Source organism: Pseudoalteromonas denitrificans DSM 6059 (assembly GCF_900112265.1).
GTDB lineage: Bacteria > Pseudomonadota > Gammaproteobacteria > Enterobacterales > Alteromonadaceae > Pseudoalteromonas > Pseudoalteromonas denitrificans.
In genome coordinates this window covers 57,672-115,342 of record NZ_FOLO01000004.1, presented here as the reverse complement: position 1 = coordinate 115,342, position 57,671 = coordinate 57,672, and the positions used below count along the sequence as shown (strand labels likewise).

At 34.4% G+C, this 57,671-nt stretch carries 56 protein-coding genes and 1 pseudogene (2 of these 57 cut by a window edge); 29 read left to right on the top strand and 28 right to left on the bottom strand.

Translation table 11 applies throughout. From position 1 onward, the window contains the following. The 3 genes from BM088_RS04205 to BM088_RS04195 all read left to right on the top strand — a co-directional run. A protein-coding gene (locus BM088_RS04205) for an amidohydrolase (protein WP_425439274.1) crosses the window boundary here: on the top strand, nt 1–332 show its final stretch. 955 nt of this gene lie to the left of the window's left edge; 332 of the gene's 1,287 nt are visible here — the last part of the coding sequence; its start codon lies off the left edge, out of view; the stop codon is at nt 330–332. An 88-nt stretch (nt 333–420) separates the two neighbouring features. Beyond that, on the top strand, nt 421–942 hold the full coding sequence (locus tag BM088_RS04200; RefSeq protein ID WP_091980290.1) for a hypothetical protein: 522 nt from the start codon (nt 421–423) through the stop codon (nt 940–942). Nucleotides 943–1,060: 118 nt separating this feature from the next. Further along, nucleotides 1,061–2,542, top strand: a complete 1,482-nt coding sequence (locus BM088_RS04195; protein ID WP_091980285.1) for a carboxypeptidase M32 — start codon at nt 1,061–1,063, stop codon at nt 2,540–2,542. 65 nt (nt 2,543–2,607) lie between these two features. Here BM088_RS04195 and BM088_RS04190 read toward each other — a convergent pair whose 3' ends face one another. Then, nucleotides 2,608–2,943 (bottom strand): winged helix-turn-helix transcriptional regulator, encoded by a 336-nt coding sequence (locus BM088_RS04190; protein WP_091980281.1) that lies wholly within the window; start codon nt 2,941–2,943, stop codon nt 2,608–2,610. 129 nt (nt 2,944–3,072) lie between these two features. On the opposite strand from BM088_RS04190, the gene BM088_RS04185 reads away from it, so the two are divergent. The 6 genes from BM088_RS04185 (at nt 3,073) to BM088_RS04165 (ending at nt 6,899) form a co-directional block, all read left to right on the top strand. Next, the gene (locus BM088_RS04185) at nt 3,073–3,840 is read left to right on the top strand and encodes an SDR family NAD(P)-dependent oxidoreductase (RefSeq protein WP_091980276.1); all 768 of its coding nucleotides are present in this window, start codon (nt 3,073–3,075) and stop codon (nt 3,838–3,840) included. A 247-nt stretch (nt 3,841–4,087) separates the two neighbouring features. Further along, on the top strand, nt 4,088–4,252 hold the full coding sequence (gene nrtS / locus BM088_RS26960) for a nitrate/nitrite transporter NrtS (protein ID WP_143085034.1): 165 nt from the start codon (nt 4,088–4,090) through the stop codon (nt 4,250–4,252). A gap of 16 nt (nt 4,253–4,268) precedes the next feature. Continuing rightward, nucleotides 4,269–4,913: a cupin domain-containing protein gene (locus BM088_RS04180; protein ID WP_091980272.1), complete on the top strand. Its 645-nt coding sequence runs from the start codon at nt 4,269–4,271 to the stop codon at nt 4,911–4,913. A 372-nt stretch (nt 4,914–5,285) separates the two neighbouring features. Further along, the gene (locus BM088_RS04175; RefSeq protein ID WP_091980268.1) at nt 5,286–5,792 is read left to right on the top strand and encodes a hypothetical protein; all 507 of its coding nucleotides are present in this window, start codon (nt 5,286–5,288) and stop codon (nt 5,790–5,792) included. Then, nucleotides 5,774–6,109 carry a hypothetical protein gene (locus BM088_RS04170; protein WP_091980264.1) on the top strand — a complete coding sequence of 112 codons (336 nt, stop codon included), beginning with the start codon at nt 5,774–5,776 and terminating at the stop codon, nt 6,107–6,109. Before BM088_RS04175 ends, BM088_RS04170 begins: the two co-directional genes overlap by 19 nt. A gap of 127 nt (nt 6,110–6,236) precedes the next feature. Beyond that, nucleotides 6,237–6,899: a hypothetical protein gene (locus BM088_RS04165; protein WP_091980260.1), complete on the top strand. Its 663-nt coding sequence runs from the start codon at nt 6,237–6,239 to the stop codon at nt 6,897–6,899. A 131-nt stretch (nt 6,900–7,030) separates the two neighbouring features. Here the strand turns inward: BM088_RS04165 and BM088_RS04160 are convergent, their stop codons facing one another. Both BM088_RS04160 and BM088_RS04155 read right to left on the bottom strand, forming a co-directional pair. After that, complete coding sequence (locus BM088_RS04160; RefSeq protein ID WP_091980258.1) at nt 7,031–7,291, bottom strand: hypothetical protein; 261 nt, start codon at nt 7,289–7,291, stop codon at nt 7,031–7,033. Nucleotides 7,292–7,374: 83 nt separating this feature from the next. Continuing rightward, nucleotides 7,375–8,202, bottom strand: coding sequence for an AraC family transcriptional regulator (locus tag BM088_RS04155; protein ID WP_091980257.1), 828 nt, complete (start codon nt 8,200–8,202; stop codon nt 7,375–7,377). A 230-nt stretch (nt 8,203–8,432) separates the two neighbouring features. Between BM088_RS04155 and BM088_RS04150 the strand changes: the two genes are divergently transcribed. The 7 genes and pseudogenes from BM088_RS04150 (at nt 8,433) to BM088_RS04115 (ending at nt 12,260) form a co-directional block, all read left to right on the top strand. Continuing rightward, nucleotides 8,433–8,912: a YHS domain-containing (seleno)protein gene (locus tag BM088_RS04150; protein ID WP_091980255.1), complete on the top strand. Its 480-nt coding sequence runs from the start codon at nt 8,433–8,435 to the stop codon at nt 8,910–8,912. Between the two features lie 24 nt (nt 8,913–8,936). Next, nucleotides 8,937–9,254 (top strand): annotated as a pseudogene (locus BM088_RS28050) (thioredoxin family protein). Between the two features lie 31 nt (nt 9,255–9,285). After that, a complete protein-coding gene (locus tag BM088_RS04135; protein ID WP_091980250.1) occupies nt 9,286–9,573 on the top strand; it encodes a BufA1 family periplasmic bufferin-type metallophore in 288 nt (95 codons plus the stop codon). A gap of 25 nt (nt 9,574–9,598) precedes the next feature. Then, complete coding sequence (locus tag BM088_RS04130; RefSeq protein ID WP_091980248.1) at nt 9,599–10,504, top strand: MbnB/TglH/ChrH family RiPP precursor modification enzyme; 906 nt, start codon at nt 9,599–9,601, stop codon at nt 10,502–10,504. Beyond that, nucleotides 10,497–11,309: an HvfC/BufC family peptide modification chaperone gene (locus BM088_RS04125; RefSeq protein ID WP_091980246.1), complete on the top strand. Its 813-nt coding sequence runs from the start codon at nt 10,497–10,499 to the stop codon at nt 11,307–11,309. The genes BM088_RS04130 and BM088_RS04125 overlap by 8 nt, the downstream gene beginning before the upstream one ends. 53 nt (nt 11,310–11,362) lie before the next feature. After that, complete coding sequence (locus BM088_RS04120; protein WP_091980244.1) at nt 11,363–11,815, top strand: DoxX family protein; 453 nt, start codon at nt 11,363–11,365, stop codon at nt 11,813–11,815. 40 nt (nt 11,816–11,855) lie between these two features. Beyond that, a complete protein-coding gene (locus tag BM088_RS04115; protein ID WP_091980242.1) occupies nt 11,856–12,260 on the top strand; it encodes an MAPEG family protein in 405 nt (134 codons plus the stop codon). 194 nt (nt 12,261–12,454) lie between these two features. On the opposite strand, the gene BM088_RS04110 is transcribed toward BM088_RS04115, so the two are convergent. The 3 genes from BM088_RS04110 to BM088_RS27110 all read right to left on the bottom strand — a co-directional run bounded on the left by BM088_RS04110 (nt 12,455) and on the right by BM088_RS27110 (nt 14,201). Beyond that, a complete protein-coding gene (locus tag BM088_RS04110) occupies nt 12,455–13,075 on the bottom strand; it encodes a DJ-1/PfpI family protein (RefSeq protein WP_091980240.1) in 621 nt (206 codons plus the stop codon). Nucleotides 13,076–13,222: 147 nt separating this feature from the next. Then, nucleotides 13,223–13,834 (bottom strand): helix-turn-helix domain-containing protein, encoded by a 612-nt coding sequence (locus tag BM088_RS04105; RefSeq protein WP_091980238.1) that lies wholly within the window; start codon nt 13,832–13,834, stop codon nt 13,223–13,225. Nucleotides 13,835–14,045: 211 nt separating this feature from the next. Further along, nucleotides 14,046–14,201 (bottom strand): hypothetical protein, encoded by a 156-nt coding sequence (locus BM088_RS27110; protein ID WP_177207947.1) that lies wholly within the window; start codon nt 14,199–14,201, stop codon nt 14,046–14,048. Between the two features lie 183 nt (nt 14,202–14,384). On the opposite strand from BM088_RS27110, the gene BM088_RS04100 reads away from it, so the two are divergent. The 3 genes from BM088_RS04100 (at nt 14,385) to BM088_RS04090 (ending at nt 22,806) form a co-directional block, all read left to right on the top strand. Next, the gene (locus BM088_RS04100) at nt 14,385–15,107 is read left to right on the top strand and encodes an NYN domain-containing protein (protein ID WP_091980236.1); all 723 of its coding nucleotides are present in this window, start codon (nt 14,385–14,387) and stop codon (nt 15,105–15,107) included. 89 nt (nt 15,108–15,196) lie between these two features. Beyond that, nucleotides 15,197–20,950: a DUF4011 domain-containing protein gene (locus BM088_RS04095; protein WP_091980234.1), complete on the top strand. Its 5,754-nt coding sequence runs from the start codon at nt 15,197–15,199 to the stop codon at nt 20,948–20,950. Nucleotides 20,951–20,961: 11 nt separating this feature from the next. After that, a complete protein-coding gene (locus tag BM088_RS04090) occupies nt 20,962–22,806 on the top strand; it encodes a hypothetical protein (RefSeq protein WP_091980232.1) in 1,845 nt (614 codons plus the stop codon). A 231-nt stretch (nt 22,807–23,037) separates the two neighbouring features. Here the strand turns inward: BM088_RS04090 and BM088_RS27880 are convergent, their stop codons facing one another. Continuing rightward, nucleotides 23,038–23,160 (bottom strand): hypothetical protein, encoded by a 123-nt coding sequence (locus BM088_RS27880; protein ID WP_281247139.1) that lies wholly within the window; start codon nt 23,158–23,160, stop codon nt 23,038–23,040. A gap of 60 nt (nt 23,161–23,220) precedes the next feature. Here BM088_RS27880 and BM088_RS04085 point away from each other — a divergent pair, with 60 nt between their 5' ends. From BM088_RS04085 to BM088_RS04075, 3 genes are all read left to right on the top strand, one after another. Continuing rightward, a complete protein-coding gene (locus tag BM088_RS04085; RefSeq protein WP_091980230.1) occupies nt 23,221–23,817 on the top strand; it encodes an NERD domain-containing protein in 597 nt (198 codons plus the stop codon). 266 nt (nt 23,818–24,083) lie between these two features. Beyond that, nucleotides 24,084–25,115, top strand: coding sequence for an MBL fold metallo-hydrolase (locus BM088_RS04080; protein ID WP_143085033.1), 1,032 nt, complete (start codon nt 24,084–24,086; stop codon nt 25,113–25,115). A gap of 46 nt (nt 25,116–25,161) precedes the next feature. Beyond that, nucleotides 25,162–25,683: a P-loop NTPase family protein gene (locus BM088_RS04075; RefSeq protein ID WP_091980225.1), complete on the top strand. Its 522-nt coding sequence runs from the start codon at nt 25,162–25,164 to the stop codon at nt 25,681–25,683. An 8-nt stretch (nt 25,684–25,691) separates the two neighbouring features. Here BM088_RS04075 and BM088_RS04070 read toward each other — a convergent pair whose 3' ends face one another. The 5 genes from BM088_RS04070 to BM088_RS04050 all read right to left on the bottom strand — a co-directional run bounded on the left by BM088_RS04070 (nt 25,692) and on the right by BM088_RS04050 (nt 29,299). After that, nucleotides 25,692–26,081 carry a GNAT family N-acetyltransferase gene (locus tag BM088_RS04070; protein WP_281247142.1) on the bottom strand — a complete coding sequence of 130 codons (390 nt, stop codon included), beginning with the start codon at nt 26,079–26,081 and terminating at the stop codon, nt 25,692–25,694. Nucleotides 26,082–26,170: 89 nt separating this feature from the next. Beyond that, a complete protein-coding gene (locus BM088_RS04065; protein WP_091980220.1) occupies nt 26,171–26,470 on the bottom strand; it encodes a DUF1330 domain-containing protein in 300 nt (99 codons plus the stop codon). Nucleotides 26,471–26,490: 20 nt separating this feature from the next. Continuing rightward, nucleotides 26,491–27,123 carry an NAD(P)H-dependent oxidoreductase gene (locus tag BM088_RS04060; RefSeq protein ID WP_091980218.1) on the bottom strand — a complete coding sequence of 211 codons (633 nt, stop codon included), beginning with the start codon at nt 27,121–27,123 and terminating at the stop codon, nt 26,491–26,493. Nucleotides 27,124–27,299: 176 nt separating this feature from the next. Further along, nucleotides 27,300–28,325, bottom strand: coding sequence for a lytic murein transglycosylase (locus BM088_RS04055; protein ID WP_091980215.1), 1,026 nt, complete (start codon nt 28,323–28,325; stop codon nt 27,300–27,302). Nucleotides 28,326–28,408: 83 nt separating this feature from the next. After that, nucleotides 28,409–29,299, bottom strand: coding sequence for a LysR family transcriptional regulator (locus BM088_RS04050; RefSeq protein ID WP_091980213.1), 891 nt, complete (start codon nt 29,297–29,299; stop codon nt 28,409–28,411). 158 nt (nt 29,300–29,457) lie between these two features. Here BM088_RS04050 and BM088_RS04045 point away from each other — a divergent pair, with 158 nt between their 5' ends. After that, complete coding sequence (locus BM088_RS04045; RefSeq protein WP_091980211.1) at nt 29,458–30,957, top strand: CoA-acylating methylmalonate-semialdehyde dehydrogenase; 1,500 nt, start codon at nt 29,458–29,460, stop codon at nt 30,955–30,957. A gap of 142 nt (nt 30,958–31,099) precedes the next feature. On the opposite strand, the gene BM088_RS04040 is transcribed toward BM088_RS04045, so the two are convergent. Next, entirely contained in the window at nt 31,100–32,917 is a 1,818-nt protein-coding gene (locus BM088_RS04040; RefSeq protein WP_091980209.1) for a DUF2971 domain-containing protein, read from the bottom strand. Between the two features lie 228 nt (nt 32,918–33,145). Between BM088_RS04040 and BM088_RS04035 the strand changes: the two genes are divergently transcribed. Both BM088_RS04035 and BM088_RS04030 read left to right on the top strand, forming a co-directional pair. Next, on the top strand, nt 33,146–33,964 hold the full coding sequence (locus BM088_RS04035; RefSeq protein ID WP_091980207.1) for a helix-turn-helix transcriptional regulator: 819 nt from the start codon (nt 33,146–33,148) through the stop codon (nt 33,962–33,964). A 92-nt stretch (nt 33,965–34,056) separates the two neighbouring features. After that, nucleotides 34,057–34,626 (top strand): YbhB/YbcL family Raf kinase inhibitor-like protein, encoded by a 570-nt coding sequence (locus tag BM088_RS04030; protein ID WP_425439272.1) that lies wholly within the window; start codon nt 34,057–34,059, stop codon nt 34,624–34,626. 69 nt (nt 34,627–34,695) lie between these two features. Here BM088_RS04030 and BM088_RS04025 read toward each other — a convergent pair whose 3' ends face one another. From BM088_RS04025 to nosR, 8 genes are all read right to left on the bottom strand, one after another. After that, complete coding sequence (locus BM088_RS04025; protein ID WP_091980205.1) at nt 34,696–34,947, bottom strand: CDGSH iron-sulfur domain-containing protein; 252 nt, start codon at nt 34,945–34,947, stop codon at nt 34,696–34,698. Nucleotides 34,948–35,101: 154 nt separating this feature from the next. Further along, complete coding sequence (locus tag BM088_RS04020) at nt 35,102–37,660, bottom strand: efflux RND transporter permease subunit (protein WP_091980203.1); 2,559 nt, start codon at nt 37,658–37,660, stop codon at nt 35,102–35,104. Between the two features lie 132 nt (nt 37,661–37,792). Next, entirely contained in the window at nt 37,793–38,287 is a 495-nt protein-coding gene (locus BM088_RS04015) for a nitrous oxide reductase accessory protein NosL (RefSeq protein ID WP_091980575.1), read from the bottom strand. Nucleotides 38,288–38,295: 8 nt separating this feature from the next. Beyond that, nucleotides 38,296–39,114, bottom strand: coding sequence for an ABC transporter permease (locus tag BM088_RS04010; RefSeq protein ID WP_091980571.1), 819 nt, complete (start codon nt 39,112–39,114; stop codon nt 38,296–38,298). Next, complete coding sequence (locus tag BM088_RS04005; RefSeq protein WP_091980201.1) at nt 39,114–40,055, bottom strand: ABC transporter ATP-binding protein; 942 nt, start codon at nt 40,053–40,055, stop codon at nt 39,114–39,116. Before BM088_RS04005 ends, BM088_RS04010 begins: the two co-directional genes overlap by 1 nt. Then, entirely contained in the window at nt 40,052–41,350 is a 1,299-nt protein-coding gene (locus BM088_RS04000; RefSeq protein WP_091980199.1) for a nitrous oxide reductase family maturation protein NosD, read from the bottom strand. Before BM088_RS04000 ends, BM088_RS04005 begins: the two co-directional genes overlap by 4 nt. Before the next feature lie 75 nt (nt 41,351–41,425). Beyond that, nucleotides 41,426–43,324 carry a TAT-dependent nitrous-oxide reductase gene (gene nosZ, locus BM088_RS03995; protein ID WP_091980197.1) on the bottom strand — a complete coding sequence of 633 codons (1,899 nt, stop codon included), beginning with the start codon at nt 43,322–43,324 and terminating at the stop codon, nt 41,426–41,428. 62 nt (nt 43,325–43,386) lie between these two features. Beyond that, nucleotides 43,387–45,543 (bottom strand): transcriptional regulator NosR, encoded by a 2,157-nt coding sequence (nosR, locus tag BM088_RS03990; protein ID WP_091980195.1) that lies wholly within the window; start codon nt 45,541–45,543, stop codon nt 43,387–43,389. Between the two features lie 291 nt (nt 45,544–45,834). Between nosR and htpX the strand changes: the two genes are divergently transcribed. After that, nucleotides 45,835–46,698: a protease HtpX gene (gene htpX / locus BM088_RS03985; RefSeq protein WP_091980193.1), complete on the top strand. Its 864-nt coding sequence runs from the start codon at nt 45,835–45,837 to the stop codon at nt 46,696–46,698. Between the two features lie 102 nt (nt 46,699–46,800). After that, the gene (locus BM088_RS03980) at nt 46,801–47,502 is read left to right on the top strand and encodes an MOSC domain-containing protein (RefSeq protein ID WP_091980191.1); all 702 of its coding nucleotides are present in this window, start codon (nt 46,801–46,803) and stop codon (nt 47,500–47,502) included. Nucleotides 47,503–47,519: 17 nt separating this feature from the next. Here BM088_RS03980 and BM088_RS03975 read toward each other — a convergent pair whose 3' ends face one another. Next, nucleotides 47,520–47,717, bottom strand: coding sequence for a hypothetical protein (locus tag BM088_RS03975; RefSeq protein ID WP_091980189.1), 198 nt, complete (start codon nt 47,715–47,717; stop codon nt 47,520–47,522). A 97-nt stretch (nt 47,718–47,814) separates the two neighbouring features. Between BM088_RS03975 and BM088_RS03970 the strand changes: the two genes are divergently transcribed. After that, the gene (locus tag BM088_RS03970) at nt 47,815–48,324 is read left to right on the top strand and encodes a GNAT family N-acetyltransferase (protein WP_091980187.1); all 510 of its coding nucleotides are present in this window, start codon (nt 47,815–47,817) and stop codon (nt 48,322–48,324) included. On the opposite strand, the gene BM088_RS03965 is transcribed toward BM088_RS03970, so the two are convergent. From BM088_RS03965 to BM088_RS03940, 6 genes are all read right to left on the bottom strand, one after another. Further along, nucleotides 48,313–49,605: a sensor histidine kinase gene (locus BM088_RS03965; RefSeq protein ID WP_091980185.1), complete on the bottom strand. Its 1,293-nt coding sequence runs from the start codon at nt 49,603–49,605 to the stop codon at nt 48,313–48,315. The genes BM088_RS03970 and BM088_RS03965 overlap by 12 nt on opposite strands. Before the next feature lie 2 nt (nt 49,606–49,607). Beyond that, the gene (locus BM088_RS03960) at nt 49,608–50,891 is read right to left on the bottom strand and encodes a sigma-54-dependent transcriptional regulator (protein WP_091980183.1); all 1,284 of its coding nucleotides are present in this window, start codon (nt 50,889–50,891) and stop codon (nt 49,608–49,610) included. A 66-nt stretch (nt 50,892–50,957) separates the two neighbouring features. Then, nucleotides 50,958–52,193, bottom strand: a complete 1,236-nt coding sequence (locus tag BM088_RS03955) for an FtsX-like permease family protein (protein ID WP_091980181.1) — start codon at nt 52,191–52,193, stop codon at nt 50,958–50,960. Nucleotides 52,194–52,203: 10 nt separating this feature from the next. After that, complete coding sequence (locus BM088_RS03950) at nt 52,204–53,496, bottom strand: ABC transporter permease (RefSeq protein ID WP_091980180.1); 1,293 nt, start codon at nt 53,494–53,496, stop codon at nt 52,204–52,206. A 9-nt stretch (nt 53,497–53,505) separates the two neighbouring features. Further along, nucleotides 53,506–54,207 carry an ABC transporter ATP-binding protein gene (locus BM088_RS03945; protein ID WP_091980178.1) on the bottom strand — a complete coding sequence of 234 codons (702 nt, stop codon included), beginning with the start codon at nt 54,205–54,207 and terminating at the stop codon, nt 53,506–53,508. A 36-nt stretch (nt 54,208–54,243) separates the two neighbouring features. Further along, the gene (locus BM088_RS03940; protein ID WP_245763750.1) at nt 54,244–55,518 is read right to left on the bottom strand and encodes an efflux RND transporter periplasmic adaptor subunit; all 1,275 of its coding nucleotides are present in this window, start codon (nt 55,516–55,518) and stop codon (nt 54,244–54,246) included. Between the two features lie 295 nt (nt 55,519–55,813). On the opposite strand from BM088_RS03940, the gene BM088_RS03935 reads away from it, so the two are divergent. After that, nucleotides 55,814–57,671 carry the 5' portion of a TonB-dependent receptor plug domain-containing protein gene (locus BM088_RS03935; protein ID WP_177207944.1) on the top strand. The gene runs 347 nt beyond the window's last position, so only the first 1,858 of its 2,205 coding nucleotides appear in the window; it begins with the start codon at nt 55,814–55,816; its stop codon lies off the right edge, out of view.

The following is a 57,671-nucleotide window of genomic DNA, read 5'->3' as shown; positions in this document are numbered from 1 at the left end:
TAGATGTAAAATTACCAGATGGGTTTAATTATCCTGTTACTTATAATGATCCTAAACTTATGGATGAAATGTTACCGACATTAGTAAAGACGGCTGGCAGCGATAATATTAAATTAGTAAATGCAGTAATGGGTGCTGAAGATTTTTCATTTTTTCAAAAAGAAGTGCCTGGATTATATTTATTTGTTGGTGGCAAAACAAAAGAGACGCCAGAGTCTGAAGCGCCAGGGCACCATACACCTGATTTTGTAATAGACGATGCGGGCTTAAAACTCGGTGTTCAAGTAATGAGTAATTTAACCCTTGATTATATGAATAAAACTTCAAAATAAATTAAGTTCATGAGCTGAAAGAGAGGTTCTCGGCTCATTTATTTTTGATAATAAATAACAATTAATCCCCTATACCGTAAAGAAAAATATGCCCGAAAAAGAAGAGAAAAGTAAATCCATCTTTAGTTTATTCACGATGCCATTAAAACTTTCACTAAGTTGGAGCACCTTTTTAGGATTGATGCTCTATTTCTTAAGAGAATTTACATATAAAATAGTAACCAGTAGTTACTTTGTTGATTTATATGTGGCTAGTATAATTATAACAGCCAGTTATTGGGTGTATAAAATTGCTAAAAATTATTATAAATTTAAAGGTGAAAATGTTTTTTACACTCTATCGGATGCGATAGGTCGACTTTTATCTGTGGTGGTTTTTTTTGGAATTACATTTTATATAACAAAAGATGTGCAAAAGAAAATAGAGTCTGAACAAGCGGTACAGGCTGAACTACAAAATATAAGCGAAAGCTATAAAAATAGTATTCAAACCCTCATGCTTGAAAATAAATCTATAAAAATAGAATTAGAAAGGTTAAACAAAAAGGTTGAATTTGTTCGCCATGCTGTTATTGATTTAGAAGAACTTGAAATGCTAACGCAACACTGACTTGGTAATAAGCCAATAATTTTTAAATTGGTATTATTGCACTACATAGATATGATAAATATCAAACTATATGAAAGTAGGGTTTTCCCTTTGTTTTAATTCAGTAAAAGGACGATTGATGAACGACTATCAAAAACTCGTGTCACATTTTAAAAAAATCTCACGTTATAAACATTTAGAGGCTATTTGTGGTTGGGATCAGGCTGCTGTTATGCCAAGTGGTGGGTATCAGGCAAGAGCTGAATCAATGGCTGAACTTTCGGTGCATCTTCATCAACTACTAAATGAACCTCAACTAGCAGATTGGTTTGAAAATGCAAAAAATCAAGAGTTATCAAGTTCTCACACTGCAAGTTTAAAAGAAATGAAAAGGCAATGGCAACATGCCAGTGTATTACCTGAGAGTTTGGTACAGGCTAAATCTCTTGTAGGCTCAAAATGTGAACATGACTGGCGTATACAAAGAGGGGATAATGACTGGCAAGGCTTTTCAAAGAACTTTGCAAAAGTAGTTACATTATCTCAAGAAGAAGCACAAATTCGTGCACAAACATCAGGGTTAACACCCTATGACGCTATGCTAGATTTATATGAACCTGGTACAACAACTAAATCACTCGATATTCTATTTAATAATGTTAAAACTTGGTTGCCTGATTTAATTGAAAAAATTAATGAAAAACAACAAAGTGAGCATTTTGTAGCACCTCAAGGTGTATATCCAGAGGCGCAACAAAAGCAGCTAGGTCTTGATGTGATGAAAATGTTAGGCTTTGATTTTAATCATGGTCGGCTAGATGTCAGTATGCACCCATTTTGTGGTGGCGTACCTTCAGATGTCAGGATCACCACACGTTACGATGATCAAGATTTTGTACAATCGCTAATGGGCATAGTGCATGAAACTGGGCATGCTCGTTATGAACAAGGCTTGCCAAGTTCTACCGGAGGATTACCTGTTGACGCTGCGCGTTCAATGGGAATACATGAGTCACAAAGTTTGTTTTTTGAAATGCAGTTAGGACGAAGTAAAGCATTTATAAAACACTTAGCACCCATGGCTGGAGCTGCATTTGAACAAGCAAATTCAACTGTTTTTGAAAATGATAACTTCTATAAATTGTATACTCGAGTATCTCCTGGTTTTATTAGGGTTGATGCCGATGAAGTGACTTACCCTGCACATGTTATTTTACGTTATGAAATTGAACGTGACTTAATGAATGGAGTAATAACGTATAAAGATATACCTGACTTGTGGGATCAAAAAATGCGAGGCTATTTGGGTTTATCGACTAAAGGAAATTATACCAATGGCTGCATGCAAGATATTCATTGGACAGATGGCTCATTTGGTTATTTTCCATCGTATACCTTAGGTGCTATGTATGCGGCGCAGTTTATGTCAGCAATGAATAATGCCTGTGATGTAACATGTGCGATTGAACAAAAAGACTTCAGTCCGATATTTAAATGGTTGGGTGAAAACATTTGGTCAAAAGGCAGTTCTTTATCGACAGATGAGCTGGTTAAAAGTGCCACAGGAGAGACGCTAAACGCCAATTATTTCAAAACTCATCTAGAAAATAGATATTTATAATTAAAAACTGAATATGCTGATATTAATCAGCATGTTTTAAAGCAAACATTTAAACACCAGCTGATTCAAGTATTTATCTCAGCTTGCAGAGTTTCTAATTGCGCGATTACATGAATAAACTTTTCACCGAAAGGTGTTACTTTATATTCAACTCTTGGTGGTACCTCATTAAAAGCCAATCTTTGTAAAATGCCAAACTCTATATTTTTTTTCAAACATGCATTAAGCACTTTCGTTGTTAAACCTTCAACATTTGCAACCATTTCACCTGGTCGATTAATGTCATTTTGTAATAAATGATACACAGTTATAGACCACTTACAGCCGATAATGGTTTCTACCATACGTGCAGATTGCGCTGGTGGTGATTTTCTTGAAAATAATTTTTCTTTATTAATCATAAATATGTACCAAAAAGTGCTTACCTAACCAATTTGTGCCTACTTTTATTAAGCCCTAATTCTAATTTAATATTACTGCATCAACAAAACATTTATTTAAATAATCATTTAATTTTGGAGTAATACATTATGAACTTTAATCAAACAGGCATTGCACTTATTATTGGTGGTTCGAGCGGTATGGGTAAAGCAACTGCAAAGCAATTATTAATGCAAAATATAGAAGTTGTTATTGTTGGCCGTAATGAAGAAAAGTTAGGCAAAACACAAAACGAATTATCACAATACGGTAAAATATCTGTATTAGCAGCTGATTTATATCAACAAGCAGGTATAGATAAAATAAAAAACTTTATTGCATTATCCGATACAAAAATTGGCTATTTAGTCAATGCAGCTGGTTACTTTAGCCCTAAAGCCTTTATTGATCATGACGATAGTGACTATGAAATTTATATGGCGCTAAATAAAGCAACATTTAATATTTCGCAAGCTGTTGCAAAAAATATGATAGCGAATAATGGCGGCAATATTGTCAATATTGGTTCTATGTGGGCAAAACAGGCAATAAAAGCCACACCATCATCGGCATATTCTATGGCTAAAGCGGGTTTGCATGCTTTAACTCAACATATGGCCATGGAATTAAGTGAGCATAATATTCGTGTCAATGCTGTCTCACCTGCTGTGGTTAAAACACCGATTTATGAATCTTTTATTGATGCAAAAGAAGTAGACACTGCCTTAGCGGGGTTTAATGACTTTCACCCTATTGGCAGAATAGGATCTGCACAAGATGTTGCAAATTCAATTACCTTTTTATTATCAGAACAAGCGAGTTGGGTCACAGGCGCAATTTGGGATGTTGATGGCGGCGTGATTGCAGGGCGTAACTAAACCATTGAAAATAAACATCAATCACAGGGTAAAATCTAAAGTTCATTAGCTGTGATGTCGGGCCTGGCCCGGCGTGATAGCAAAAAATTGCTAAAATGCTTTACTAAAAGCCGCTTCAGATGAATACCCTGAGTCTTGTGCAGTGGCGAAAATGAGTGGCTGTATGAGTCAGAAGATATTATGAATTTTATATATTTAAATTCATCTAAAGTTACATGATAAGTGGATTGAAAAATGATAAAAAACAATGTTTGTCGCCTTATGTGTAAGCTGTATTTTATTAATCATCAATCAATTTGATGCATTATTTGCAAGTGCTCAAATAAAATGGATCCCTGCAATATTAACCTATTGCGTACCATTTATTGTTTTTATTGCAGGGCAGTGTCGTAAAGCAGAATCAAACAGTTAAAAGAAAAGGTGCAAAAATGTTAAACATGGACTTTGCAAAAAGAGTTGTCATAAATACACATGAGCAGGATTGGATTGCAAGTCCACATGCAGGTGTATGGCGAAAGCTTCTTGCTCGTGAAGAGGCTGAACGAGGTCATGCAACAAGCCTTGTGAAATTTGAACCTGGTGCTAAATTTTCAAGCCATGATCACCCGTTAGGTGAAGAAATTTTAGTATTAGAAGGTACATTTTCAGATGAAAGTGGTAATCACACGGCAGGGAGTTATTTCAGAAATCCCGAGGGTTTTATTCATGCGCCCTATAGTAAAGAAGGTTGTTTATTATTGGTAAAGTTACACCAATTCAAACAAGATGATACTGAACACGTCATGATCGATACGTATAATACACCTTGGTTACCTGGCAATGGTAATTTAGAAGTGATGCCTTTACATAACTTTGAAGGTGAATCTACAGCGCTAGTTCATTGGCCTCATGGTACGCATTTTACACCGCATATGCACATCGGCGGTGAAGAAATTTATGTTATAAGTGGTGAATTTATTGATGAGCATGGTCGATATCCCAAAGGCACTTGGATCAGAAGCCCTCATTTGAGCACACATAATCCATACGTTGAGCAAGACACTATCATTTTAGTAAAAGTAGGGCATCTGTAACTGAAAGTTTAGCTATTCCATTGAATAACAAACATCACTTATTATTAAAAATAATGTTTGATATTACACGTATTCAAACGGATCCCTATTAGGTATTTATAACCCACCTTTGCTGGATTAAATATTAACATAAAAGCCATTATTTATTCTGAGGGTGAACCGAGCTTTTTGAATACAGTCACTAAATGATTTAAAGGAGTTGCAGATTTAAGTGCAACTCTTGTAACTGCTGTTATCTCAGGGGGTATGTTACAAAAAAGAATAAAATGCGCATAATTCAAAATAATAAAAGAGACGGCTTTTCATGTTTCTTTATTCACAAATCTTTCCCTGTTACGTCTTTTATAAAAAGCCCCCAAAGAGGAATACAAAATGGCTGATTATAATAAGGCGTTTAATCATTTAACAACAAAAGAAATCACAACAGTATCAAACTCATATGCAACAGAAGTCAAAATAGACTCTTTAAAATGTTGGCAGTCATTATCATTACATGGCTTTAGTGAAAAAGAATTATTTTATTTATTTAAAAATCTATATTGTGTGGAGATATGGCAGCAAATTCGAGCTGATCAAATAGATGATCAAATCACGGCTCAATTGTTATTTAAAGCAGCGTTAGAAGGCCATTTAAATGTATTAATAAAAGAATTACAAACTCAATTTGAGCTTCCTGCTACTGGGGTTATGTGTTCGTTTACGCTTAATTTAATTAATCATATAGATAATAACGATTTTAAAGACTGGTTGAGTTGGGGGTTAGTTTATCAAGAAACCATTGATGCAAAAAATGACAAATTACTACCGCAATTTCGTACTCAAACAGGTTTAACCCATTCAATATTGAATAAGGAGGGTTTATGTGGTTACAAGCACTAATGAGTTTAGGTGGTTTAGTCAAAGAGGTTATTTCTGGTCATCAAAAAATAAAACAAGCTAAAACGATTGCAAAGATAAATCGCATTAATGATTGGGAAAATAGCCAAGCAGATGCGGCTAAAACGAGCTGGAAAGATGAGTGGTTCACTGTGTTATTGTCTATTCCATTTGCAATGTGTTTTATTCCTGAATTTGCCCAATATGCGCATATGGGATTTGAGCACTTGTCACAAACTCCTGACTGGTATCGTTGGATGTTTGGTTTAGCTGTTGGGGCATCATTTGGTGTTCGTATTGGGAATCAATTTATAAAATAACATCTCTTAATATCTTTTCTTCATGCCTACCTTTTCTTGTGCAAGTTATTTACTTGCTTAACGACAATTAAGGAGAGTTTGTCTCTCCTCCCTCCTAACTTGTATTTAATTATTAAGGAGATGACTTATGTCAGAACTTCAAAGTAACTCTCGGAACACTTCTCACAGTAATAGCAATACTAAAACTGTAAAAAGGAATAAGGATCATGACACAGCTCAATATAAACATATAAAAACAGACTCCAAATTTAAAATGCCGCAAGATGTTGTTATGGTGCTGGTGGGAAAATGGGCTATGCCTACAACTGTCGTTTTAGTATTAATTACATGTTTAGCTGGCTATTACCTTGAGGTTGAAGCTTTTACGCCAGTTGTGGGTATGATAGCGCCAGTTGTCATGGCATTGATTATGGTTATTAAAGAAGCTTCTGTTGGTAAAGAAGAAGATGAAGCCATTAAAGACAGAGAGCGAGAGCGCGAAGAACGTGTTAAACAATATAACATTGAAAAAGACATTAAGCTGGCGCAAATGGCGTATGAAGAAAAGCGCCATGTTCAAGAGTTGGCAGAAAAAGCCCGTCAGTTTGATATGACACAGTCTGCAACCCGTGACTTTGTTAGTTTAGCCAAAGATATGAACAATCAACTAGCCGATAGCATGAAAAAAGAAACCGAATTGGTGATGGGAGATACGCATATAAAGCTCGCCGATGGTAAAACGAGTTTGAAAAATAAAATACAAAATAAGTCAAAAAAAAAGGATTATGAAAAGAAAAAACAACTTCAATAGTAAAAATTATCAAAATGAAGCCAGACAATGTCTGGCTTTTTTTGTTTATATTTTTAGCGATGACAGATGTAAGTTATACGCAGTGATTTCATTGATCATTTTTTGCTTTGAGTGTTATTTATTAGCTGCGATTATGCATTTTTACAAAATAGAGAAAATCCATTTGGGGTGAGTTGATAATAAGATAAAACGTTAAAGTCGACAGGTAATAATCTGAGCAAGCCTTCACTTATAAGAAACTCAATAACGCTATTATGTAAGTTAATTTGCTCGTTTGTGGCAGTGCCATCTTTATGTATGTCGTCAAAGCCAATTTTTTTACTAAAGGGGTAAGCATTGCCTAATACAGTGAGAATTGATTTGGCATAATAATTAAAGTCTTGTTTTTCCACTTAATGTCCTTTGTTTTTTTATATATTAACATTGTAGATTTTGTGCTTGTATAGGTAGCTAAATTATTTTAAATAATGACAGACTACTTTTTTAATTTTATTAACCATTCTTTTGGTGATAAACCTAATTTTTTTCTAAATACGCGCGCCAGTGCTGAGCCGTGTTCATAACCTACCTTATTCGCAACTAAACCAACAGACTTATCTTGTTTTAATAAGTCTTTGGCAATGCTTAAACGTAAGTCGATTAGGTAATCATTAGGTGCTTGGCCTACGGTATCTTTAAAAGAAGCAGCAAATTTTGAACGAGACATACCCGCTAAGTGTGCCATTGAGTCTATGGTCCATGAATCTTCAGGTTGTTGTTTTAGTTGTGACATTACGTTTGATATTTGAGGGTGTGAAAGTCCAGCTAGCATACCTTGTTTTACTAAGCCTTCATTTAATACATGTCTTAAAATTTGTACTAAAAAAATATCACATAATTTATTAATGACTATTTGACGTCCACATTCATCATTAAATGCCTCTTCAAATAACCAATGTGCAGTTTTACCTATAATATCCCCTTGATTGATATCTATGCATAAAAATTTGGGTAATGTATTAATTAGTTGGGTATTACTGCCAGAATTAAAATCAATATCCACACAGACAAGTTCTGCTTCATGTGACTCTTTAGATAAAATTTTGTGTTTGGTTGGTCCGGGCATGAATAGCACACTTGGTTTATCTAAAGTGACTTTATGACCTTCTTCACACATTAGAGTGAGTGTGCCAGCTTTTAATAAATGTAGATGGCCTTTATTATTCTCAGATCCCCCTAAGTTTTGCACGCCACATAAGTTTCCAGAGAAAAAAACCTCAGCATTAAAAGATAAGCTATTAAGAATATCAGTCAGTTTATCCATGTTATTTCCAAAGATGATACGTTTTTGTTTTGATAGTTTAAACCTGGTCAATCACAAAATTCAAACATGTATTAACTAAAGACGATGTGTTTCAAGTAAAAGACGATTTGAATCATTCATAAAAATACACTTGTTAAAGTAGCTCTAACACCAAAGAGCATACTTAACTGAGTTGGGAATGTCTCATACAATTTAACAACAATGTATTTCAATTATTTAAGGATTTTTATATGAATATTTCAACAATGATCAAGTCAGTGACACTTGCAAGTGGATTACTTATGAGCAGTTTCAGTTTTGCAGCTGATATCGATGTGAATGCGGGTGTAAATGATTTAGCACTACATGGATATGATGCCGTGTCATATTTCACAAAAAATAAACCAACAAAAGGTAGCCATAGTTATACGGCAACACATAAAAGCGCGATTTATCAATTTGCATCAGAGCAAAACAGAGATAAATTTAAAGCAAATCCAGCAAAATATGCACCACAGTTTGGTGGTTTTTGTGCCATGGGCGCCGCACTTAATAAAAAATTAGATGTTGATCCTATGGCTTATCGTGTTGTTGAAGGCAAGTTATATCTTAATTTAAATAAAGCAGTACAGAAGAAATGGTTAACAGATTTATCTGGTAATTTAGAAACAGCAAACCGTGTTTGGTTTGGTATTCAAGGTGTGTCTATTGCACAGCTAAATGCTGAGTAATTAAAAAAAAGCACAGAGGCTCATATGCAAACAGAATTTTATAAATCCGAGTTTGATGCATTTGGTCTTGAGCATTCATGGGGACTCATTTATTTCAGTGCCTCATGGTGCGCACCATGCAAACACATGTTGCCGGTGATGAGAAATTAATCTGACATTTTTAATGAGCAGATAAAAATAATAAAAATAGATGTAGATGACAGACCTGACATGGTTAATAAGTTTAATGTCAGAGCTGCTCCAACACTTATTTTATTAAATAAATCATTGGAAGTTACTCGGCTAGTGGGTGCGCATAACTTTAGTGATACTCAAACTTGGTTAACAAGGCAAATACTATGATGCTAATTAAATTTTATTTTAAGGGTAAATGATGGATAACAAAAAAATGATTGCCAGTGCTGCATTAGCTGTTGCACTTAGTGCGAGTCTTTCAGCACCAGCAAGTGCTGCTGGAAAAGAGAAATGTTATGGCGTGGCGAAAGCGGCACAAAATGATTGTTCCAATTTAGCGGGTACACATTCATGCGCAGGTCAAGCTGCTGTTGATAATGATCCTGGTGAATGGAAATTAGTTGCTAAAGGTACATGTGAAAACATAGGCGGATTATTAAAAAAAGCGGCCAAAAAGAAATATAAAGAAGCAAAGGCTAATTCATAACAAATCGCATATTAAGGAGCTAATAATGTATCAGTCAAAACTTAAAAATACTTGCAAAAATTCGCCTCTTATTGGGGTTGGATTACGCCACCAGCACTTTGCTAATGTTTTAGCTGATACATCTGATATTGATTTTGTGGAAGTACACTCTGAAAACTTTTTTGCTCAAGGGGGAGCAAGCTTAAATGTATTAGAACAAGTAAGAGATAAATTAGATGTGAGCTTACATTCAACGGCTATGGGGCTTGGTTCAGCACAAGGCGTACCCGTTAAATATTTAAATAAATTAAACAATTTGGCTAAAAACATAAATCCTATATTGATGTCAGATCATGCCTGTTTTACTTGGAGCAAACTTAATGGCAAGCAAGTTCATGCAGGTGATTTATTACCCCTTATGTTTAACAAACAAAGTTTGATGGTATTGGCACATAACATAGATAAAGTGCAACAGTTTATAGGGCGTCCTTTATTAATCGAAAATTTATCAGCATATTTTCAGCCTTCAAATAAAGAAATGCCTGAAACAGAGTTTTTAACTCGGCTAACTGAAATGTCAGGATGCAATTTATTAATCGATCTGAATAATATCTTAGTGACAGGACATAATTTAAATGAGGCGAACCCATTAAGGTATGCACTTAATTGGCTAAAAGACATTCCAAAAAATTCAGTTGGTGAAATTCATTTAGCAGGTTACACACCTGTTGAAGCAGATGAATTGGTGATAGATGATCATAGCCAGCCTGTATCTAAAGAAACCTGGCATTTATATGGCGCTGCAATTAAACGTTTTGGCAATATTCCAACTTTAATAGAGTGGGATAATAACTTACCTAACTGGTCTGAATTAGTAAATGAGGCTAAAAAAGCACGCTCCATATCTACAGCTGTTTTAGGTTTGGGTGAGGAGGTAAATCTCTATGAATAAAGCATTAATTGATGCATTTGACACTGTTAAAAAGCAACAACAAGCATTAGTTTCACAAATTTTTTTGTTTCATGGCCATGATAAATCGGCTTTAAATGAAAATGACTTAGATGTATTTGATAAAAAGGGCCTAGAGGTTTTTCAGAGAAATCTAAAAGCGATGGCGCAGCATGCTTTGGCAATTAGTTTTCCTACGGTATTTAAATTAATAGGGCAAAGGTATTTTAATTATGCTGCTTTTGAACTGTTAAGAGCACATCCGCCATCAGAAGGCGATTGGGCACTATGGGGAAACGAATTTGCGCAAGTTTTATCTCAGTTACCAGAATTAAAAGAATATCCCTTTATTGCAGACATTGCGCGATTTGATTATTTAATTCACCAGAGTCAGACAAATAAAAATAATGACATTGATTTATCAAGTTTTCAATTACTGGGTGAAAAACCGCTTGATGAGATACATATAAAATTTAATCAAAGCGTTAAGTTATTTAGTTCTATTTTTCCTATTCTTCAAATCTATAAAATGCATCAGGAAGAAGGCGAAGAGGATCTCCCAGATAAATTATTTTTAGAAAATGAGCTTATAGATGCTAACGATAAACAAAGTATTTTAATTTTAAAAAGTAATTTTAAAACACAATTTATTCAATTAGATAATAGAGAATATGAATTTATTAATATGCTTTTACAAGGTAGGAGCATAGGAAAAACATTAGATAAAATGCATTCAACATTTGATTTTGCTAAATGGCTAGAGCAAGCATTAAAGCAAAATATCATCAGTCACTTAAAACATCTTTAAACTAAAACCTTTTTAGTTAGAACCCATTTATTAAATACATAATAGGAAATATCATGGACTTAACATCAAGAATCATTTTACCTTATCAAAAGGTATCAACCTTAGTTAATCTTTATTTACAACCTGTGGCGCTACTTATGGCAAGAGTTTATGTCGGCTGGGTCTTTTTTGCTGCAGGTCTTACAAAAATAAAAGAGTGGGATACGACTTTATTTTTGTTTGAAGAAGAGTATCAGGTGCCATTTATCAACTTTGAGTTAGCAGCTTATTTAGGTACGGCAGGGGAGTTGATTTTACCTATTATTCTGGTATTGGGTATTGCAAGTCGTATTGGGGCTTTAGGCTTAAGTATGGTTAATATTGTTGCTGTGATAAGCTTAGAAGAAATCGCACCTGCTGCTTTAACTTCACACTTTATTTGGGGAGTACTATTAATACAACTTGTTGTTTTTGGCGCGGGTAAAGTATCAATAGACAGTTTTATTAAGTCAAAAATAAAGGCATGATATAAAACTAACGAAGCAGTGCTAAATACAAAGGATATATATGTTATACGCTATGTTTATGATGGTACTGCTTACTTTTATTGTTGGGCTTTTTACTGTTTCAGTTAGGTTTTCAAATGTTAAAAAAGGCAATGTTAAAGCCCGTTTTTTTACACTAATGCAAGGCCAAGAAGTACCAGAAATTGTAACTAAAACAACACGAAACTTTAATAATCAATTTGAAATTCCCGTTTTGTTTTATGTTATTACATCTCTTTATTTAATGTTTGATCTAGGTAATGATACAACCGCGCTGATATTTGCATGGCTTTTTGTTATTTTAAGATATTGTCACGCGTATATTCATATTACATATAACCATGTTTTACATAGAATGCTGATATTTTTTGCCGCTTTTTTCTGTGTTTTGGCAATGTGGGTTAATTTGTTGATTCTTAAAAGCTAGGAGCAGTCGTCGAGGAGGACATCACTCATTTAGTGCCTTATTGATATAATAAACAGTCTTTGACACAAATGAACGACAAAGGTTTACAGAGCTTGAGGTCTCAATTTAATAGATAAAATTGAGACCTTTTTAGTAAATACTGAACCTGAAAATAAGACTTTGAAATAATTTTGTTAGACAAAAATAAATAGCATTTAAACTTGTGCCTGAAAATACCAGTCAGGACTGATTTTTGGCATACGCATTTTTTGTTTAATATCTTGCATGTTTTGTTTATTTGTAAGCATTTCTAATAACTTAAATGCAACTTCAAGTGCGGTACCGGGTCCTGATGAAGTAATTATATTACCGTCAATAATAATAGGTTTATCTATAAAATTAGTCCCAAAATTAACTAGCTGACTTTTTCGTTTACCGCCTATCTGATGATATGTTGTTGCTTTTTTTCCGTTTAATATATGTGCTTTACCAAGCGCTAATGATGATACACACACACTGGCAATGGGTTTGTTTTGTTTATCAAAAAACTTTATTACGTTTAAAAAATCTTCACTAAATGCATCTTTATAAAAACCAGATGGCTCAAACCCGCCAGGTAAAGCTAATGCGTCAAATTCGTTTAAATTTATATCTTTGAGTAAATAATTCGGTTCTAGTTTTAAACCAAAAGTGGTCACTATTTTTTTTCTTAGCCCAACATCTATGACTGCTATAGGGAAATCACTTAATAGAGAAGTCCAGCCAAATACATCGGTAAAAGCGGCCATTTCTAAGGGTTCAACACCCTGAGCTAATAACATTAATATCTTTTTCATTTATATATCTACTTATTTTTTGTACAGGTGAACTCTGTTGTTAAAAAGTAAGTATGGGTATATTTAACGTTAGGATAAATATCTTTGATATAGAAATAGTGTCAACAAAACATTGATAATTATTGGGATAATATGTATTTGATAGAGTTATCGTTTAAATAATTGTCTATATTTACTTGGTGTATATTGTGTAATATTTTTAAAGCTCCTTCTAAAAGATACATCATCTGAAAAACCAAGCATATTACTGATAGCACTGACTCCTTGTGTACTATGAATAAGATACTCACTTGCTTGGTGCATTTTCACAATGCGTAAAAATTGTGAGCAAGATAAGTCAGTTAATATTTTGACCTTACGAGAAAGTGTTCTAGAGGTCATGTTTAAATATTGTGCTAATAATTCTATACCGATATCCCTTGCAGCTGTATTTTCAACCCAAAGGTAAATTTTGCGTATTAAATCATTATCTATTTTCATGATGTTTATGATCTTAAATGGTTGCACTTGAGGTTCAGGCTTAGCTAATACCATTAAGTCTTGAATTTCACGTAAAACCGACTCACTATGCATTTTTTTAATTAAGCTTTGTGCTATTTGCAAATAACCATTTACACCCGATGCGGTATCGATATTTGTGTCTGAAATGTATGATTGACTAAATAGCCATTCAATTTCAGTAAATTTCTTTTGCAAATAATCAGCTAACCACCAAGTAGAGGTTGCCTGGTGTTTATTTAACTTTCCTGAAGCCGCCACTAAGCTGACCGAAGTGCAGTAACTATAAATATTGACTCTTATCGGTAACTTCTTAATGGCTGAAATTAAATTTTGATTTTGTTTTAAATAATATGGGTTAGCACAAGTAATAAATATTAATTAAATTTGTGAAATATCCCCCCATTTCATCCCAAATTTAATCAAATACTTTGTTATCGACTTGGGTTATTGTTCGACTAACATCAAATAATTATTTTCCTGCTGATACCATGCTGCTATGAAGCTGACTTGTTTTTAAAACATAGCTAAGCTGATTTTCATCGAACTTATCTAATTGTTCTACCTCTTCTTTTGGTAGGTAGTTATATAGAATTTGATATTTGATAGTTGCACTGGCGAATTCCAAGCGGTTTTAATCGTTCAAGCTTTTACACATGTGGAGCTGTTAAAACATTGTTAACAAGGCTATTAAAGTTATTTTAAAACAATAAATCCCCCAGTAACCACATAAAAAGTATTGCTATTTCATGTATATATGGCATAAATGTACTATTAGGAATAGTTCATTACGCTGAAAAGGAATCACGTTTTGAGGGAAAAGGAAAAAATCGCATTATTTATTGATGCAGATAATGCACCCGCAGCCAAAATAGATATCATATTGTCTGAACTTGCCAGGTATGGTGTTGTTAACATTCGTAAAGCTTACGGAAACTGGAAAAGCCCATGTATCAAGTCTTGGGAAGATGTTCTCCACGAATACGCCATCCAACCTATACAACAATTTGATTTGACCAAAGGAAAAAATGCCACTGATATCGCACTAGTCATTGATGCTATGGATATTCTTTATACTAAAGATGTAGATAGTATATGTTTAGTTTCCTCTGACTGTGACTTCACTCCTCTAGTAACTCGCGCTCTCGCAGATGGAAAGTTCGTGATTGGCTTTGGTGAACGTAAAGCGCCAAAGGCTTTCGTTAATAGTTGTTCTAAATTTTTATTTCTTGATGATATCGAAACAGAAGAAAAACCTACCCAAAAGAAAAAACCAAGTATTAAAAGCGATACGAAGCTTATTAATATGCTTCGTCAGGCTGTAGATGCTGCCGAAGAAGATGGCGGTTGGGCGCAATTGGGTCCTATAGGAAAACATATTTCTAACCATGCATCTTTTGATCAACGAAATTATGGTTTCAAAAAATTGAGTGACTTATTCGCTGCGATCGATTTATTTGAAATGAAACAAACCCATGGTTCTGCAACATGGGTGAGAGATAAACGTAAGCATAAAACTCAAAATAATGATTAGTAATTCGTACAAATTTCAACATTCTAAATACAAAGGTTTAATTATAATTTGGCCACATTTTATTGGCTTTACATAAAGTAGGAAATTCAATGGAAAATTTAGGAATTAATGCAGAAATAGCTAAAGTGTACTCTTTTGCATTTCAACAAAATCAATATCCACTTATAACATCCCTTGAGTTGAATTCTTCTAAAGTAATTGCACCTGAAAATTCTCACATAAAACATACAAATTTAAAGCTTGTTTTAACTTCTGATCCAGAAGTGTTTTCTCCTGAAGAATGGCACGTGGACTCACTTGAGGCAGGTCATTCACTTTTATTACAGAAACGACTTTTAAAAATATCAAATGAATATTTAGATGCATTGACTGAGCAAATTGAAATTAATTTGAACTTCACCCTCTATAGTTCTGATGAAGTATTAGCAACACAATCGTACCAAACTAATCTACTGCCTAAAAATTTCTGGGGTGGCGAGGAACGTATGGCTGAGCTATTAGCCGCTTTTTCTACCCCTAACGCAAATTATATAGCGGAACTTGTAAAAAAAGCGTCCGATGTGATGAAATCCGCAGGGTACGAGTCCAAATTAGATGGCTATCAATCAGAAACGAGGGAAAGACCCTACTTGATGGCCGCAGCATTATGGAATGTGATCTCAAATGAATCTATAGCCTACGTTAACCCACCTGCTAGCTTCGCTTATGAAGGGCAACGTATTAGGTTACCAAATGACATTAAAACCCTTAAAACAGGTGCATGTTTAGATTTGTCTTTATTGTTTACAGCTTGTCTGGAGCACATAGGGCTAAATTCAATAATAGCCGTAACTGATGAACATGCGTGTTGTGGCCTTTGGTTAATCAATGAATGCTTTCCTTTATTGACTAATGACGACTCAATGGACATTCGTAAACGTATCGCATCTAAAGACATAGTGCTATTTGAAACTACTTTGGCGACTTCTGATTCACCTATTACTTTTGGTCAAGCAATAGAATATGCGGATCAGATAATCTCAGAGGAATCAGAAGATACATTTGTGTATGCAATAGATTTAACACAAGCAAGAAAAAGACAAATTAAGCCTATTCCGACCATTGGCGAAAGTAGTATTGAGATAGAAAACAATGAAGCAGAAACTACCATTCAAATTTTACCTGTTGCTCCAGCATTACCTCCAGTTAGAAAAGAAGAGCTTCCTATAACTGATACGCCAGATGGACGCGTTGAACAATGGCAAAGGAAACTACTGGATCTTACAAAACGAAATAGGTTATTAAATTTATCTAAAACTGCTGTAGCTATTAAGTTATTTTGCCCTGACATTGCATTATTAGAGGATGAATTAGCATCGAATCAAAGTTTTAATTTTATTACTGCTGGCGATACGCTTTATGCAAATGAAGCACGAGATAAGGAACTTTTTAAATTTAAAGTTGGAAATGACTTACAAACAGAGTTTGCAAAAGAACAATTAAAAAGTAATACCTTAATTGCCAACGACTCTTCTAAAAAACTAGAAAGAAATTTACTTTCTTTATACCGGAAAGCAAAAACTGACCTTGAAGAAGGTGGCTCTAATACACTTTTCCTTGCTGTTGGCATGCTCAAATGGAAGGAAACCCCTGACAGTGATAGAACTTATCAGGCACCACTAATCCTTTTACCTGCTGAGTTAAAAAGAAGTAGTGCGCGTTCTAAAATAAAAATTAAGCAACGAGATGGGGAAGAGCCTATTTTCAACGCTACTTTGATTGAGTTTTTACAAAACGATTATGAAGTTGATTTATCCCAATTTAACGAAGCATTACCAACAGATGAAAGCGGTATTGATGTAGATTTAATTTGGTCAGTTGTCAGAGACAAAATCAAAGATATCAAAGGATTTGAGGTTGTAGAAGAACTGACTTTAAGTACATTTTCATTCGCTAAATATTTAATGTGGAAAGACTTAAAAGACAGAGTTAACGATTTAAAGTCTAACCCCTTTGTTGAACATTTAGTCGAACATCCACAAAAAACGTATGAACAAGATGTTCAATTTGAAGATCAAAATAATATCGATAATACGTTAAAACCTTCAGATGTTTTTGCACCATTAAATGCTGATAGCTCTCAGTTAGTTGCTATAGATGCCTCTACAAAAAACCAAGATTTTGTTCTGGAAGGTCCACCAGGTACTGGTAAGTCCGAAACGATAGCAAATATTATTTGCCATAACCTAGCTAAAGGTAAAAAAGTTCTATTTGTGGCAGAAAAAATGGCTGCATTAAACGTTGTGTATAGCCGCCTTCATAAGATTGGTTTAGATCACTTATGCTTAGAGCTTCATAGTAATAAAGCCAATAAACGAGCAATATTAGAGCAACTGAAAAAATCATGGACCACACGAGAAACGGCTTCTAGTAGTGAATGGAATGAGAATGCAGATAAACTGTTTAACATACGGAAAAGTTTAAATGCATACGTTAATGAACTTCATCAAGAATCGGCCTTAGGCATAACCCCAAGGCAAGCTATATCGAGATATGTTAGGTATAAAGATATAACAAAGGTAGATCTAGGTTGGGGGCACTCTTATGAAAACTCTCCTGTTGGCTCAAAGGAAGATTTGAAAGATTTATATGAAACAGCTAAAACACTAGGCTTAGCCTTTTCAGATATAGAGGATTTAAACCTTTCAGATATTTCCATTGTTCAAAATACTGACTGGTCAAATGCTTGGCAATCAGAATTAATTTCAACCATTAAAACAGTGAGAAACTCATCACTAGTAATGAGCAAACACTTTGGAGAGTTGGTTGAGTTATTACAATTAGCAGATTTAAATGAATACAACGAAAACTATGCAGAAATATATGATTTAGTCATCTTCCTAATTAAACAAAAAGACACTCGACTAAGCTTTATTTATAAGCCAAGTGCTAGAGATGAGTTAGAAAAGCTAAATTCATTAGCCGAATTTAAAGCAGTAATAGATGAACAAGTGAGAAGTTCGAAATTAACATTCTCACTAGAAACAATATCTAATTACCCTACCTCAGATTGGCTTACATCACTTAAAATAGCACAACAAAAAATTTGGCCGTTGAAATGGTTTGCCAAAAGAAAAGTCATAAAAACGTTAAGTGCTGTTGGTGTGCATGGTGAAATAACACTTGAAGAATTATCATTATTAGATGAAATCAATCGTACAGCTAAAAAAGTTACTGAGAATATTAGTGACTTCGAACAAGATAAAATATGGCAAGGTTGGGATACTTCTAGTGAGCAATTAACTTCTAAATATCAAGAATCTAAGGGATTGTTTGATATCACCAGAAAAATAGCAGGAAGGCTCTCCAATCCCTCAGCACTTATTAATAATTTAAATGAGAAAGTTGTAGAAAACTTTGAATTCTACCTGTCATCGGCTTTAGCTATGGCCTGTGATAATTATTCAAAAAGCTATACTGAATTTAAAAATGATATTGATATTTTCATTACTCTTGGAGGGGATGTTCCAGCGGGTAAAACTATAGCTGAATTTATCCACTCTTGTGATGAAGTTATTGCCTTAGAGCCAAAAATAAATGCTTGGTGTAATTGGCTTGAAGCTAAAAAGGTGGCAAGCAATAAAGGTCTCCATAATGTTATTACATGTTTGGAAGGTCGAGAAATCAAAGGCGAAGATACAGTTCACCAAACAACTAATGCAGTATGTGCTTGGTTAGCGCCTATTCTTATTGACCGCTCTGATGCTTTAAGGACTTTTAGAACATCACAGCATGAAAATTTGATTGAAGAATTTAGGGATCTTGATGAATTAGTCGCAAAAACTACAGCGGAGTATATTTCTTCGATAGTTGCCTCTGGTACACCTGATCCAAATTCGCCACAATCTCCTTCTGAGTATGGAGTTCTTTCTAGAGAATTTAATAAAAAAAGTAATCATAAACCTATCAGGCAACTGATTAATGAAATGGGTGAAAACCTGCTTCACCTTACACCATGTTTTATGATGTCACCGCTTTCTGTTTCTCAGTTTTTACCAGCACACTTTAATGCTTTTGATTTAGTAGTTTTTGATGAAGCCTCTCAAATAACAGTTTGGGATGCTGTTGGAACTATTGCCAGAGGTAAAAATGTTATTATTGTTGGCGATCCTAAACAGATGCCACCAACCAATTTCTTCTCAAAAAGCAGCACAGACGATTTAACTGATGAAGCAGATCTAGAAAGTATTTTAGATCAGGCATTATCAGCACGATTACCGCACCACCGCTTAACTGGTCATTATCGAAGCCGTCATGAAAGCTTAATTGCCTTTTCAAACAGTCACTATTATGAAAATTCTTTAGTAACATTCCCTTGTGCTGAAACTAAAGAAAGTGCTGTCAGCCTGCACAAAGTAGATGGGTTGTATGCAAAAGGAAAAGAGCGAAATAATATTAAAGAAGCTAATGCTGTTGCTGATTATATTGTTGAAAGATTATCGGATAAACGTAAGAAATACACTATTGGTGTTGTTACGTTAAATTCAGAGCAGCAGAGGTGTATAGAAGATTGCTTAGATGATCGTAGACGCAAGCATCCTCATCTAGAGCCATTTTTCCAAGGTAATAAAAATTACGATCCTATCTTTATTAAAAACCTAGAGTCCGTACAAGGTGATGAGCGAGACATTATCATTCTAAGCCTAGGGTATGGGCTTGTAGAGCCTTTAGCCAAAACAATGAGTATGAATTTTGGGCCTCTTAATAAACAAGGTGGAGAAAGACGTCTAAATGTTGCAATTACTAGGGCGACCACTGAAATACATGTATTCGCAAGCTTTGATTATACAATGATCGATTTAAGCCGAACCAGCGCTCTTGCAGTGAAGCACCTTAAATACTTTTTGGAGTACGCAGAAAAAGGTCCTATTGCACTGCCTGAAACCGCAGAAGCAAACTACGGAGTTGACCAATTTGACAGTTATTTTGAGGAAAGCGTAGCTTTCGCCTTAAGAGAAAAAGGTTGGATAGTACAAACTCAAATAGGCGTCAGTAAATTTAGAATCGATCTCGGAGTTATTCATCCTGATAAACCCGGTCAATTTTTGGCTGGAATAGAATGTGATGGCGCAACCTATCATGGCTCGCCTGCCGCAAGGGATAGAGATCGTGTAAGGCATTTAATATTAGAAAATCTTGGTTGGAAATTATTACGAATATGGTCAACTGATTACTTTATTGATGAAAATTCAATTATAGAAAGAATCCATGACCAACTAAATGAACTCTTAGCTTTAGATTTAGCTCAAGAAGAAGAGGAAGACGAGTTAGAAGATATAACTCTAATTGAACCAGAAGAGATCGAAGAAGAAACTAGTCTGACAAGTATTAATCCTGATAAGTATTTCCATGATAGTTACAAAGTGGCTTTAGAGGGTATGGCTAAAGAAATTTTACATGAGAAAAGTGCAATTTCTCTGCATGAGTTGGCATCTGATATTGGCTGGAAGCACAATTTAGCAAGAACAACTAAAAAACAACTCGACCATATCGAATCAATTATTAGCCCTTGGGCGGGAATTTCGAAACACCACTCTGGAGAAGTAACCGTATGGAAATCAACAGATGATATTGAAGATTTGGTGCAGTGGCGTGGTGTAAATGCCTTTGGTATCCCTAGAGAGTGGAATACTATCGCTTACCCTGAAAGGCTTGGTTTGGTACAAGATGCTTTAGAAAAATCGCCCAATGACCCCGTTGATCATATTTTTAACGAGTTCAGTTTAAACAGGCGAACTAAGAACACTACAAATAAGTTTGAGTCTTGGGTGCAGGAATATCAAACATCAATAGTAAATAATTAGGGATAACTTTTATGAAACTCAATCAAGTTCTTTCATCTATCAATCAAGTAGAAAAATCCAAATTTATCTCTTGTTTGGATAAATTATGCTCAGGTGCTATGCACGATGACAAGCAATTAGCAAAATCTGTTAGTAAAATTGATGGCCAAATTAAAAATGCGTCTGGTAGTGAAATTACTGCTTTATTTTCCTTAGTATCATCATATTTCAAAAAGGAAATACAAGATCAAATTGCTATGTCTGGTGCGCAAATTGGCTTGTTAATTAACATTCTAACAAGGGATGGTAATAGCATTGCCAGAACATCTTGGATTGAGACGTTATACAACAAAGAATGGAGCAACTTAAAAAAATCATCAAAAGAGCTGCAAGTAGAAATTGACTCAAGTGAAAACTCAGATGAATTCGATAGAGGAATGCAACTAAGCATTTATCGAGACTGCTTAAAAGTAGCATTTCTCAATGATGAAAAAATAAATCGTGAAGCCAAAATAACTGATGATGAAAGAAGTATTCTCAATGTATTGGCTGATAGATTAAATATTTCAATGGATGAAGCGTCAGCAATAGAGCATATTATTGACCCAGTACCACAAAACAATGCGTTAGATGGCTTAAATGTCCTTAGAGAAATGGGGGTTTTATTTATTAACCGTAAACGCTCGGAAGTATTTGTTGCTGATGAGGTCGTTGCTATTCTGAATGAATTACAAGGTAAAGAACTGGCTGACAAACATACCTTGCGTATTCTTCGTAGCTTAAGTGATGCAGAACTTTCAAATATATTGAAACACTATGGAAAGAAAGTACGAGGTATTGAAAGAACAGAGAAAATTCACGAAATCATCCATTCTCGTGTTGCTATTCGTCACATATTACATCGTGATATTTTTGGTTCAAATGAAACTCAAAACCAAAGAAAAGAAAGACTTAAAGCTTTGATAACTGACTTAGATTTGAGTGTGGATAAAATCGGAACAACACTTGGCGATAGAATAGATGTCATCATCAATACGCTAAATAAATCTGCTAATGATGAGTTTGAAGCGCTGAGTGCTGCTGGCTTTAAAGAACTATATTCAACCTTGCAAATCCACTTTCCAAAGCTAGAAAAATTATTAAAAAGTGAATTTGAACTTGAGGATTCTGAAGAGCTTGATACAGATAAACTTCGAGCATTAAGCATAACCCCTGTTGATATTTTATATTTGTTAAGTAATGACCAAATTAAAGTTGTACGAGACAAGATGTCGTTATCAAAAAGAGGTAATGCTCGTCAGTTGATTTTAGAATCTTTTGCAAATGCTAATGATAAGTTAATCGAAAACTATCCAGCACTTGCCAAAAGAAATTTAGCAAGCTTAAAATCTGCTGGTATTGAAATAGCAGAAGCTGAAATTGGCGTTAAGTTTGAAGAAATAACTAAAGAAATATTTGAAACATTAAACCTTGTTGTTGATGAGGATATTCGTAAGGTTATTAATACTGCTAAAGATAAAGCAGATATTATTATTTCGTTAAGCGATAACGATGTAATTATTGGGGAAGCTAAAACCTGTAAAAATGGTGACTTCGCCAAATACTCTACAACATCGCGCCAAGTTAAAGCATACGTAACTAGATGCGAAAATCAAGGTAAACGAGTTGCACAAGTATTAATTATAGCGCCAAGTTTCTCTAATGACTTTGTTGAAAGTGCTGAAATGGATACCGAAGTCAATATTTCGTTGCTTGAAGCACAGGGGCTAAAGCTTATTTATGATGCTTTCAAAGCTAGACGTCATCCTAAATTTTCTGCAAGGCTATTAACTAAGGGGGGTTTGCTAAAAGCAGAATTAATAGCAAAGAATATTTAATAATTATTAAAAAAAATGCCTGTTGAACATCTTCAAAAGGCATGTTTTTATCTGGTAAATTTGGCTAAAAACCAATATTCCTTGAGAGATTAAAATGAAATGGATTTTTATTGGTTTGGTGATGATTGTGTTGCCTGCTCAGGCAGCACAACAATACACTGAATCCTCGTGTATATTGCTCAAACAGCAAGTTAATGACTATAAACAAAGACTAGGAACAAACTCCTCTCTCTATACCCAAACATGATCAAATTTTGATACTAATTGCCAGAACCCCATAACAGCTAAATCTAGTAATGTTGTTTTACTTTCTAATGAACAAGTACAGTCTTCAACAAAAGCAGTACCAATCAAAATTGAGTCAGTGCCTCTGCGAAAAGTATCATCAACACCATCACAACCTGTGCCTAGTCAATCAAGCCCATTCACTCATCTTGCCAAAACGCAAATGCCAATGTTTTTATTATTATTTTTTGGTTTAATGGCGCTTTATTATTTCAAGAAAAACTACCAGAAATTAAAGGCCGAATTGGTGAGAAATATGTAAGAAAAGGTTTGATCAAGTACTTAGATGTAGCGAAACATACCATTATCAATGATGTAACCTTACCGCTAGAAGATGGTGGCACGACACAAATTGACCATATCCTTGTATCTAATTTTGGCGCTTTTGTTATCGAGACAAAAAACTTGAGTGGTTGGATATTTGGTAGCGAGCACCAAGCCAAATGGACACAGACTATTCATCGTTCAAAATACCCATTTCAGAACCCATTAAGACAAAACTACAAACACACTAAAACGTTGGTACACTTGCTTGATATACCACATGAGCTATTTCACTCTGTAGTGGTATTTACGCCAAACTCAGAGCTAAAAACAAAGATGCCAAACAATGTTGGTCATTTGAAAGAAATGATGCTTTATATCAAGTCTTTCAATGAGGAAGTATCTGATAATCAAACTAAATTAGAGATAATAAACCTTGTTGAAAGTATAAAGTTGCAGTAAGGTAGAGCAACAAATAAATAGCACGTAAAATATCTAAAAGAAGAGCACAAGGGTAACGTTGCTATCTAACGGCTTTCCTTTTTTAATTTAGGTTTTAATAAAAAAAAACAAGCTTTTAACTGTATACTAATCTCTAGTTAAATAATGTCGTCACAAAATAAGAAATAAAATCGATAAGAGGGAATTTAATGTCTTTTCTAAAACTATTGCTGTTAAAATTTTAAAGCCTACTTTACTGGCTTTTTTGGGCAGGTCCTAAAGCTATATTGGTAGCATTTAAAAAAGGAATAATAGCAACATGTTGGGCTGTTCTAAGATGTTTCGAGCGGCCTGTAACTACAAATTCTTCTAAGCTTCCTGATCTATGTCCGACAGATGATGCAAAGTATGTTGACTCTTATATAGATATGCTAAACGAAACCCTTATTAATAGAGAGCAAACGGTTCGAGAAATTGCTTTAACCTCACCTTATTCTGGCGGTAAAAGTTCTCTTCTAAATACCTATATAAGGAAGACTCCATTTCTAAAGTTTACATCCATATCGTTAGCATCATTTAAAGATCTGTCGCAAGGAGTTGTGGTTGATTCACCTGACGAGAACACTGCAATAATAGCTGGCGCAAATGGTAGTAATATTAATTTGGAAGCCTCACATGCACGAGAAGATCTCAGTAAAATAGAAAATAGTAAAGAATTACTGTCTAAAGTGACTCATTGCTTAATAACGCACTGTCAAAAAGGACACTTTGATCATTTAGATAGGGCAGGGAGTAAATGGCTCAAAGAAAATAACATCCCTGTTTTTTGCTCATTACAGGATGCTAAATTTATATCTAATAAAGGCATTAATGTGAGTATATTAGATGAAAATGTTAAAAATGATTTTCTTAATGGTTCAATAGACTTGATACCTTGTTTGCATGGGAAAGGTTTGATTGGTAAATTAATGGCGCATGGGTTTGGTTATTATATTCAACTTAAAAATGAACCGAGTTTATATATTACCGGAGATACGCGCTTAACAAGCGAAATATCAGGTTTTATAATGGATAAGCAACCTGAAAACATAGTATTACCTGCTGGTGGCGCACGTTTTGATTTAGGTGATGATATTATTATGGATATAGAAGAAGCATTAAAAGTTGCTGAGATCTCAAAAGGTAATATAATTGCTAATCATTTAGAAGCACTCGATCATTGCCCAGTTACAAGAAGTGATCTTAACAAATCAGTTAAAATACAAAATCTAGAAAAACGTTTTTTCATTCCACAAGATGGTGAAAGCATTATTTTATAAATAGCTTTATAAGTTGTATTTAGACTGTTATTAAAAGGAGTTTAATTTGAAAAAAATAATTATATTTGGAAACTCAGGCTCAGGTAAGTCAACCTTAGCAAAAAAGCTATGTTCAGATAATAACTTAGCTCACTTAGACTTAGATTTAATTGCCTGGGTGACAACCTCACTAGGTATGCCACAAAGAATGTCTTTAAGTGACTCTAAACGTAAAATAGATAACTTTATTGATAAAAACAATCATAAAGGCTGGGTGATTGAAGGTTGTTATGCTGATTTATTAGCAATAGTGGATGCAAACGAAGCAATTTATATGGACTTGCCAATTGGGTTATGTGTCGAAAATGCTAAAAATCGTCCATGGGAAGCACATAAATATGAAACTAAAAAAGCACAAGATGATAATTTAGATATGTTGATAAATTGGATACAGGATTACGATAAACGCCGAGATACCTTCTCAAAATTGGCACATACAGAGTTATTTGAGCAATTTAATGGTGATAAAGTTAGGTGTTTGACCAATTTAGAAGAAGGTTTTATCGAGCGACAATTTGAAAAAGAGTGAATTAAACCTCAATCAGGCTCAAGATAAATCTCCATAGGTATATCTTTAATGCCCTTTCTAATACGCACCTCTGACACAGGTGTAAAACCTAATTTTAGATAAATTTTTTGTGCGTTTAAGGCTGAGTTTACCGTAAAATAACCTGTATTTCCTTGTGTAATACTATTGTTGGCAGCTAGGAGCCATAATCTTTTTGCTAAACCTTTCCCTTGATATGTATCCGATACAAATAAGTGAAACAAGTGGCTATTATCTCGTATAGCAATAACTGCCATTATTTTGCTTTGATCTTCACACACTAGGTACTGGTAATTTGTATCTATATATCTTTGTATTGATTCAACAGACATAGACTGCATAAGTAATTTTATACCTGCTTGAGTGCAGTCAGGTGCGATATATTTTTTAGCAAGAGCAGTAATGAGTTCACTGATCCCACTCGCATCCTCAATATTTGCTTGTCTTATTTTAATATTCTTCTTTATATTTATACTTTGGTATAGCTAGACAAAATAGTGGCAGTGGATACTGACTTTTCAAAAAATTTATTTTTTACTGCAAGATATTCAGGATTTGAAAAAAAATTTTCCATTGCCGTTTTATCGGTAAAATAAATGGTAAATACGCGGTTAATATCATTATTTTCAGTTGGCACTAAGGTTTCTGATACTTTGAAGTCAGAACTAAACCCACCACCATATTGTACTAAAATTGGTTTCATGGCTACGCGGTAAGCTGTGTATATTTCATCATCAGTAACATTTAAACCCACTAGCATTTCATACATGAGATATTCCTTATAAATATTTATTGACCAAAAGGGTGGATTTTAGATAATTCAACAAGTTCTTTTCTGACGGTTTTTAATTGTTTTGCATACAAAGTTAACGCAGTAAGTCCGGTTAATACTCTAGATTGAACTTGGTTATAACGCGAATCATTATTAGGAGCCCAGTCAGTTGCTAAAAAGGTGTCGACATTTTGAATGATTGCATGCAGCGGCAACCAGGTTAAGTGGGTGTTTTTTGCAGCATAGGCTTTTAGTAAAGAGATAGGGTTACTACCCCCTGATGATGTTGAAATACCAATTGCAAATGCAGGTTTATGCCCAAGTGGTAAGCCATTTGCAGAGCCATTAGCGCATAGCAGTAATAAATTGACGAGAGCAGGAGGGATCATGCCTCCCCATTCTGGTACAACAAATACAACCGCATCACACTTGTATAACTGGCTCAATACGTCTTCTTTATTTTGGTTTAACTCACGTTTATCTTCTTTTTCAACACCATAATTATCAAGTAAAAAAGGGTACTGTGATAAATCTAAAATAGAAGAATCAATATCAGGAAGATTATTAAGCACATTAAGTTTAATAAAATTTGAAGCCTTTAAACTATTTGAGTGCGCTCTTTGACTCGCACTAATTATGAGTATTTTCATAAATCCTTTTTCTTTTTATTTGAGCAATAAAATATTAGAAATTGATATTGGCTGGACAAAGCCAGGTGATTGTTATTGGATTAGATAATACAGCTGAGTATTCCTTAATATGACTTATCATAATCTCACGATGAATTTAGTTTATAAAAAAGCGAGCCTGAACCCGCCTTTTTGATCTAAAATTTAAATCTATCTGCTAATAAACCAATTGTTAGGGCGTAACTATTAGCGCAGTTATATCGTAAAATAGTGCGGTAATTATCGTATGTTAAAAATGCTTGTCCATTTTCACCATCAGGTAATATCAGTGTTGCTTTTAAATTTACATCCGGTAAATCTTTATTATTTAAACGACGAATACCATAATCATTCCACTGTTTAAGGGATAATTTATTTGTATGTGTACGAAGTGCACGACAACCCTTTTCTGGTTTTTCAGCTTTAACTTGGGTTAACCATGATTGTGCATCTTCAGGCAAAGTAACTGGGCGGCCCCATGTTTGTTGGTCGTTCCAGCCATAATGTTTTAAATAATTTGCAATTGACGCAAAAACATCGGCTTTGTTATGCCAAATATCTTTTTTACCATCACCGTCAAAATCTTGTGCAAATCTGAGGAAGCTTGATGGCATAAATTGCCCTTGCCCCATAGCGCCACTCCAAGAGCCTTTCATATCTTTAAGTGCAATATGACCTTCATCTAGAATTATTAATGCATTAAATAACTCTTTTCTAAAATATGCTGCACGGCGTTTATCATAAGCAAGTGTTGCCAATGAACGTATGATGTCATTATTACCTGTAAAGTTGCCGTAATTAGTTTCTAAACCCCAAAACGAGAGAATAAATCTTGGCTGAACGCCATAAGCTTTACCAACTTCTTTTAATAAGTCACCGTATTGCTTTTGCATTTTAGCGCCTGTTTTTATGCGCCATGCTGATAAGCGTTTTTTACTATAATTTGCAAAGGTACGCTTAAACTCAGGTTGTGCTCTATCGCTTTTAATTGCCTTAGGGTAAAGTTTTAAATCAGTTAAGGCTGCTGTAATTATTTTGTTTGATATGCCTTTTTCTTTTGCTTCAATTTTTAAATTAACAAGCCATTGGTCAAAGGGTACTTCTTGTGCTGATACACAAAAGCTTGTCGCTGTATTGATAGAAAGTGAAAGTAGCCCTACTGAGATTAATTTTGATAATTTCATAATATAAATGCCTTTAATAAGTTAAAATCAAATTGCTACGGCGATAACAATTTATAAATGCTTAAAATTTATTGCTCAAGTATTTATTGACCAAGTAATAAAGGTTTAGCCTGTAATGTGGCTTCTTTTAAATGTTGCCAAAGCTTATTGACTCTAGCTAAACGTTTTCGTTCAATGGGTGCTGCCATCCAAAAACTTCTAATAATGTTTATTTCATTTTCAAGAACCGGTACTAAGTTGTTTGCATTTGATGCTAAAAAACAGGGTAAAATAGCCAGACCTAAGCCATTTTGAACTGCTTTATATTGTGCTATAACACTGGTGCTTCTAAATACAGGTTTAACTTTTTCTAAATACCTATCAAGATAACAAAGCTGGTCGCTAAATATTAGGTCATCAACATATCCTATCGTTGCATGATTTGAAAGATCAGATAAGCAGTTTATATCCGTATTTTTTTCAAGGTAGTCCTTACTTGCATACATTTTAAGCCGATAATCACATAACTTTGTCACCACCAATGATTTGTTTTCTGGTTTTTCGATTGTAACGGCTAAATCTGCTTCATACTGAGTTAATTTTACTAATCTTTGCAGTGGTAACAAATCGATTGAAATATATTTATGTGTGTTATGAAAAGCGGTGAGTTGTTCAGTTATAAAATAACTACCAAATGCATCTGTTGTTCCAATTCTAATATTGCCTTTATTTTCTAAATTTTTGCCTTGCAAAATATCAAGGGTTGCAACTGTTTTTTGTTCAATCTCTAATGCCGTGGTGAGTAACTCATGGCCATGTTCGGTTAATAAGTGGCCTGTTACACTTCGGTCAAAAAGTTGCGTTCCAAGTTCATTTTCTAATTTATGAATTCGCCTTGAAACCGTGGATGGATCAATATTTAAACGTTTTGATGCCATAGTTAAAGTTTCGCTTCTAGCGACTTCTAAAAATACTTTTAAGTCATCCCAGTTCATAATAATAATTTAATAAATTCATCCTTTGCATATATGCAAGGCTGCCTTGCGCTGAGGTCTCTTGTCAAGTATATTCATTCGCTCTATGCTATTTAAAATTATTTTTTACAAATTTACTTTAAATTTTAAAAAATCTAGCGAAAAGATAAGGAAAGACAATGTCAGTACGCCGCGTTCCAATGATCCTAAATGGTGAAAAAATTGAATCAACTTCTGGGAAATGGGTTGATGTTTTAAACCCTGCAACACAAGAAGTTGTTGCTCAGGTACCATTTGCCACAATTGAAGAAGTCGATGCTGCCATTGAAAATGCACATGAAGCGTTTCAAACGTGGAAATTAGTGCCGCTTGGTAAACGTATGCGCATCATGCTTAAACTTCAAAATCTTATTCGTGAAAATACAACTAAATTAGCTGAAATGATCACGCTTGAACATGGTAAAACATTACCAGATGCTGAAGGTGAAGTAGCACGTGGTTTAGAGGTAGTTGAACATGCATGTTCAATAACCACTTTACAAATGGGTGAAATGGCCAATAACGTAGCGGGTAATGTTGATGTACATACTTTACAAAAACCGCTAGGTGTTGGTGCAGGTATTACGGCATTTAATTTTCCAATTATGCTTCCGTGTTTTATGTTCCCATTAGCACTTGCAACGGGTAATACATTTGTTTTAAAACCTTCTGAGCAAGACCCATCTTCATCGGTATTTTTAGTTGAGTTAGCACTAGAAGCAGGTATTCCACCAGGCGTATTGAATGTTGTTCATGGTGGCCCTGATGTGGCAAATCGTTTATGTGATCATCCTTTAATTAAAGCTGTGTCATTTATTGGTTCTACTCATGTAGGTCAACATATTTATGAACGAGCCAGTCAACACGGCAAACGTGCACAGTCTATGGTAGGTGCAAAAAATCACGCAATCGTGATGCCTGATTGTGATAAAGACCAAGCAATCAATAATATTTTAGGTGCTGCTTATGGTGCTGCTGGTCAACGTTGTATGGCAAACTCAGTTGTTATTTTAGTGGGAGAAACGCGTAGTTGGGTTGATGAAATTGCGACACGTAGCCATGAAATGAAAATTGGACCTGGCACTGATCGTACAGCTGACTTAGGCCCTGTAGTCAATCCGCAAGCTAAAGAGCGTATTATTAAACTTATTAACTCTGGTGTTGAACAAGGTGCAACTTTATTAGTGGATGGCCGTGATTGTGTGGTTGAAGGTTACGAAAAAGGTAACTTTGTTGGTCCTACCATGTTCACTGATGTTAAAACTGATATGGATATTTATACGCAGGAAATCTTTGGTCCTGCGTTATTGATATTAGAAGCCGAAACATTTGAAGATGCGATAAAACTTATTAACGATAATCCATTTGGTAATGGTGCTTCAATATTCACTAATTCTGGTTATTATGCACGTCGTTTTGAAAATGAAGCAGATGCAGGCCAATTAGGTATTAATTTACCAATTCCAGTGCCTGTTGCTTACTTTAGCTTTACGGGTTCTCGAGGTTCTAAATTAGGTGATTTAGGCCCTAATGGTAAACAAGCTATTTCATTCTGGACACAAACTAAAACAGTATCAACACGTTGGTTTGCACCAGATCATCAAGCAGGTGAAGTAAATACAACGATTTCTATGAAATAAATCTCGTTTTTCAGACAATTTAATATTGATACTTACTTAAGTATCAATTATTCAAAATTTAGTACTGCCCATAAAAAACCGCTAATTTAGCGGTTTTTTTATTTTATAAATTTTAGGTATTGAATTAGATTACGTAACGTACTCACCGATATTTTACAGTCGAATATTCAACATTTGTATTATTGGCAAAACCATTTTTATTTAGTCGGTATCTTAGGTTCCACAAAGCGATATGAGGTTCCGGTACTTTTGGACCTATTACAATTTTTGTATTTTCGCCTAAAAACAAAAACGGGTTTGTTTCACAATAAAGTCTACCAGGGTTGCGCTCATCCATTTTAACTTCGTTAAGTGGCATGGTTTGAAATGCTCTTACTTCTCGCTCGGTAGAATATTGTTCATCTTTATATAAATACATCACTTCCATCAATACCGCATATAAAATATGATTGACTTCAGTCTTTATTTTAGGTACTGCAGATTCTAATGCTTTTTCAATATTTAAAAGGGCTAAATTTAATTCTCGAATTGTTTTTTTCTTACTTTTATCATCATATTTCACTTCAAATAATAGTGGCTTAGTTGTATCTAAGTGTTTTTCTGTTTTATCTTTAATAGAATTAAAACTTTGTTTTAATGTCGGATTTCTATGCAGGTGAAAAGCATTCACAGAAGCATTTTCAAAAGTATCATCGTCTTCTTGTTTGTCAAAATACGTCACAATGCAAAAACCATTTCCATCGTTAGCATAAGCACGCCAAAGATCTAATCTATCTGAAGAGTGTGTAAATGAAACTGAATAAACAGACGGGAGAGTCTCTATAACGCTATTGTATTTTAAACTATCACGATAATTAAATATTTTTTCTAATAGTGGACAGGCGTTATTGGTATTATTGATTACGTTTGATAGTGCAAGGCCTTCATTAGGATCATTCATATAATCTACATGATATAGCCTTAATAAATTTGTATTTTTATTTTGCTCTAAAGGTAAAAGGCTCTCAATTGCAGGCCATGTTGTAAAATGAGATAAAGGGTCACTTCCATTATAAATATGTCTTTTTTTAATAATACGTATTGTGTTATCTAAAGTAATAAAAGCATCATTTAACGCAATAGAAAACTTATGTTTTTGAAGTAAATCTATAGCTAACTTATTGGGTAAATTGTATTTTGCTTGCTCATAACCTAATTCAAATGATTGCTTAAATAGACTAAAAGCTTTTTTATCATTTTTTTTAACGCCAGTTCCATTTTTATATAGATTAGCTAAATTATAAAGGCCATACTCATTGTCTTGCTTCGCCGAAAGTGTATACCATTTTAAAGCTAAATTTATATCTTTCTTAATTTTACCCTGACCATTTTCAAACATGACACCTAAATTATTTTGAGACTCAGCACATCCTTGCTTTGCAGCTAATGTGTAAAATTTAGTCGCAATATTTAAGTTTTTTGTAATACCTTCTCCTTCATCATACATCCATGCTAAATTAAATTGTGCATCAGGCTGGCCTTGTTCAGCAGATAGCGTATATAGTGCTATGGCTTTTTTTAAATCTACTTCAACACCTTCGCCATTTGCATACATATTTGCTAAGTTATTCTGAGCGTCTCTATGTCCTTGTTCGGCAGATAGCGTATATAGTGCTATGGCTTTTTTTAAATCTACTTCAACACCTTCGCCATTTGCATACATATTTGCTAAGTTATTCTGAGCGTCTTTATCTCCTTGTTCGGCAGATAGTGTATATAGTGCTATGGCTTTTTTTAAATCTACTTCAACACCTTCGCCATTTTCATACATTCTAGCTAGTTTAAATTGAGAGAGTGGGTTACCTTGCTCTGCTAGTTGGGCTAATATGCTAGATGCTTTACTTAAATCTTTTGGCACACCATTACCCTCGAGAAACATAATAGCTTGCTCTAGGGTTTCGTTTGATTCCATTGTACCCATTTAGTTTAATCCTTTTTTCACTATTTTTTTGTAAACTGCTATTTATTTAAAAATTTTATATTATTCAAAAAATTAAACAACTGATTTAAATCATGTAATAATAACTTGTTTCATAAGCGAAAAGTCTTTTGAATATTTTCAATTGATAATTCAACCCAAGCCTTAAATGACCTAATGTTTTAGGTGTATTTTGCTTATAAATTAATAGACTCTAAATTTAAATGAACTATGAATCATCTGATAAATGTCATTAAAAATACTGTTGCACATAATCATTCACTTCCATTTTCCGTTTATTCTTCTATTAAAGAACAAAAGTTATTGAATGTTCCTGTGGTTAAACCTGTGTTTATTGCAGTACTTGATGGTAATAAAAAGCTAAGTCAAGGAAGTGAAATTACGTGTAATGCGGGGGATTTTATTTTTTTGTCTGCAAATCCCGCAATAAATATGCGTAATATTCCAAAAGAAAATGAATATTTTGCTTTGTTGATTGATTTTGATTATCAAGATTTTGCAGGGCTTGAAATTCAATCGACTAATCAAAAACATTTTTGTGTAGGGAAAATAACACAAACATTGGAAAAGTGCTTACAGCAATTCATTGAGTGGTCTTGCTGGGCACCTCAAGAACTTTGGTCTTTACGCAGAAAAGAGATATTACAGATATTGTATTATTTAGGTTATACAGAAATTTTATCTATGGCTGTTAATCCAAATATTACACAAAGACTACATGCTATTCTAACAAAGTTGATTGTAAAACAAAGCTCACAAGAGATAACAATGGAGTATATTTGCCAACAACTAGCAATGAGTGAGTCTACCTTAAGGCGTAAATTGAAAAGTGAAGGTACCACAATACAAGATATAAAAGATCAGGTAAAACTGGGGTTAGGTTTACATTTGTTGCAAACAACACTTGATCCTATTGGTATGATAGCCCAAAAAAGTGGATATTATTCGCAATCGAAATTTACCGAGCGCTTTAAAAGGCGTTTTGGTTTAACACCTTCAGAACTCAGAAAAACAAGAATGGCGGGTTAGGGCGAATGTTTGACAGTTTTTGGACTATATATAAAATTGTCTAAGACTAAAATATAGCTTCGTTTAATAATTTACAACAGCAGGTTACTTTTTTGAAAAACAACATCGTTAAGTCACTTCCACTTATTTCTATTTTATATCTAGGGCTTTTTAGCAGTGTTTCAGCTGGCTCTTTTGAGTTATCTAGTCAAGATATTAGTCATGGAGAATTGATGTCTAAAACACATGAGTTTAATGGCTTTGGCTGTTCGGGTTCTGATTTATCACCACATCTTAAATGGTCAGGTGCACCTAAAGGCACTAAAAGTTTTGCTATAACAGCTTATGATCCTGATGCGCCAACAGGTAGTGGCTGGTGGCATTGGCAAATAGTTAATATTTCGAATAACATTAATGAAGTTATTACAGGGGCTGGCAACATAACAAAAGATCTTGCACCTAAAGGAAGTAATCAAATAATAAATGATTATGGCATTAGAGGTTTCGGAGGTGCTTGTCCTCCATCGGGGCATGGCATACACCATTATCGTTTTACCGTACACGCACTGTCAGTAGAAAAACTTGAAATTCCACCGAGCGCCTCAGGGGCATTAGCTGGGTATATGATTAATGCAAATACACTCGAATCACGCACGATTGAATCTTTGTATAAACGTGATTAGCTGAAAACATAGTAAGATGCTGGTCATTGGCATCTTATTAAAAAATAAATCAATTACATTATTTTATAGTCAGGATTTTAAATTTAGTTTTTTATGGGAGCCATCACATAAAGGTGCTTTTTTAGTCGACTTACAATTACAAAAATATAGTGTTTGTGTTTTTTCGGCTTTAAAAAGTACAGGTCTAAAATCAGTTTGACCATGAGAACCATCACAAAATGGTTGTTTCTTGCTTAAACCACACGCACACCACATATAGGCTTGACCAGATTCAACCTCAATGGCTAAAGGCGTGCTACCAGCTACTTTAGGTTCTGACATTACATTCTCGAAATGATTTTAAATAGATAGACTAATATTAGACCAAAATATATAGGCAAAATTAAAAAGGATTTGAAATGGCTGCACGGGACTTAAAGATTAAGTGAGGCACTCCGAGTATAAATATACTCGGAAAAAATGTGCTGACGGATGATTATTCATTCAGTAATTCTTGTTTACTTGAAAGAAGGTTATTAGAGTTAGCTTGTCCAAGAGGTTCAAATTTTATCAGTAATAAAGGGAGTAATGTGAGATTGGCAATTAAAGCCACTAACATAGAAAAACCTGTCAATACACCAAAATAAATTGAAGGCATAAAGTTAGATAAAATGAGTATTGAAAAACCAAGCGTGATAGTGATTGAGGTATAATACATGGCTCGCCCTATACTGCTATGACTTTTGATCATGGCCTGTTGATAATCACCATATAATTTAAACTCCTGTTTAAATCGGTGCACATAATGAATGGAATTATCAACTGCAATGCCGACACAAATAGACGCGATAGTAATTGTCATCATATCGAGTGGAATATTAAACCAGCCCATAATGCTTAAAACCATGCCTGCTGCAACTAAGTTAGGGATCAAGGTAATAAGAGATAAAGTTAAATTTTTATAAAGTAAAATAAACATGATTAAAATACTAAAAAATACCATACCTAAGGTTAATATTTGAGAGCTGAATAGACTTTTTAGCATATTATTATATAAAACTAACATGCCAGTGAATTGTATTTGCTCATCTTTTAATGAAAACTCTTCCATAAGACCTTGTTTTATGTCCTTTAATAACTCATCCCTTTTAAGGTTTTTATCTGACTCAAATACTCGAATACTAAAACGAATTTGATTACCATCTTCAGATAAATAAGGGTCAAATAATACTGACTTAACTGAATCGGGTAATTTTGAGTAAATAAGCGACAATTTAAAGTTATCTGTTTTAGTTTCGGGTTCAATATCGTTTATCAAGGTCATGCCTGATGCTAATGATAATATTTTGCCTGTTTGAGGTAAGCTTTCTAAAAAACTATGGTAACGTGAAATTTCTTCTAACATTGTAGGGTTAAACCAATAACTTGCAGTTATGCCTGTGGGTTTATCATGTTCGAGTTCTGTTAGGTCATCTTCTTCAAAACCAAGTTCGTCAAAAAAGTCATCATCAGTTTCGTTTTTGATTACCTCGACTGGAATGTCTTTGGGTGCATTGATCACAACATCAAGTGGCGTTGTGCCCCCTAACTCCTTATCAATTAATGACATGCCTTGGTGTATTTCTGTTGACTCTTTAAAGTAATCAATAAATCGATTTTCAACCGACAGATATTTAAAACCCAAAATACTAAAACTAATAATAATCACATACGACGTTAATACTGGTACTTGAGACTTCACGAGTTTATGAGCTACCGACAAAGTTAGCTGTTCAGTAAAGTTTTTTTGATTAACTGCCTTTCCTGGTTTCAATAACATTAGTGATGCTGGAAATAAGGTAAAAGCCATTATAAATGCAATGAGAACACCGATTGTCATCATCCATCCAAAATCAATGACAGGGCGTATATCACTGACAATTAAAGAGCCAAAAGCAACGATAGTTGTTGCTGTAGTAAAGAGGCAGGGTATAAATTTTTTTTGCATTGCTTTTGAGACTAAAGTTATTTGAGGTGCTTTTGGATATTTCCAATGTAACTCTTGATATCTGACAATTAAATGAATTGTTAAAGAGAGTGTTAAGATCAGCATTAAGGAAATAAAGTTTGATGATACAACTGTAACAGGCCAATTTACAAAGCCTAAAAATCCAACCATATTTATACCCGAAACAATACAGCATAATAGTGGTAAAACAACCCAGCGTACTCTAGCAAAAGCTATCGCTAAAGTAACAATAATAAATAACACCACAATAAAGCCAAAATTAATTAAATCATGTCGAATAAAGGCAATTGAATCAGAGGTGATCATTGGCACGCCGCCTAAATGAAGTTGTGCAACTGGGCTATGCTTTTGCATCACAGTTCTGACATCTTCAATTAAAGTTGCTTGTTTTTTTTGCATCACTTTTAAATGATTTGAATATAAGCTATTGATAATCTTAAATTGTTTTTGGTATTTTTTTTTGAGGGGGTCTTCTTGTATTTGTTGTTGAAGTTGGGCACGTTTAGTTTGCAATATTTGATAGTCAGCATCTGGTTTTATATAAAGTAAAAATGCTGTTGTTTTGCTATTACTGCTAATTAATAAATTTTTAAAAAGGGGGCTAATAAGTAATTCTTTTTTTGCCATGTTGATATTAGTTTTAGGGTCAAGCAAAGTTGGAATATGATTTTGAAGAGACTTTAAAGTGACTGGCGGACTATTAATCAAAGGGACTGTTAAAATACTGATTATTGAGTCTAACTGAGGTATTTGAGCAAGTTCATCCGACATTTTTACTAAATCGTCTAAGGTTGAATTATCAAATAAGTCTTTATTAGGTGTATATGTCATGATCAAAAAGTCGTCTGAGCCGTATTGCTTTTTGATTTGGCGGTAAAAATTAAGTGCATTGTCATTTTCAAGTACTAAGGTATCGCCTGAAGCATCTAATCTAAAGTGCTTAATTTGCATGGCAAAAAAAACAGTGATTAATAAAACGACCAAGCACACTCGCTTAGGTTTACTTAAAATTATGCGCTTATACATACTTGCTAGGTTAAAAAACATCACCATCCTTAATTTTGCTTTTTTAATAGTGATAAGTATGACAGTAAATAAAAAAAGGACTAAATTTGTTTATTGAAAAAACAAAAAAACCTGAATTTATTTAAAACTCAGGTTTTTTATAAATATATTTAATTAAATTACATCAATTGTGATCTCGTTAAAGCGGTATATTTTTCCGCCAAATTCTTTACTAAAAGCTGAGGCATCTTTTTCCTTGCTAAAACTTGCAATTGTTTCACCCATAGCACCATTTTTACTCGAACCTATGATAAACCATGCATCTGTGGCATTAATAAAAAACTCATTACTGGGTTTTTGCCAGGGGGTTTTACTCATATCATGTACATATACTTCTTTCACCTGTCGAATGTTTTCTGGTTGTAATAAAAAACCAAATAAGTCTCGGGTAGAGCAAAATTTATGAGATATGTCAGATGTTTTATTAAATAGCTGGCCTTTGGGACCAGGAAAACCACTAATAATCATACCGCATAAATGACACCCATCAGCACTTTCTATGGCAACAGCTTGACGTATGACTTGTTGTTCGTTTTCACCACAGCCTGTGAGGTTAATTGTCATTAAGGTTAAAAAAGCAATACTGGTTATTTTAATCATTTTTCTCATAATTGGGCTCATAAAGTTTTTTTCTTAAAAATAATTGAGGCGATTGATAGTGGTATTAAAATCCATCCTGCCATAATTAATGTGAGTGTCATCGGGGATAAGCTTGAATTAATCGCAACAGCGAGTACACCATTGACGTCTGATGTATCAAGTGCGCTTAGATTGATTAATCTAAATAAATCAGCAGGGTTGAACATCATAATTTGAACTAATAAGTTTTGTGATAACCCATCTTCAATGCCCACTAATATGCCTAATAAAGCTAAATCGAATACTAAAACAAAAAAGAACCAAATCATTAAAGCAATACCGGCAGCTTTAGACTTTTCATTTACTGATAAACTGATCACATATGCAATTGCCGTAAAACATAAACCTAGTAACGTTGCGGTAAGAATAAATAAACCAAAAGACGAGAATATATTTTGCACATCACTTGTTATAAATAAGAGTATGGCAGCACTGCCAAAACCTAAGCAAGTTGCCAATGTGATAATCGCGCCTTGTCCTAGAAACTTACCTAATAATAATTGTTTATGGCTTAAAGGGTAGGTGAGAAGTAGCAATAATGTACCTGACTCTTGCTCTCCTACAAAACTATCGTAACTGAGCAATAAAGCAATTAAAGGTATTAAAAATACAGCTAAACTTGATAAACTTGCGATTGTGGATGAGATAGAAATAGTGCCAATTTGACCTGAAGCTATAGAGCCATAGTAACTTAATCCTAATGATAAAATAGCAAAAATTAAGGTAATCGAAATTAACCAACGGTTACGAAGGCCATCTTGAAACTCTTTTAAGGCAACAGCAAAAATAGGGTGCATCATAACTGTGTTCCTTGTTTTGTTACGTTTTTTTGTTGGTCATGTTTATTTAAATAATGCTGATATAACTGCTCTAACGTTGGCGCATCAAGATGAATATCTGTAATATTGTCATAAGCTAATAAATGCTTTAAAACTGATATTTTATTCTGCTCTGGTACTTGTAATTGACTATTCTCAGAAGTATTTTTGATTAAATGTAAATTGAGCTTAGGATCATCTAATACAGCGCCATTCAAACCATGAGCTGCAATATTAACTGGTAAATCAGCTTGATTGCGTAAGTCATTTAAAGTGCCCAGCGCTTGCATTTTTCCCCCAGCTAAAATCATTGCCCTATCGATATGTTGTTCAACACCAGGTAAAACATGGGAGCATAAAATAACACTTGCACCCTTGCTTTTTAGATTATCGACACTCAAGTAGAACTCTTTGGTTGCAATAGGGTCGAGTCCTACCGTTGGTTCGTCTAATAATAATAATTTAGGTTCACCTAAAAATGCTTGGGCTAACCCTAAGCGTTGACGCATGCCTTTAGAATAGGTTTTAACTGGACGATTTATTGCGTGTGTTAAGCCTACTTGCTCTAATAATTGTTTTACTTGGGGTTTTGGAGATGTTTTCAATCTGGCGAAATAAGTTAAAACTTCAAGGCCAGTTAAGTGATCGTAAAAGCTGACATTTTCAGGTAAATAACCAATTTTTTTACGACTATGCCATGCTTGTTTTGACTGAGGGGCAACGTCAAAAACATTTACTGAACCTGATGATGCTTCAATAACTCCCAAGATAAGTTTCATCATGGTGGTTTTACCTGCACCATTGTGACCAAACAAACCTAATACTTCACCCGCTTTAAGATCTAAATTTATATTTTGTAAAACATCCAATCCATTGTAATTTTTGCCTAATTCTTTCAGTGAAACAATGATGTCTTTCATAGTATTACCTTAACTTCTGGCTGGTATCTTTGAGGTTGTTGAATTAGCGGAAAGCTATCCTTCACGCCGGTAGGTTTTAAAACTGGGAATTGTTTTTGTACAAATCGTAATAATAAAATAGCAGGACTATCGAGTAATACTTTTGCTTCAGGGTATTGCCATATAATCTTGTCTATAGAATCATTTGGTTCAAAAGGTGTATCGCCAGATCCATTATTATCTAAATCCCAGCCTAAATAATTACTCCAAAAGTTTCCTTTGCCATCTTTACTCCATTCTTCTTCACGATTTACGACGTATTTCACTTGTATTGGATTGTTTATAAAGCTGTTCCCATACACTTTTGTTTTTTCAGAACCCGCGGTTAAATGAATACCTATTTCAGCGGTATCAATTAAATTACCGCTGATAGTATTGTATCCAGAGTTGTAAACAAATAAGCCTTTTCCTTCGCGTCCCATGACTTTATTTTCAGGTTTAGTCCATACATTTTGAACGATATTGTTTGTAAAAGTCGAAGCGGTAATAAAGTTGAGTAGAAAACCGTAATCTTCGCTATCTCGCGTTTTATTTCCTGAGATTTCTAAGCGACGAGAACTCATTAATGCATAACCTGCACGAGTATTGTATGCACTATTATTTTTAACTTTGTTATCGTGTGAATACATATAATGTATGCCATAACGTAATTGATGCATGGTGTTTTGCTCAATCAAGTTATGTTGACTTGCAATGATGTAAATCCCATCTCGTACTTTAGCAACATCATTGTTATAAACATGGGCGTGTTGCACACTTGATAATTGTATGCCGTTTCCCCTATCGGCTGAACGTAAATTTAAATTCCCCCTAATTTTATTATGATGAATTTTGACTTGTTGCGATTTTTGTAGCCATATTCCAAAGCCGTCACCTGCTAAATTATTATTATTTAGGGTGATGTTAGTTGATTTTTTTTCAGAATAGATCCCAGCATTTTGTTCTGTGAGGTCGTCACCCCAATTTTTAATAGTAAGACCACTAATCGTAATATTGCTATGCTCAAGTGTAAGTGCTGAGCCTTTGCCTTGTGCATCTACTATGACTGGTGCACTGTTTTTATCACTTGCCTTAAGTGTAATACTCTGTGTGATCACAAAGTTACCTTTATATGTGCCTTCAGTGAGTTGTACAAGATCACCAGAGACAGCCTGACTTAAAATACTTTGTAAGTTTTGATCTGATGTTACAACAATTGTTTTCGCCAAAACATTTGATGCTAACATCAACAAAGTCAGTGAGAATAATTTAAGCATCGACTATTCATCCCTTTACTCAGTTGTAAGTGCTGAGCTAACAGCACTTTGTATATAAATATTAAGTTATAATATTTATGCTTCTACTAACATGCGACCACGCATTTCCATATGTAATGCATGACAGAACCAGTTACAGTAATACCACTGCACACCAGGCTTATCTGCAATAAAAGTAATTGAAGCAGTTGCTTGAGGCCCAATTTCCATTTGAACACCATGGTTGGTTACACAAAAACCATGAGTAACATCTTCTACTTGATCTAGGTTAGTCACAATAACAGTTACTTCATTGCCTAATTTTACTTTAAACTCCGACATGCCATAATTTGGTGCAATAGATGTCATATAAACACGGACTTTATTACCATCACGGATCACTTTGTTTTGTGTCATGGGGTCAACACCGTCTTTTTTAGCTATTGCTAATGTCTCAGCAAATATCGGATCATCACGTGTCCAAAGCTTTTTAGTTTTAACTTTACTACGGTGAACCATCATGCAGTCATGTGGTTCTGCGAATGTGGGTCCATCATGAACAAGCTTCATTTCATCACCGGAAATATCAATTAACTGATCATTTTCAGGACGCAGTGGGCCTACAGGTAAGAATCTATCTTTTGAGAATTTACAAAGTGATATTAACCATTTTCCATCAGCATCACGGGTTTCACCTGCTGAAGTGTGGTTATGTCCAGGTTGATAATGCACATCCAATTTTTGACGTAAATAGTTAACTTTTTTGCCGCCATAAGCAGCGATGGCATCTTCAACATTCCATTTAGCAATCTGGCTATCGAGGAATAAAGTTGTATACGCATTACCTTTGTTATCAAATGCAGTATGCAGTGGACCTAAGCCCAATTCAGGTTCACCAACGATAGCATCACGAGGCTTGATTTTATCACTAAATAAATCATCTAGTTTTTCAATTGCAATAATTGAAACGGTTGGTGATAACTTACCATTGGCAACAAAGTACTTTCCATTTGGTGAAGTATTCATTCCATGTGGAGATTTTGGCACTGGAATATAACGTGTAAGCGAAGAGCCTTTACGACCATCAAGTACAGGAACATTGTTTCCATTATAAGTTTTAAATTTACCTGCTTTAACGGCTGCTTCACATCGTGCTAAACTGAAAACAACAACATGGTCACGCTCAGCTGAAATCATTTCACCTAAGTTCATACCCATTTCTGAGTTATAACAAGTAGATGCGAAGTATTTTCCATCGTAGTCGGCATCGGTATTATCTAAGTTACCATCAACCATAACTTGAAATGAAACTTCCATTGTTTCAGCATCAATAACGTTAAACAGTGAGCGATATGTACTAACGTCTTCTAATGATGCTTTGCCATCATTATTCATTGGAATTTCAAATTCACCGTTACAAATAACATATTTAGTATAAGGAACTTTTTGAACACGTAATCCATGTACAGCTTGAATGTTAGGTACTGTAATGATTTTATCTGTTTTCATTACATCACAGCGAATACGTGCTACACGAGAGTTCGCTTTATCGTTAATGAAAACATACTTACCATTATAACGGCCATCAGTCATACTCATATGAGGATGATGAGAGTCGCCCGCTAATAAATGTGCGCTTTCACCTTTAATACGTTTAGACTCATCTGTTAAGCCCCAACCTGTAGCACTATCAATATTAAATACAGGAATACGCATAAGCTCACGCATTGATGGCACACCCATGATACGTACTTCACCTGAGTGACCACCACTCCAAAAACCATAATATTCATCAAGTTCACCTGGGTGAACAACTGGGCTATTTGCAGCTTCTGAAGCTTTTGCTTTGGCCATAGTTGCAAACATGGCTGCAGTCATAGGTGCTGCAACAGCGCCTGCTCCTAAAATTGCTGATTTACCAAAAAAACTACGGCGGTCGGCATTTTCGGGTGCATTGCCTTGTTCAATTTGAGCTTTATCAATATTTTTGCTCATGCTATATCTCCACTTTATTTAATTATCATCTTTTTGTGTTACTTAGTTTTGAAACTAATTTGTTATCCGGCATCTACGATTTTTATTTCATTTTGTTTAAATTTTTCAATTTGTTGTGCCTTTTTACGAGCTGCTTTTTTTAAAGGAGGGCATTTATCATCTTGGTAATAAGTGACCTGGCAATCTAAGCAGTAATGACACTCACGCATATTGATACTGCCATCAGGATGGATAGCTTGAATTTCACATTCTTTAGCGCAGGTTTTACAAGGTTGGCCACATTCAGTACGACGGCGTAACCAACTAAATAAACGAATGCTGTTACTGGTAGATAATGCAGCACCTAGTGGGCATAAATATCGGCAGAAAAATTTACGGTTAAATAAGTTAATGATGAGTAGTAATAACGCCCAAGTAATGAATGGCCATTCACGGTCAAACTTTAATAAAAAGGTTGTTTTGAAAGGTTCAATCTCTGCAAACTTTTCAGCCATTGACAGAGAGTCTAGTGATAAACCAAATAAGCCTAATAAAATAAGGTATTTTATAGCCCATAACCTTTCATGAACTGCCCAAGGTAATTCTATTTGCGGTAATTTGATGTAACGTGAAAATACGTTCAATAATTCTTGTAAGGCTCCAAATGGACATAACCAACCGCAATAAACAGCGCGACCCCAAAGTAATGCCGTCACAGCAGCTGCACCCCATAAAATAAAGATTATCGGGTCAAGTAAAAATAAGTCCCAAGAGAACTGACTCATAAAGGCTTGTAAAAAAGTAAATACATTGACTACTGATAGTTGTCCACCCCAAGACCAGCCAATGAATACAACGGTGATCACTAAAAAGCCATGGCGGAAGTTATGCAAGAATTTTGGAAAACGTACCAAAACATCTTGGAAGAAAAGGGTAATTAATAATACGGTCATTAAAATAAAGAGAATTACAACTTCTACTTGGCGTTCATGCCACACTTGTTGCGTAAGTGTAAGTTCAGGTTCTGGCATAAAAGCCGGTGGTGTATCTACATAATTGTCTAATATGTCATATTCGCCTTTAAAACTTGTAAATAAACTATCTACAGGGCCTGTTTGGCGACGAACTAATAACTCTAATTGCCAGTTTGCACCGGGATCAAACTCATGGTGCGCTTGAACTTTAAAAATAGACATTTCTTTAAAGCGAGGCGAACCATCGATGAAAATATCTGTAACACGAGTATGCTCTAAATCCCTAAAGGAGATAGCATTATCATTTTGATGTACTTGTATACGATCAAATATACCGCCTCGCACATACCCTGAACCTTTAAATGAATATCCATTTCCAAATAAACCCACTAAATGTTCACCTGGCTTTAAATCCTGAACTAACCAGTTATATTCACTTTCACCTAAAAGATTTTTACCTATGGTTGGAATATCTATTAAGGTATAAAAAATTTCAGCAAACATATCTTCTTTTTGAGACGGTTTCGCTTCATCTATATGTTCGGCATCTGTATTTTTAAAGGCATCATCAATCGTTTTTCGGTCCAAATATAATTTGCGAATTGAACCATCGCCGATAAGTTGTTGCCAGGTGTTTTGGCTATAAACATCGTGTTTAATTGTTGAAAGGGGTTGAATGATGCCAAGTTTCTTTTTAATGATTTTTAGTGATTCAGCAATTTTAGTTGCTGACTTAGTTATGCCAACATTCATAACCATAACTGTAACAGTTGCACCTGATAGACCATCTATAGCAACATATCCCGCTTTATCATTACCGCCTACTTTTAAACGGTCTTTAATTTGCAGTCCTTGGTACTGATCGGTGAAATTCCATAATTTTTGCTCTGGAATACCGGCTAGAATAATGGGTTCATGGTGCTCTAATACTTTTACACCTAAATATTCTCCTTTTGGACTGATGGCAACCAGCATGTTTACGGGCTCTCCTGAATATGCTGGGATTTTAGCAATATCGTTAGTTTCAAAAGCATACCCTAAAACATCATCATTTTTGTAAATCGTCCAAAGTGGTAAGTCTCCATTTTTCTCACTTACTTTACTCGCTTGAGGAAATATTTCTTTAATGAGTGGAGCAGGATCTCTTGGGGGACTGACAAATAATGCATAGCTAGACTTTGGAACCACAATGCTACTTAATAATAAAATAATGCAAAAAATAAAAAATTGTTTGATTAATGTTTTAGAGTGAGCGTTCAGAATCATTAAAAAAATATCCCTGTTAGAACTGCATAGATGTGCGACATAATGTCGCACCTCAAATCTAAGGCATATATTAGGGGGGGATTAGAATAGGGTTATGACTCAGATCAAAGAAAACGAGTCACAACAAGGATTTAGTTGTTTACATGATTTAGATCAAAAAATAATAATATGCTGATTTTTCCTCTGTCAGAATACTTAGTTACATTTATTAAGGAATGACTTAAATAATTTTGTTGAAAATCACTCTAATAGCCCCATATTAATGAGTTCTATAGTAGATATGAGGTACCTATGAAACGTGTTGTTTTATTTTTAGTTACAAACTTGGCTGTTATGCTTGTTTTAGGCATAGTGCTTTCAATTTTAATGTCGGTATTTGGCATTGATAATCGTAGCCTAGGAGGAATATTGATGATTGCCGCTGTATTTGGTTTTGGCGGATCATTTATTTCATTATTTATGTCAAAATGGATGGCAAAAAAATCAACAGGTGCGCATGTTATTGAACAACCTCGTAACGAAACTGAAAAGTGGTTAGTTGAAACTGTTTCATCTCAGGCACAAAAAGCGGGTATCAAAATGCCTGAGGTTGCCATTTACGATAGTCCTGAAATGAATGCATTTGCAACGGGACCCAGTAAAAACAATTCCTTAATTGCAGTGAGTACAGGCTTATTACAAAACATGAGTCAAGGAGAAGCTGAAGCGGTACTTGCCCATGAAGTCTCTCATGTATCTGGCGGCGATATGGTAACGTTGACTTTAATTCAAGGTGTTGTAAATACATTTGTTATATTCTTTGCAAAAGTACTTGCAGGAATTGTTGATAACTTCCTATCAGGTGATGACGAAGAAGAGTCAGGTTACTCTTGGACATATTTTATTTTAGATATGGTTTTTCAGATTATATTTGGTATTTTAGCAAGTGTCGTCGTCGCTTACTTTAGCCGTAAGCGTGAATTTGTTGCTGATGCTGGTGCTGCCAAATTAGTTGGCGCTGATAAAATGCGTGCTGCACTAGAGCGTTTGAAATCAAATCACCCATCACAATTACAAGGTTCTATGATGGCGTTTGGTATTGCATCAGGTAAAGGTTTAGGTGACTTCTTTTCATCACACCCGCCGCTTGATGAACGTATAAATGCACTTAAATAATAATTATTATATTAAGATAAAAGCGCAGATCTCTTAACAGACTGCGCTTTTTGTATTTTAAAAAATCAAGAAAGCATGATTTATAAAATAAGGATTGAATTTATGCAAATTTTAGGGACGTTAGAGCGTATATTTATTGGTAAAGCCATACCTTTTGAAAAAAAAGGCACAGATCGTGTTTTTAAATCTGCAATTAATAAAAGTTTAATTTCAGGTCCTGTTAATGTGAATGAAATGGGCATTATCGGTGATGAAGTAGGTGATACTAAAATTCACGGTGGTATTGATAAAGCTGTGCACTTATACCCTAGTGAACATTATGAGTTTTGGAAAAGTGAATTAGAAAATTGTAACGACCTTAACCAATTTGGTGCATTTGGTGAAAATTTATCAACTTCAGGTATTTCAGAAAAAGATGTATGTTTAGGTGATGAAATAAAAATAGGCACCTGTGTTTTCGAAGTTGTTCAAACAAGACAACCTTGTTGGAAATTGAATGTAAAGTTTGAACGCAATAATATGTCTCGTTTAATGCAAGACAGCCTAAAAACAGGTTGGTATTTTAAAGTACTTCAAGTAGGAGTTATGGTGGCGGGGGATGATATTATTTTAATTAATAGACCTAATCCGTCGTGGTCATTAAACAAAGTGGTTAATTTATTATATAAAGACAAACTAAATTATAGCGATTTGAGCGAACTGGCAAAACTAAGATTAGTGCCATCATGGCAAAAAATGGTGACTAACCGCCTTAAAAATAAAAAAGTAGAAGATTGGACTGGTCGTTTAGAAGGTAAAGATTAAAAGAAAAAGCACAATGATTATTGTGCTTTTTTGGCTATTTGATTCGGGAGCAGTACTTCAACGACTTCTCTGGCATCTAAAGTGTATCTTACACCACTAAACATAACGGAAGTTTTTTCATTAATGTTTGTTATCCCAGTTAATGTCCAGCCTTCACCGCGTTCAGGGCAAAAAACCGTTGTAGTAGGGGGGACAACTTTAAATTCAGTACTCATGTATATTTGAATCTCTTTTCACTTAATCGTCAAATGATAAAAGAAATCACTTTGATAATAAAGAAATTCAGCTTAATACGTTTTAGATGGAAGATTAATGTCACATTATCCTAATTTATTGACTAAAAGACTTATATTAAAACCTATCACATATAAAGATACGGAGGCTTTATTTAATCTATTAACTGAACCTGAAGTGAGCTTGTATAATAACTTTGGTGATATTACAAATAAACATGATGTTCGAGCTCTTATTCAACAGGACCTAGAGCATAGTTATCTTAATTGTGGTATTCGTTGGTCAATTAACTCAGTTGATAACATATTCTTAGGCAGTTGTGGTGTACATGAATATGATGAAAAAAAATCATCTGCGACAATCGGTTATGAAATATCAGCTCAATATTGGCGAAATGGTTACATGTTTGAAGCATTAACAAAAATGATAGCGTATTTATTGAGTGAGGATAGTCATTTTAATGTTAAATGTATCATTGCGAATACACTTGAATTGAATATTGCATCTATTAAGTTATTAAAAAAATTAGGATTTAAACTTAAAAAAGATCATAAAAGCCCAGTTCTGACCTTTGAACTATTCAAATAAAGGCAGTATCACACTGACACAAAAACCTTTTGGAGATAAGTTACTAAATAATAGTTTTCCTTGATGAGCCTCAATAATATCACGGCACAGTGCTAACCCTAATCCTGTTCCAGTATGTTTGGTTGAATAAAACGGTAATAAAGCATATTGGAGTACTTCGTTTGACATGCCAGTGCCTGAATCAAGAATATCAATCCTTAATTTGTTATTTAATTGCTTTACCCCTAATTTAGTCATATTTTTTGGATCAGCTTCATCTGCATTCTTTAAAAGATTGACTAAAACTTGTTCAAATTGGGCTTGATCTATGTTTAATGCACAGTGTATATCAAGTTCATTGCTTAGTTTGAAAGGGTAGAGTATTTGAATTTGAGATAAAAGTTCATTTATAAAGACCTTCTTTTTTATTGGCTGTCTAAGTTTTGCTAAACTTGAATAACCTGTGACAAAATCACTTAAATGATTAATGCGTTTTGATATGGCATTAAAAACCCGATCGAGTTTAGCTTCATTGAGTTTTTCACTAATAATTTTACCGCTGTGGCACATCGAGCTTATTGGTGCGATTGAATTATTAAGCTCATGGCTCAAAACCTTGATAACTTTTTTCCAGGTATTACTTTCTTGCTTTGCAAGTTCTTCGGTCATGGTTTTTAATAAATACAAAGTATGTGTTGCTTGATTTAATCTGACGGTAGAAGTTGCAATATGCCAAGCCTGAGGTTGTCCTTGGGGATCTATGCAGCTTAAAATAGTATCTTGTGTGTGATTATTTTTATAGTTCAAACTTGTTTGAAATTCTTCTGGCAAGGTTGAAATTAAATTGCGCCAGTTTTGGCCTAATATAGAACTTCCAGTTAAAAATAATTGCTGGCTTTGTGTATTGGCAAAAATAACTTCGTCTCTATGATTTACTAAAATTGTGATCACGGGGGATGCATTTAATACTTTATCTAACAACATCTCTCTTTGATAAAGTTTCTGCCTTTCATCACGTAAGTTTTTACTCGCTAGATCAAATCTCTGATAGAGTAAAATATGCTTCTTTTCTATGATTTTTGGTAAGCTGGCAGAAAAGTCTCCATCCATAAAATTTAAAAAACCTTGCTCTAAGCTTGAAACTAAAGCGGTTTGTTTTTTATATTCTTTATAACCAATTATTAAGTTCATAAGTAACAAAAAGCAGCCACTGAAAATAACGATAAAGTTGCTTTGTGGCAATAAGAAATAACATAAAGTGAAAAATGTCATATTGCTGATAAATAAGAGTATGAAATTCATATTTAGATATCTTGTTTTAATTCATATTTTTCAATGCGACGATAAAGTGCTTGCCTGCTAAAACCTAACTCATTGGCAGCACGCGATATTACCCAGTTATATTTATTTAAAGTATGTAATATTTTATCTTTCTCTGTTTGTGCAAAATGCATTTTGTTATCACGGTTATGTGAGAGGGGGTGAAAATCAGACTCTGTAATACAAGCGTCTGATGCAAAAACTAAAGCCCGTTTACAGCTATTTTCTAGCTCGCGTACATTGCCAGACCATTTTTGGTTAAGTAAATAGGTTTTAGCTGACTGCGATAATGAATTATCATGACCAATAAAATGTGCTGCTAAAGGAATAATATCTTCTTTTCTGTTTATTAAGGGGGCTAATTTTAATTCAACAATATTAAGACGATAATACAAGTCTTCTCTAAATGTTTGTTCGCCAATTGCTTGTATTAAATTACTATTAGTTGCGCTAATGACTCTGACATTTACTTTTAATGTTTTACTTGAACCTAATCGTTCGAATTCACCTGTTTGCAATACGCGTAACAGCTTCATTTGACCTGATAAACTTAAGTTACCTATTTCATCTAGAAATAATGTACCTTCGTCTGCTGCTTCAAATCGACCAATTCGTTCTGCATTGGCGCCGGTAAATGCGCCTTTCTCAGCACCAAATAATTCGGCTTCCATTAAATCATGGGGAAGCGCGCCCATATTCACTTTAATAAAAGCATTATGACACCGACTTGAACATTGATGAATATAATCTGCAAGTTTCTCTTTACCAGAACCATTAGGACCGGTAATTAAAACATTGATATCTGAACCCGCAATTTTTTGTGCCATCTGCACTAAATGTTGCATTTGTGCGCTTTTAAAAATGAATGAACTTGGGGCTGATGTTATTGGATTTTCTTTGGCCAAGTTTGCATTTATAGCATCTAATAGCTTTTCATCATTCCAAGGTTTGGGAAGATAGTCTGTAGCACCAGCTTTAACCAATTCAATGGCAGTTTCTAATTGGCTCCAGGCTGTGATGATAATGACCGCTAGATTTGGATTTATTGCTCGAATACTATGAAATAAATTTTTTCCTTCTTCTCCGGAAGTGGTACCTTCACTGAAATTCATGTCCTGGATCACAAGGTCAATATTTTGATGGGATACAGCCATTATAGCTTCTTTTACTGTACTGACAGTGAGCACATCAAAGTGATAAAGACTGAGCAATAAATCAAGCGCATCTAAAATGTCAGGGTTATCATCAACAACTAAAATACGCTTCATTATTATATTTTTTCCTTGCTAATTCTTTGTCTAAAAGTAGGGCGTTTAGCCCCACTTTTATCTTAATCATAATGTATGGGTTGCAATCACAGGCGATATTTTTGTGGTTTTATATGCAGGTAACCAAGTTGCGATTGTGCCTGATACAAATATAACTGCTACAGCCATGAAATATAACTCAATATCAGGTTTTTCTATAGTAATAACTTGGCTCAACAATATATTAATGGCTATGGTTGAACCTATGCCTAAAATACAGGCAAATATACTCATTAACCAATTTTCACTAAAGACATATATCATGATATCTTTTTTTGTTGCACCTAAAGCACGGCGTATGCCGATATATTTACGTTGTTGTGAAATATGAAAATGTGCATGAGCAAAACTACTTACTATGGTTACTAATATCATCAAAATACAAAGCGTTGTAAATAACTTAGCTAAACCTGATTCTTGACTGAAAAATCGATTGTGGCGATCTTTCATACTATAAATATTGATAATGTCACGCTCTGGTTGAACTGCTAAAATAGTTTCTTCAACTTTTTCTATAATATTTTTGACTTGACCTGGCATTACATGAAGTACATAGCTTTGCGTAAAATCAGCTTGTGCAAACATAAAGTTACCAAACACAGCAAAATATTTTGATCTACCTTGCCACCTAGGGTTCACCATAAAGTCTTTTGCAATACCAACGATTCGACCATGATTTGATAATTTACCTAAAGCTGACTCATCGGGATAAACAGCCTTAGCTAAAGACTCTGTAATAACGATATTAGGCTCAATTTCATCCCTTTTACCTGCATAATAATCCTGAGTCATATCATCATCTTTTGTTAAAGCACGCCCTTGTACTATGTCTACACCTAAATTAGATAAACCAATGTGACTCGAATAAAAAATAGGAACAGTATCTAGATCTTTATCTAAAATTACATCGTCCGGTGTATTGTCATCCTTAAAATTTCCATTCCACCCTCCATTTTGTATTGGCAGTTGATTATATTGCGCCACACTTATAACACCATCAAGCTCAGTCAATTTTTTCAGGTCTTTTTTCGTAATAGCATGATAATAATCAGTTTCCCTGTAGTCACCTGAAGTAGGTAATAATTGTGCAACAACCAGATTATCTACATCAAATCGAAGAGGATTATTGAGTTTTTTACTGGCATCTAAACTTAACAAAACTGTATTGACAACTAAGCCTAATGTCAGTGCTAACTGCAGAAGTAATAAGGTTGTTGCGAACTTCCTGAGTTTCAAGGCTTTTAAAAGTGCTTTTATATTCATATCTTTCTCCTTATTTTATTTCTGAGCTGATATTTGAATTACTTGCTCGTATTAGAGGGTATAGTGCGCTGATAAAACTTGTTGCAATAGCAATACATATACCCATAATCATTAGCTGCATATCAAAGTTTGCAATATCAGTTAAATATGGAAATAAGCTCAAAGATAGTTTCAAAAATATCCAGCCTATTACTATCGAAAAAAAGGCACAAATCGTTCCGATAATAATGCTTTCAATACTACCTTGTAGAAATATTTGTTTTTTACTGGCACCTATGGCGCGTCTTAATCCTGTTTCAAATTTAGCACTATGGTAGCGTGCTAATAATAAGCTACTGGCATTAAATATACAGACAGCTAAAAAGAGCAGAGTCGCTAAGGCGAATGCCAATATTTTGTCATCAACCACTTTATTTTTAGTGAGCCATTCATTTACATTATATAGCTTGTTATTTATATCAAAGGGGTGTTCGCCGGCATCCTTAAGGCTCTGGCTATAACTATCTAAATAGTTTTGAAATTCAGTCTTTTGTTGTTGCGTGTCCAATTGAACAAAAGCTTGTAAATAAAAGACATTTTTTTCTCTGGTTTCAGATGATGCATTATACATTTCAGTTGAAGAAGCTCTTGCGCCAATTCCCCAGCTATTATCCAATGCAACTTCAATGGGGGCGAATAAGTCATCTGTTTTATTAAAGGCACGTCTTTCACTTGCGTGATAAAATAATGGCTTTAAATGCCAAGGTTTCAATACACCTACTATTCGAAATAACTTATTATCTATTTCAATATTTTTACCGACACTATTAATGCCACCAAATAGCTTTTGATTTAAATCAGCGCCTATTACCACTTCAAAGGCATTTTCGTTTTCCCAGCTCTGGCCATATTCAAAAGGGGCGTTGGTTAGTTGAAAAAATGCTTGAGTTGTAGCCCGAGTTGTTGCTCCAAAGCGGGAAAGACTTTTAGATTCAACAGCCCTAGTATAAACATTAGATTCATAATGAATTAAGCTGTAGGTTGGAATATCACTTTTGAGAATATGCATTGCATCTCTATAGCGTAGAATATGTAAAGGTTCAGAGTTATCACCTTTTGTTTCAGGCCAGGTCGTCATATTTACGCTGAAAATTTTATCGCTTTTCTGTGGGATAGGGTCACTAGACATCACTTTTAATATTGCTAAATTTGCTAACAATACTGCAATACCCAGGGCAAGGGTGGTGATCATTAAAGTGAAAAATAGTGTATGACGCTTTATGTTGTGTATGCTTAATTTGATGTAATAAATTAACATTTCCATGGGTATTCCTTAAGCTGTTTGTGCGCTTGTAAGCGGAGCATAGATACTCATATCGGTAATTTGACCATCTATTACTTGCACGTTTCTTTTAATCGCACGTGCCTGATCCGGATCATGAGTAACCATAATAATGGTACTCCCTTGCTCATTTAGTGAATGTAAAAGCTCCATTACTTGGCGAGCCATTAAAGAGTCGAGATTACCCGTAGGTTCATCAGCAAGTAATATTTTAGGTTCACCTGCTAAAGCGCGCGCTATCGCGATTCTTTGTTGTTGACCACCAGATAATTGACTTGGTAAATATTTTTGTCTACTTGCCAAACCCACAAGCTCTAATGCAGACTCAATTCTACGTTTGCGCTCTTTGGCATTAAAACCACGATAACGTAATGGCATATCGACATTGTCAAAAATATTAAAGTCGGGAATTAAATTATAACTTTGAAATATAAAGCCAATCTTTTCATTCCTTAGATGTGATAATTCATCATCGGATAAACCTTTTACGTTGACACCATCTAATTCATAGCTACCACCATCAAAGGTATCTAATAAACCAGCTACGTTTAAAAATGTTGATTTACCTGAACCTGAAGGACCTGTTACAGCGACAAACTCACCTTCAGTAACATTCAAATTAAAATCACGTAATGCATGTGTTTGAATGGTATCGGTACGAAAAATACGGCTAATTGAATTCATTTTTAACATTATAATTTCCTTTGGAGTATTCTTTTAAAGTGACATTTAATTTGTTAGTTTTATGTGTTCTTGTGCTATAAAGTCTGAATGATCTGAAATGATCAGTTCATCGTTTTCTTTTAAGCCAGATAAAATTTCAATAAACTCAACACTTGATATACCAACAGATATTGGTTGCTTCATTGCAGTATCATCAATGATTTTAAATACAGATTTAGAGCCCCCGGCTTTTAAAAATGCACCGCGTTTAACCATCAATACATTTGATTTTCTTTCAAACTCTATTGTTGCATTAACTCTTTGATTTTGTCTTAAGTTGATTGCATCAGTATCATTAATGGTTATTCTAATTTGAACCTGACTATTATTTATCTCAGGTGAAATAGCGCTCAGTTTCCCCTTGAGTTTTTTACCTGCGACAGTCAAATTAACCTTTAAACCGATCCCTAAATCATCAGCATAAAACTCAGGCACATTTAATTGCGCTTCATATTTTGATAAATCAACAATGGTCATTAAGGCTTGTGAGTCAGCGACACGTTCTTTTTGTTCTACCAACCAATTACCAACAATACCAGCCACTGAAGCTTTGATATTGAGTGAATTCTTACGGCGTATTAATTCTTCTAAAATAATCTCTTGTTGTTTAACTTCAAATTGACGGGTTTGATTTTCAAATTTAAGTCGTTTTCTAGCAAGTAATACACGTTTTTGAGCATGTTGATGTATTAAGTTTGCTTCTAATAGCTCATCTTTGGTTTTTTCGAAATCAAGTTCACTGATAACTTGTTTGTTAAATGAAAGTTGCGATCGTTTATTTTCACGTTTAGCGGCATTCAATCTCACTTTAGCTTCATCTAAGCTACGCTCTAAATCAAGTTGGGCTTCATCATCTTTTAATGCCCCTCGGCTGGCATCAATTTTTAGTTTATTTAAGTGTGATGTATTTTGTTTTATCAGGGAGATAAGTTCAGGACTTTTTAATTGTGCAACAATTTGTCCTTTTGTTACTTTATCGCCAGGTTTACTCAACATTGTAATTTCACCTATCTCAGGGCTGAATAATTGAGGTGCATTGGCTGCAATCAATTTACCTGACACTGCAACGTCTCGGATTAATTCTCCTTTAAACACTTTAGCTGTTAACAAACTCGTTTGATCAATAGATTGAATGCCAAAATACCAATTACTTAAGGATGGAAATGATAGAACTGAGATCACAAGAATAAATACACTGATAGTGAAATATTTAAATTTAAATTTTAGCTGTTTCTTTTCGACTACTTCATCCTGAGAGTATGTATTTGTAATCATGGTCATTATTTCAATTCGTATGTGGTGATTATAAATAGCAGTTAGGATGCCAACAAATAAATAAATTTAACTCATTGTAAAGTATAGTTAATTATATATTTTAGTTTTTGGAACTGTCCGCCCGGACAGATTTATTGTCCGTAACTGTCCGAAAATTTGATTAATGGACACGTGTGGACTGAGCACTTAATTTGTGACTGGTTAAGTAGTAAAAATTGACTAAACTTATCGATAATTATTACCATAAAAAATAAAGATGCTAAAAAATAGATTACTTTTCAAATACTTTTGTGCAATTTTATTGATATATCCATGTTTTGCTTTTGCTCAAAATGATGATTTATTTTCAATGGAGATTGACGAGTTATTACAAATTACTGTGATAAGCAGTAATGGTATTGAAGAAAGCCTCATTGATGCACCTGCAAGCATGGTTATTTTATCTGAGTCTGATTTTATTAAACGAGGTTACAACAACTTAGCTGAAATTTTAGTGGATTTACCAGGGTTGGATACTATTCAAACCAATGGCACAAGTTATATAACGTCGTATCAAAGAGGATATCGTACGCCATTTATGACACGTACTTTATTTATGATCAACGGCATTGTTGATAATCATTTATGGAGTCAGGATGCTTTAATTTCTCGGCAGTACCCAATTAGCATGATCAAACAAGTCGAAGTTTTATATGGTCCTTCTTCCGTAAGGTATGGGCCAAACGCTTTTTTAGGGGTGATTAATGTGATCACCAAAAAGGGTTTAGATTTAGCGGAAAATCACACTGAATTATTAATGAAAGCAGACATAGGCAGCTGGGATTCTAATGGATTGGAGTTATTCAGTCGTGGAAATTTTGAAAATGTTAGTTTTGATATCAGTGGCCGAATTTTCACTTCTAATGAAGAAGACTTGTCAGAACGATGGGGGTTTTTATCGAATAATTTATATAATAATCAAAAAGTTTGGGGGCCTTTATTGCAACACCAAAATGATGGGGAATTCTATGGAAAATATAACGACAAAACAGATGATTGGGGTTTATTTGCAAACTTCAAATATCAAGATTTAAAACTGAGTTTTATCAATTGGCAAATAGATGAAGGATATGGCACTCAATATGCCGCAGATAGAGGACAAAACAATGGCGACTGGCAACGATTATCTAAGCAAGTACTTTTGGAGCATGACTGGCAATATCGTTATAACTTAAATATAAAGAGCAATTTACTGTACAGAAAAAGTCGGGTTTGGGGGAATTGGGCTGAAGCAACACCTGATTGGAATCAAGGTATGTCAGAGTACTCATATATCAGTATCAGTAACTGGAATAGTTCAAATAATGCAATCGAGATAAAGCAAGATTTTGATTATACATATAGTGAATACTTTAGATATTTGCTTGGCTGGCGTTTAAAACGTTCTGACCTAACAAAGGCTTATGATGTTCCCGGATATTGGGGAGGTTATAGCTCTACAATTTCATCCGATGCACTTGGACCTTATGGGTTTGGAGCTGGCGTGTTTCATAGTACAGATTTAAACTATGATTTTGATAGTAAACCTATTCCTAATGTTCCAAATGATAATAGAGTTCAGTTTAATGATGCTGGAATATATTTTTCAGTTATTTATGATAGCTTTCCATGGCGTACAAATTTAGGCATTAGATATGATTATAATCAGATTTGGGGCTCGTCAACTAACCCTAGAGTGTCATCTATTTTTAAATTCAACGACAATCAATCTGCTATAAAATTAGTATATGGCGAAGCTTTTCAAGAACCTCCAGCCCTACAATTATATGGCGGTTGGTCTGGTCGATTAGCCAACCCAGATCTTGCACCTGAAAAAGCAAAAAATATTGAAGTTATACTTATGCATAATTCAGCACATTGGTTGCATGATATGTCTTTGTATCGCGCTTTTTATGATAATGTCATTCGTGAAGATGCGATTAACAATGGGAAAAGGGTTATTACTGGTTTTGAATATAAGGGGCGATTTGAATACAGTCACTTCTTACAAGGTCAAGATAATATAACCGGATATATATATTATACCTATACAAATGCTAAAACAGACCGTATTTATGACCATAATAAACAAGACTGGGTAAATCAAACAAAAAAATTAGGGGATATTTCGCCTCACAAAA

Excerpts from the sequence above, each read along its gene's own strand:
- BM088_RS04200 (WP_091980290.1), top strand. The coding sequence starts at position 421 with ATGCCCGAAAAAGAAGAGAAAAGTAAATCCATCTTTAGTTTATTCACG.
- BM088_RS04195 (WP_091980285.1), top strand. The coding sequence starts at position 1,061 with ATGAACGACTATCAAAAACTCGTGTCACATTTTAAAAAAATCTCACGT.
- BM088_RS04190 (WP_091980281.1), bottom strand. The coding sequence starts at position 2,943 with ATGATTAATAAAGAAAAATTATTTTCAAGAAAATCACCACCAGCGCAA.
- BM088_RS04185 (WP_091980276.1), top strand. The coding sequence starts at position 3,073 with ATGAACTTTAATCAAACAGGCATTGCACTTATTATTGGTGGTTCGAGC.
- nrtS (WP_143085034.1), top strand. The coding sequence starts at position 4,088 with ATGTTTGTCGCCTTATGTGTAAGCTGTATTTTATTAATCATCAATCAA.
- BM088_RS04180 (WP_091980272.1), top strand. The coding sequence starts at position 4,269 with ATGTTAAACATGGACTTTGCAAAAAGAGTTGTCATAAATACACATGAG.
- BM088_RS04175 (WP_091980268.1), top strand. The coding sequence starts at position 5,286 with ATGGCTGATTATAATAAGGCGTTTAATCATTTAACAACAAAAGAAATC.
- BM088_RS04170 (WP_091980264.1), top strand. The coding sequence starts at position 5,774 with ATGTGGTTACAAGCACTAATGAGTTTAGGTGGTTTAGTCAAAGAGGTT.
- BM088_RS04165 (WP_091980260.1), top strand. The coding sequence starts at position 6,237 with ATGTCAGAACTTCAAAGTAACTCTCGGAACACTTCTCACAGTAATAGC.
- BM088_RS04155 (WP_091980257.1), bottom strand. The coding sequence starts at position 8,202 with ATGGATAAACTGACTGATATTCTTAATAGCTTATCTTTTAATGCTGAG.
- BM088_RS04150 (WP_091980255.1), top strand. The coding sequence starts at position 8,433 with ATGAATATTTCAACAATGATCAAGTCAGTGACACTTGCAAGTGGATTA.
- BM088_RS04135 (WP_091980250.1), top strand. The coding sequence starts at position 9,286 with ATGGATAACAAAAAAATGATTGCCAGTGCTGCATTAGCTGTTGCACTT.
- BM088_RS04130 (WP_091980248.1), top strand. The coding sequence starts at position 9,599 with ATGTATCAGTCAAAACTTAAAAATACTTGCAAAAATTCGCCTCTTATT.
- BM088_RS04125 (WP_091980246.1), top strand. The coding sequence starts at position 10,497 with ATGAATAAAGCATTAATTGATGCATTTGACACTGTTAAAAAGCAACAA.
- BM088_RS04120 (WP_091980244.1), top strand. The coding sequence starts at position 11,363 with ATGGACTTAACATCAAGAATCATTTTACCTTATCAAAAGGTATCAACC.
- BM088_RS04115 (WP_091980242.1), top strand. The coding sequence starts at position 11,856 with ATGTTATACGCTATGTTTATGATGGTACTGCTTACTTTTATTGTTGGG.
- BM088_RS04110 (WP_091980240.1), bottom strand. The coding sequence starts at position 13,075 with ATGAAAAAGATATTAATGTTATTAGCTCAGGGTGTTGAACCCTTAGAA.
- BM088_RS04095 (WP_091980234.1), top strand. The coding sequence starts at position 15,197 with ATGGAAAATTTAGGAATTAATGCAGAAATAGCTAAAGTGTACTCTTTT.
- BM088_RS04090 (WP_091980232.1), top strand. The coding sequence starts at position 20,962 with ATGAAACTCAATCAAGTTCTTTCATCTATCAATCAAGTAGAAAAATCC.
- BM088_RS04065 (WP_091980220.1), bottom strand. The coding sequence starts at position 26,470 with ATGTATGAAATGCTAGTGGGTTTAAATGTTACTGATGATGAAATATAC.
- BM088_RS04060 (WP_091980218.1), bottom strand. The coding sequence starts at position 27,123 with ATGAAAATACTCATAATTAGTGCGAGTCAAAGAGCGCACTCAAATAGT.
- BM088_RS04055 (WP_091980215.1), bottom strand. The coding sequence starts at position 28,325 with ATGAAATTATCAAAATTAATCTCAGTAGGGCTACTTTCACTTTCTATC.
- BM088_RS04050 (WP_091980213.1), bottom strand. The coding sequence starts at position 29,299 with ATGAACTGGGATGACTTAAAAGTATTTTTAGAAGTCGCTAGAAGCGAA.
- BM088_RS04045 (WP_091980211.1), top strand. The coding sequence starts at position 29,458 with ATGTCAGTACGCCGCGTTCCAATGATCCTAAATGGTGAAAAAATTGAA.
- BM088_RS04040 (WP_091980209.1), bottom strand. The coding sequence starts at position 32,917 with ATGGGTACAATGGAATCAAACGAAACCCTAGAGCAAGCTATTATGTTT.
- BM088_RS04035 (WP_091980207.1), top strand. The coding sequence starts at position 33,146 with ATGAATCATCTGATAAATGTCATTAAAAATACTGTTGCACATAATCAT.
- BM088_RS04025 (WP_091980205.1), bottom strand. The coding sequence starts at position 34,947 with ATGTCAGAACCTAAAGTAGCTGGTAGCACGCCTTTAGCCATTGAGGTT.
- BM088_RS04020 (WP_091980203.1), bottom strand. The coding sequence starts at position 37,660 with ATGTTTTTTAACCTAGCAAGTATGTATAAGCGCATAATTTTAAGTAAA.
- BM088_RS04015 (WP_091980575.1), bottom strand. The coding sequence starts at position 38,287 with ATGAGAAAAATGATTAAAATAACCAGTATTGCTTTTTTAACCTTAATG.
- BM088_RS04010 (WP_091980571.1), bottom strand. The coding sequence starts at position 39,114 with ATGCACCCTATTTTTGCTGTTGCCTTAAAAGAGTTTCAAGATGGCCTT.
- BM088_RS04005 (WP_091980201.1), bottom strand. The coding sequence starts at position 40,055 with ATGAAAGACATCATTGTTTCACTGAAAGAATTAGGCAAAAATTACAAT.
- BM088_RS04000 (WP_091980199.1), bottom strand. The coding sequence starts at position 41,350 with ATGCTTAAATTATTCTCACTGACTTTGTTGATGTTAGCATCAAATGTT.
- nosZ (WP_091980197.1), bottom strand. The coding sequence starts at position 43,324 with ATGAGCAAAAATATTGATAAAGCTCAAATTGAACAAGGCAATGCACCC.
- nosR (WP_091980195.1), bottom strand. The coding sequence starts at position 45,543 with ATGATTCTGAACGCTCACTCTAAAACATTAATCAAACAATTTTTTATT.
- htpX (WP_091980193.1), top strand. The coding sequence starts at position 45,835 with ATGAAACGTGTTGTTTTATTTTTAGTTACAAACTTGGCTGTTATGCTT.
- BM088_RS03980 (WP_091980191.1), top strand. The coding sequence starts at position 46,801 with ATGCAAATTTTAGGGACGTTAGAGCGTATATTTATTGGTAAAGCCATA.
- BM088_RS03975 (WP_091980189.1), bottom strand. The coding sequence starts at position 47,717 with ATGAGTACTGAATTTAAAGTTGTCCCCCCTACTACAACGGTTTTTTGC.
- BM088_RS03970 (WP_091980187.1), top strand. The coding sequence starts at position 47,815 with ATGTCACATTATCCTAATTTATTGACTAAAAGACTTATATTAAAACCT.
- BM088_RS03965 (WP_091980185.1), bottom strand. The coding sequence starts at position 49,605 with ATGAATTTCATACTCTTATTTATCAGCAATATGACATTTTTCACTTTA.
- BM088_RS03960 (WP_091980183.1), bottom strand. The coding sequence starts at position 50,891 with ATGAAGCGTATTTTAGTTGTTGATGATAACCCTGACATTTTAGATGCG.
- BM088_RS03955 (WP_091980181.1), bottom strand. The coding sequence starts at position 52,193 with ATGAATATAAAAGCACTTTTAAAAGCCTTGAAACTCAGGAAGTTCGCA.
- BM088_RS03950 (WP_091980180.1), bottom strand. The coding sequence starts at position 53,496 with ATGGAAATGTTAATTTATTACATCAAATTAAGCATACACAACATAAAG.
- BM088_RS03945 (WP_091980178.1), bottom strand. The coding sequence starts at position 54,207 with ATGTTAAAAATGAATTCAATTAGCCGTATTTTTCGTACCGATACCATT.
- BM088_RS03940 (WP_245763750.1), bottom strand. The coding sequence starts at position 55,518 with ATGACCATGATTACAAATACATACTCTCAGGATGAAGTAGTCGAAAAG.